47 protein-coding genes (2 of these 47 cut by a window edge) are annotated in these 57671 nt (G+C 64.3%); 29 read left to right on the top strand and 18 right to left on the bottom strand.

Going from position 1 to position 57671, the window contains the following annotated elements; translation table 11 throughout:
* Together OPV09_RS19230 and OPV09_RS19225 are read left to right on the top strand one after the other, a co-directional pair.
* Positions 1–60, top strand: the 3' end of a protein-coding gene (locus OPV09_RS19230; RefSeq protein WP_010399201.1) for a response regulator. It extends 573 nt beyond the left edge of the window; 60 of the gene's 633 nt are visible here — the last part of the coding sequence; the start codon falls outside the window, past its left edge; its stop codon occupies positions 58–60.
* A gap of 144 nt (positions 61–204) precedes the next feature.
* The gene (locus tag OPV09_RS19225) at positions 205–1620 is read left to right on the top strand and encodes a CHASE3 domain-containing protein (protein WP_034751914.1); all 1416 of its coding nucleotides are present in this window, start codon (positions 205–207) and stop codon (positions 1618–1620) included.
* 64 nt (positions 1621–1684) lie between these two features.
* On the opposite strand, the gene OPV09_RS19220 is transcribed toward OPV09_RS19225, so the two are convergent.
* A complete protein-coding gene (locus OPV09_RS19220) occupies positions 1685–2494 on the bottom strand; it encodes a Crp/Fnr family transcriptional regulator (RefSeq protein WP_034751913.1) in 810 nt (269 codons plus the stop codon).
* A 225-nt stretch (positions 2495–2719) separates the two neighbouring features.
* Positions 2720–4777 (bottom strand): methyl-accepting chemotaxis protein, encoded by a 2058-nt coding sequence (locus tag OPV09_RS19215; RefSeq protein ID WP_338679132.1) that lies wholly within the window; start codon positions 4775–4777, stop codon positions 2720–2722.
* A gap of 186 nt (positions 4778–4963) precedes the next feature.
* Between OPV09_RS19215 and OPV09_RS19210 the strand changes: the two genes are divergently transcribed.
* Positions 4964–6640, top strand: coding sequence for a peptide chain release factor 3 (locus OPV09_RS19210; RefSeq protein WP_034751986.1), 1677 nt, complete (start codon positions 4964–4966; stop codon positions 6638–6640).
* A 122-nt stretch (positions 6641–6762) separates the two neighbouring features.
* Here OPV09_RS19210 and OPV09_RS19205 read toward each other — a convergent pair whose 3' ends face one another.
* Positions 6763–8655 carry a putative bifunctional diguanylate cyclase/phosphodiesterase gene (locus OPV09_RS19205; protein ID WP_034751911.1) on the bottom strand — a complete coding sequence of 631 codons (1893 nt, stop codon included), beginning with the start codon at positions 8653–8655 and terminating at the stop codon, positions 6763–6765.
* 588 nt (positions 8656–9243) lie between these two features.
* Between OPV09_RS19205 and rnk the strand changes: the two genes are divergently transcribed.
* Positions 9244–9651, top strand: coding sequence for a nucleoside diphosphate kinase regulator (rnk, locus tag OPV09_RS19200; RefSeq protein WP_162835757.1), 408 nt, complete (start codon positions 9244–9246; stop codon positions 9649–9651).
* Between the two features lie 51 nt (positions 9652–9702).
* Here the strand turns inward: rnk and OPV09_RS19195 are convergent, their stop codons facing one another.
* From OPV09_RS19195 to OPV09_RS19185, 3 genes are all read right to left on the bottom strand, one after another.
* A complete protein-coding gene (locus tag OPV09_RS19195) occupies positions 9703–10731 on the bottom strand; it encodes a transporter (protein WP_175560449.1) in 1029 nt (342 codons plus the stop codon).
* 107 nt (positions 10732–10838) lie between these two features.
* Positions 10839–11534: a YXWGXW repeat-containing protein gene (locus OPV09_RS19190; protein ID WP_338679131.1), complete on the bottom strand. Its 696-nt coding sequence runs from the start codon at positions 11532–11534 to the stop codon at positions 10839–10841.
* A 189-nt stretch (positions 11535–11723) separates the two neighbouring features.
* A complete protein-coding gene (locus OPV09_RS19185; RefSeq protein ID WP_034751908.1) occupies positions 11724–11960 on the bottom strand; it encodes a hypothetical protein in 237 nt (78 codons plus the stop codon).
* 332 nt (positions 11961–12292) lie between these two features.
* On the opposite strand from OPV09_RS19185, the gene OPV09_RS19180 reads away from it, so the two are divergent.
* The 5 genes from OPV09_RS19180 (at position 12293) to OPV09_RS19160 (ending at position 19086) form a co-directional block, all read left to right on the top strand.
* Positions 12293–14611: a hypothetical protein gene (locus OPV09_RS19180; protein WP_338679130.1), complete on the top strand. Its 2319-nt coding sequence runs from the start codon at positions 12293–12295 to the stop codon at positions 14609–14611.
* Positions 14612–14630: 19 nt separating this feature from the next.
* Positions 14631–16943, top strand: coding sequence for an SUMF1/EgtB/PvdO family nonheme iron enzyme (locus OPV09_RS19175; protein ID WP_338679129.1), 2313 nt, complete (start codon positions 14631–14633; stop codon positions 16941–16943).
* A gap of 62 nt (positions 16944–17005) precedes the next feature.
* Entirely contained in the window at positions 17006–17725 is a 720-nt protein-coding gene (locus tag OPV09_RS19170) for an SIMPL domain-containing protein (RefSeq protein ID WP_338679128.1), read from the top strand.
* A 78-nt stretch (positions 17726–17803) separates the two neighbouring features.
* On the top strand, positions 17804–18202 hold the full coding sequence (locus OPV09_RS19165) for an OsmC family protein (protein WP_338679127.1): 399 nt from the start codon (positions 17804–17806) through the stop codon (positions 18200–18202).
* A complete protein-coding gene (locus OPV09_RS19160; protein WP_070304732.1) occupies positions 18199–19086 on the top strand; it encodes a pirin family protein in 888 nt (295 codons plus the stop codon). The genes OPV09_RS19165 and OPV09_RS19160 overlap by 4 nt, the downstream gene beginning before the upstream one ends.
* Positions 19087–19095: 9 nt before the next feature.
* Here the strand turns inward: OPV09_RS19160 and OPV09_RS19155 are convergent, their stop codons facing one another.
* The 6 genes from OPV09_RS19155 to OPV09_RS19130 all read right to left on the bottom strand — a co-directional run bounded on the left by OPV09_RS19155 (position 19096) and on the right by OPV09_RS19130 (position 26960).
* Positions 19096–21567 (bottom strand): TonB-dependent siderophore receptor, encoded by a 2472-nt coding sequence (locus OPV09_RS19155; RefSeq protein WP_070304734.1) that lies wholly within the window; start codon positions 21565–21567, stop codon positions 19096–19098.
* 127 nt (positions 21568–21694) lie between these two features.
* Positions 21695–22657, bottom strand: coding sequence for a FecR domain-containing protein (locus OPV09_RS19150; protein ID WP_338679126.1), 963 nt, complete (start codon positions 22655–22657; stop codon positions 21695–21697).
* On the bottom strand, positions 22657–23175 hold the full coding sequence (locus OPV09_RS19145) for a sigma-70 family RNA polymerase sigma factor (RefSeq protein ID WP_338679125.1): 519 nt from the start codon (positions 23173–23175) through the stop codon (positions 22657–22659). Before OPV09_RS19145 ends, OPV09_RS19150 begins: the two co-directional genes overlap by 1 nt.
* Positions 23176–23284: 109 nt before the next feature.
* The gene (locus OPV09_RS19140; RefSeq protein ID WP_338679124.1) at positions 23285–23884 is read right to left on the bottom strand and encodes a metal-dependent hydrolase; all 600 of its coding nucleotides are present in this window, start codon (positions 23882–23884) and stop codon (positions 23285–23287) included.
* A gap of 390 nt (positions 23885–24274) precedes the next feature.
* Positions 24275–25894 (bottom strand): FHA domain-containing protein, encoded by a 1620-nt coding sequence (locus OPV09_RS19135; protein ID WP_338679123.1) that lies wholly within the window; start codon positions 25892–25894, stop codon positions 24275–24277.
* Between the two features lie 217 nt (positions 25895–26111).
* The gene (locus tag OPV09_RS19130; RefSeq protein ID WP_070304742.1) at positions 26112–26960 is read right to left on the bottom strand and encodes a class I SAM-dependent methyltransferase; all 849 of its coding nucleotides are present in this window, start codon (positions 26958–26960) and stop codon (positions 26112–26114) included.
* Between the two features lie 148 nt (positions 26961–27108).
* Here OPV09_RS19130 and OPV09_RS19125 point away from each other — a divergent pair, with 148 nt between their 5' ends.
* Positions 27109–27528, top strand: a complete 420-nt coding sequence (locus OPV09_RS19125) for a DUF2177 family protein (protein ID WP_034751983.1) — start codon at positions 27109–27111, stop codon at positions 27526–27528.
* On the opposite strand, the gene OPV09_RS19120 is transcribed toward OPV09_RS19125, so the two are convergent.
* The 3 genes from OPV09_RS19120 to OPV09_RS19110 form a co-directional block, all read right to left on the bottom strand.
* Positions 27509–28459, bottom strand: coding sequence for a PP2C family protein-serine/threonine phosphatase (locus OPV09_RS19120; protein ID WP_338679122.1), 951 nt, complete (start codon positions 28457–28459; stop codon positions 27509–27511). The two genes, OPV09_RS19125 and OPV09_RS19120, sit on opposite strands and share 20 nt — an antisense overlap.
* Before the next feature lie 148 nt (positions 28460–28607).
* Complete coding sequence (locus OPV09_RS19115) at positions 28608–29054, bottom strand: glycine zipper 2TM domain-containing protein (RefSeq protein WP_034751896.1); 447 nt, start codon at positions 29052–29054, stop codon at positions 28608–28610.
* Between the two features lie 120 nt (positions 29055–29174).
* On the bottom strand, positions 29175–29705 hold the full coding sequence (locus OPV09_RS19110; RefSeq protein ID WP_070304745.1) for a GNAT family N-acetyltransferase: 531 nt from the start codon (positions 29703–29705) through the stop codon (positions 29175–29177).
* A gap of 175 nt (positions 29706–29880) precedes the next feature.
* On the opposite strand from OPV09_RS19110, the gene OPV09_RS19105 reads away from it, so the two are divergent.
* Positions 29881–31329: a M20/M25/M40 family metallo-hydrolase gene (locus OPV09_RS19105; RefSeq protein ID WP_338679121.1), complete on the top strand. Its 1449-nt coding sequence runs from the start codon at positions 29881–29883 to the stop codon at positions 31327–31329.
* Between the two features lie 6 nt (positions 31330–31335).
* Positions 31336–32241, top strand: coding sequence for a LysR family transcriptional regulator (locus OPV09_RS19100; RefSeq protein ID WP_338679120.1), 906 nt, complete (start codon positions 31336–31338; stop codon positions 32239–32241).
* 14 nt (positions 32242–32255) lie between these two features.
* Here the strand turns inward: OPV09_RS19100 and OPV09_RS19095 are convergent, their stop codons facing one another.
* Together OPV09_RS19095 and OPV09_RS19090 are read right to left on the bottom strand one after the other, a co-directional pair.
* Positions 32256–33686, bottom strand: a complete 1431-nt coding sequence (locus tag OPV09_RS19095) for an MFS transporter (RefSeq protein ID WP_338679119.1) — start codon at positions 33684–33686, stop codon at positions 32256–32258.
* 121 nt (positions 33687–33807) lie between these two features.
* Positions 33808–34665 carry an MBL fold metallo-hydrolase gene (locus OPV09_RS19090; RefSeq protein WP_338679118.1) on the bottom strand — a complete coding sequence of 286 codons (858 nt, stop codon included), beginning with the start codon at positions 34663–34665 and terminating at the stop codon, positions 33808–33810.
* A gap of 176 nt (positions 34666–34841) precedes the next feature.
* On the opposite strand from OPV09_RS19090, the gene OPV09_RS19085 reads away from it, so the two are divergent.
* From OPV09_RS19085 to OPV09_RS19045, 9 genes are all read left to right on the top strand, one after another.
* Positions 34842–35078 carry a hypothetical protein gene (locus tag OPV09_RS19085; RefSeq protein ID WP_070257673.1) on the top strand — a complete coding sequence of 79 codons (237 nt, stop codon included), beginning with the start codon at positions 34842–34844 and terminating at the stop codon, positions 35076–35078.
* Between the two features lie 123 nt (positions 35079–35201).
* Positions 35202–35450 carry a hypothetical protein gene (locus OPV09_RS19080; RefSeq protein WP_034751890.1) on the top strand — a complete coding sequence of 83 codons (249 nt, stop codon included), beginning with the start codon at positions 35202–35204 and terminating at the stop codon, positions 35448–35450.
* Between the two features lie 368 nt (positions 35451–35818).
* Entirely contained in the window at positions 35819–36706 is an 888-nt protein-coding gene (prpB, locus tag OPV09_RS19075; protein ID WP_070304753.1) for a methylisocitrate lyase, read from the top strand.
* Between the two features lie 69 nt (positions 36707–36775).
* A complete protein-coding gene (gene prpC / locus OPV09_RS19070) occupies positions 36776–37930 on the top strand; it encodes a bifunctional 2-methylcitrate synthase/citrate synthase (protein ID WP_230516184.1) in 1155 nt (384 codons plus the stop codon).
* 11 nt (positions 37931–37941) lie between these two features.
* Positions 37942–40536, top strand: coding sequence for a Fe/S-dependent 2-methylisocitrate dehydratase AcnD (gene acnD, locus OPV09_RS19065; protein ID WP_338682315.1), 2595 nt, complete (start codon positions 37942–37944; stop codon positions 40534–40536).
* A 99-nt stretch (positions 40537–40635) separates the two neighbouring features.
* Positions 40636–41826: a 2-methylaconitate cis-trans isomerase PrpF gene (gene prpF, locus OPV09_RS19060; RefSeq protein ID WP_338679117.1), complete on the top strand. Its 1191-nt coding sequence runs from the start codon at positions 40636–40638 to the stop codon at positions 41824–41826.
* Positions 41827–41982: 156 nt separating this feature from the next.
* Positions 41983–43539 (top strand): MBOAT family protein, encoded by a 1557-nt coding sequence (locus tag OPV09_RS19055; protein ID WP_338679116.1) that lies wholly within the window; start codon positions 41983–41985, stop codon positions 43537–43539.
* A 9-nt stretch (positions 43540–43548) separates the two neighbouring features.
* The gene (locus OPV09_RS19050; RefSeq protein ID WP_338679115.1) at positions 43549–44775 is read left to right on the top strand and encodes a hypothetical protein; all 1227 of its coding nucleotides are present in this window, start codon (positions 43549–43551) and stop codon (positions 44773–44775) included.
* Positions 44776–44821: 46 nt separating this feature from the next.
* Positions 44822–46708, top strand: coding sequence for a propionate--CoA ligase (locus OPV09_RS19045; RefSeq protein WP_070304767.1), 1887 nt, complete (start codon positions 44822–44824; stop codon positions 46706–46708).
* Positions 46709–46752: 44 nt separating this feature from the next.
* Here the strand turns inward: OPV09_RS19045 and OPV09_RS19040 are convergent, their stop codons facing one another.
* Positions 46753–47466: a S24 family peptidase gene (locus tag OPV09_RS19040; RefSeq protein ID WP_070304769.1), complete on the bottom strand. Its 714-nt coding sequence runs from the start codon at positions 47464–47466 to the stop codon at positions 46753–46755.
* Between the two features lie 149 nt (positions 47467–47615).
* On the opposite strand from OPV09_RS19040, the gene OPV09_RS19035 reads away from it, so the two are divergent.
* The 8 genes from OPV09_RS19035 to OPV09_RS19000 form a co-directional block, all read left to right on the top strand.
* Entirely contained in the window at positions 47616–48032 is a 417-nt protein-coding gene (locus OPV09_RS19035; RefSeq protein ID WP_072453198.1) for a FeoC-like transcriptional regulator, read from the top strand.
* A gap of 25 nt (positions 48033–48057) precedes the next feature.
* On the top strand, positions 48058–48600 hold the full coding sequence (locus tag OPV09_RS19030; protein ID WP_338679114.1) for a hypothetical protein: 543 nt from the start codon (positions 48058–48060) through the stop codon (positions 48598–48600).
* A 331-nt stretch (positions 48601–48931) separates the two neighbouring features.
* Positions 48932–50137, top strand: a complete 1206-nt coding sequence (locus tag OPV09_RS19025; RefSeq protein ID WP_338679113.1) for a phage tail tube protein — start codon at positions 48932–48934, stop codon at positions 50135–50137.
* 79 nt (positions 50138–50216) lie between these two features.
* Positions 50217–50660, top strand: coding sequence for a hypothetical protein (locus tag OPV09_RS19020; RefSeq protein ID WP_338679112.1), 444 nt, complete (start codon positions 50217–50219; stop codon positions 50658–50660).
* Positions 50603–51004 carry a phage tail assembly chaperone gene (locus tag OPV09_RS28420; RefSeq protein ID WP_425324058.1) on the top strand — a complete coding sequence of 134 codons (402 nt, stop codon included), beginning with the start codon at positions 50603–50605 and terminating at the stop codon, positions 51002–51004. Before OPV09_RS19020 ends, OPV09_RS28420 begins: the two co-directional genes overlap by 58 nt.
* 51 nt (positions 51005–51055) lie before the next feature.
* Complete coding sequence (locus OPV09_RS19010; protein WP_338679111.1) at positions 51056–54235, top strand: hypothetical protein; 3180 nt, start codon at positions 51056–51058, stop codon at positions 54233–54235.
* On the top strand, positions 54232–55701 hold the full coding sequence (locus OPV09_RS19005; protein WP_338679110.1) for a hypothetical protein: 1470 nt from the start codon (positions 54232–54234) through the stop codon (positions 55699–55701). Before OPV09_RS19010 ends, OPV09_RS19005 begins: the two co-directional genes overlap by 4 nt.
* Positions 55698–57671, top strand: the 5' portion of a protein-coding gene (locus OPV09_RS19000) for a hypothetical protein (protein ID WP_338679109.1). Its footprint extends 621 nt past the window's final position; 1974 of the gene's 2595 nt are visible here — the first part of the coding sequence; it begins with the start codon at positions 55698–55700; its stop codon lies off the right edge, out of view. The genes OPV09_RS19005 and OPV09_RS19000 overlap by 4 nt, the downstream gene beginning before the upstream one ends.

The following is a 57671-nucleotide window of genomic DNA, read 5'->3' as shown; positions in this document are numbered from 1 at the left end:
GGCTTGCAATCTAACAGCGACTTGACCTATTACGCAATGAAAAACAATTTGCTTGACTAGCGCTGCGGTGCGATCATTGAAACATGATCGCTCAGCCAGCTAGCCAGCACGACTTGTGCAGTGCAGCAGTTTGTGGCGAGGACTATAATTGGCCGGCGCCGGCGCTCTTTCCCGCGCCGAACCTTGCTAAGGATGCACATCAGGATGTATTTCACCGCTGAACCGGCCCCGAATCACCGCCTGCCCCTGTACAAGACGATCCTGTGCGTGACGTGCGCCTTGTTGCTTGTACTTAATGGCTTCAGTCTTTATCACAACCTGCAGTCGCTGAAGGGCACGAACGCCTTGCTCAGCCAGAGCGCCCGTGTGGCCGACCGCCTGCAGTATTTGAATGTGCTCGTGCTCGATGCGGAAAGCAGCTTGCGCGGCTATTTCATTTCCGGCTCCGAAACCTATCTGGGGCCGTCGAAGACCGCCACCACCGAAATCGAAAACGAATTCAACGAGCTGCAAACCTTGCTCGCGGGCAGTCCTACCCAGCTGAAAAATCTGGGCCAGCTGAAAAGCTTGATCCGTCGCAAGATGTCGATGTTGCAACAGTCAATCGACGTCTACAAGCAGGGCGGGCTGGCCGAGATCGTGAACATTTCCCGCGTCACCGATGACCGCGCCACCATGGACGAGATCCGCCTGCAGGTGGTGATCATGACGCGCGAGCAGAATGAAGCGCTGTCGACCGGCAGCGCCGCCTTTTATCATGAGTATCAGAAAGCCGTGCTGCTCGGCATCGGCATCAATGCCCTGGCCATTCTCGTGCTGATCATGTTTTACCAGCTGGTGCGGCGCAGCTTCCAGAACCGCGCGGCCGTCGAGTATGCATTGCAAAATGCTAACGACACCCTGGAATCGACGGTCAGCAAGCGTACCGAGCAGTTATCCGTGCTGTCGCGTCATTTGATCAGCGTCAATGAAGTGGAAAAAGCGCGGCTGGCGCGTGAGCTGCACGATGAGCTGGGCGCCAACTTGACATCGATCAGCATGGACTTGGGCGCCGTCACGCAGCAACTGGCGCACACGCAGCCGGAACTGGCGACGCAATTGCGCCGTGCCAAGGCGACCTTGCTGGAAACGGTGGAACTCAAGCGCCGCATCGTCGAGGATTTGCGCCCGAGTCTGTTGGACAACCTGGGCCTGTGCGCCGCCATCGAAAGCTATTGCGAGGATTTTGCGCGCATGAGCTCGGTTCGTTGCGAAACGGACGTGGCCATCAATATCGACAACCGCGAGGCTACCCTGACGATTGCCCTGTTCCGTATCGTGCAGGAATCGCTGACGAATATCATGAAATATGCGCGTGCCGGCATGGTCAGCGTGACTTTGAAACGCAACGAACACGGCCTGGTGCTGCGCGTGATCGACGACGGCATCGGCATCACGGAAGCTGCGCTGCAAAAACCGATGTCGCACGGCTTGCTCGGTATGCGCGAACGGGCTTTGCTGCTGGGCGGTACTCTCACCGTGCGCCAGGGACCGGAAGGCAAGGGGACATGCGTGGAAGCCGTGATTCCGCTGCCGCTGACGCCGGAGCCGGAAGACATCGACGCGGATATCGAAGCGTAATTTTCTTTGAGATAAAAAAATGGCCGGGCATGCAGCCCGGCCATTTTTTATTTATCTTGCAGGATCAGCAGCGGGAAACGTCGCGCAGCAAGCGGTCGTATTCCGTCTTGGCCACTTTGTAGCACTCGCCCGCATAGCATTCCAGGCCGGCGCGGTCCAGCACCGTGATATTGCCGCGGCGATAGTGGATCAAGCCTTCTTCCTGCAGCTTGCCGGCGGCGGCCGTGATGCTTTCGCGGCGCACGCCCAGCATGATCGAGATCAACTCTTGCGTCACTTTCAATTCATTCGATGGCGAACGGTCCAGGCGGTCCAGCAGCCAGCGGCACAGCTTTTGTTCGATCGAGCTGTGGCGGCCGCCGACGGCGTTCTGTGCCATTTGCGCAAACAGGGCGTTGGTGTAGCGCATCAGCAACTGGGGCAGGGCGCCGCCTTGATTGAACGCATCGCGCAGGCTTTGCGTTTTCAGGCGGTAGCCGTAACCGGCGCTTTGCACGACAGCCGTGCACATGGCGCGCTCGCCTGCCAGCAGCGAGGCACCGGCCACGCCTTCATGGCCGACGACGGCGATTTCCGTCGTGGCGCCATCTTCCATCACATACAGCAGCGAAATGATGGCGGTGGTGGGGAAGTAGCTGTATTCCAGGTTGTTACCGTAGGCATACAATTCCTTGCCGAACGGTAGTTCCACCAGTTCCAGGTCTTCGAACAGCGATTCAAGCGCGGCGCGCGGCAGGGCGGCCAGCAATTCATTCTGTTGGGCACTGCTGAGGCTAACCCGCGACGCAAGCTTGATTTCCCGTCCGGCCGCCGGCATGGCGCGCGGCAGCAACTGGTTCTTCTGGACCGGGGTGCTAAGTTGAGTTTGGTTCATAGTATTCCTCACAGGCTTTTTACATCGGAGTGCGACTGCCGCGTTGCTGGTCAAAGAAGCTGCCGTGCTCATGTGATAACGGCGTTTTGTTCGACCGCGCGGTGCAGATCGCGATGTAGCTACTTTAAAAGCTTATGTAAGTGGCGAACATAAGATTAGCAGTCGCCACTTTGTAGTCTCATTTGAGGCGGAATTGTAGTCCTTGTCCTACGTGCACACTTTTGACTAGCTAGCCTTGCGCCGTTCCGCGCGATTTTGTGATATGACGCGCGGTTTATTGGCGCTCCACAGACCGGCCGGACGCACGCTGGGCAAGCCGTCGCGCACGGCTGCGGCCGGCGCCTGGCGCGGGTTTGGCGCCTCGTGCTCGCCCAGGCGGAAGCGGCTGACGGCCTGCGTCAGCGCTTCGCCTTCCTGGTGCAGGCGCTGCGAACCGGCGCGGGCCTCGTCGACCAGGCCCGCGTTCTGGCGCGTCATGTCGTCGATTTGCGCCAGCGCCTGGTTGATGCGGGCGATCTCGCCATTCTGCTCGGCGCCGGCGCTGCTGATGCGTCCGATCACCACGGCCACCTGCTGCACGGCGTCGACCACTTGCCGCATGGTGTTGCCAGCGGCATTGACGAGGTCGCCGCCGGCATCCACGGTGGCGACGGAATCGCCGATCAGACGCTTGATTTCCAGCGCCGCCTCGTTCGAGCGCTGGGCCAGGCTGCGCACTTCGGAGGCGACGACGGCAAAGCCGCGCCCTTGCTCGCCGGCTCTAGCCGCTTCGACGGCCGCGTTCAGGGCCAGGATATTCGTCTGGAAGGCGATGCCGTTGATGACGCCGATGATATCGACGATCTTGTGCGAGCTGGCCTTGATCGAGGCCATGGTGTCGACCACGGCGCCCACGGTCTGGCCGCCGCGAAGGGCCACGTCGGCCGCCGTCGCCACCAAGGTGCGCCCCTGTCCTACGTGCGCCTCGTTGCGGCCCACGGTGGCCGTCAGCTCGCGCATCGAGTCCACGGTGGCGCCCAGTGCATCGGCCTGCGTGGCCGTGTGGCCGGACAGGGCGGCGTTGCCCTGGGCGATATCGGCGCCGGCCGCCGCGATGACGGCCGCGCCGCTGCGGATTTCCTGCACCAGGGTGGCCAGGCCGTGCGTCATGGCACCGAAGTCGCGCACCAGGTCGCCGATCTCGTCGTGCGCCTGCGAGGTGATGCGCTGCGACAGGTCGCCCGCCGCCGCCGCGCCGACGGCCACGCGCAATTGCGTCACGTCGCGCGCGAACGCGGCATAAAAGCCCGCGCACAGGTAGGCGGCGGCCAGCAGCACCAGCAGCATGGCCGCCAGGATCAGGGCGCGTCGCGCCTCGTCGCGGGCGATGCGCTGCGCCAGCAAATCGTCCAGGGCGCCGGCGGAAGCGCCGGACAGCGCCTGCAGGGCGTCGATCGCCTGCATGCCGGCCGCATGGAATTGCGCGCCCGACGTCTGGTCGTAGGAATTCGTCACCTCGTTTTTCGTGCGTTCGAGGAAAACCAGCGCGGCTGGCACGGCTTTCAGGGCCGGCTGCACGCTGGCGCGCAGTTCCGGCCGGCTGGTGAGGATTTCGTCGAAGCGGGCCGGCAGGCGCTCCAGTTCGTGGCGTGCGATCAGCGCGTTGGCGTTGACGAGCTGATCTTCATTCGCCTCGAACAGGCCCGTGTCGATGTAGGCGGCGCCGCGCCCGGCGATGTCGGACAGGCTTTCGGCCAGGTCGGGCAGGGTGGCGGTGAAGACGGCGCTCAGGTGGTTGGCGCCCGCGTCCGGGTCCAGGCTCAGGTGCGAACGGTCGGCCACCAGCTGGCCCAGTTTCGCCGCCTGGCGCAGCAGCGCCGTATGCGCCGCGTAGCTGTCGCGCGCCGCGAGGCCGGCCTGGCGGCCCAGCAGGGCTTGCCACTGTTTCGTCAGCTCGGCCGCCTGCGGCAGCCCGGCGCCGGCAGGCAGGCGCGCCAGGGCCGCCAGCGCGGCCGTGATGCGCGCGTTCAGGGCCGTGTTGTCCATGCCCGCCTTGCCGCTCAGGCGCAAGTGTTCGAGGCCGCGCCGCTGCTGCAGCAGGCGTGTGCCTTCCTGCAGCTGGCGCACATAGGCCACGCCCCGCTGCGCATCCTGCGCCTGGGCCAGCGATTTGCCCAGCTCCGAGATCAGCAGGGTGGTCGCCAGCGCCAACGGCAGCAGGAAGACCAGGCAGACAAGCATGAATTTGGGCAGCAGGCGCAAGCGCTGCATGAGTCGGATGGCGGGGGTGAGGAGGATTTTCATCGGGTTTCCAGGGTAGGGTGACAACATTTCTGCAGTGCAATGTTGCCTGCGGATTGTGACCCCTTGATGAAGTGCGCCCTGATGCGGTCATTTTTGCCGTTCGCCAGAGTGAAGCAGTTCACACGGAAGGCCGATCCTTCTGTAAAATCGAGGGTTTTTTGCGAGGGCCATATTATGGTCACCAATATGGCCAACGAGAACGACATCAACACCCCCGATTCCAGCGACAACGCGGACAGCGCAGCAGCGCCAGCGAGCAGCAAGGCGCCGGCCGTGATCGCGCGCGAAGTGCAGCGCCGCCGCACCTTCGGCATCATTTCCCACCCCGATGCCGGTAAGACCACCCTGACGGAAAAACTGCTGCTGTTCTCGGGCGCGATCCAGATGGCCGGTACCGTCAAGGCGCGCAAATCGGGCCGCCACGCGACGTCGGACTGGATGGAGATCGAGAAGCAGCGCGGCATTTCCGTCGCTTCCTCGGTGATGCAGTTCGAATTCCGCGACCACGTCGTCAACCTGCTCGACACCCCCGGCCACCAGGACTTCTCGGAAGATACCTACCGCGTGCTGACGGCGGTCGACTCTGCGCTGATGGTGATCGATGCGGCCAAGGGCGTGGAAGCGCAGACGATCAAGCTGCTGGCTGTGTGCCGCATGCGCAATACGCCGATCGTCACCTTCATGAACAAGATGGACCGCGAAACGCGCGATCCGCTGGACCTGCTCGACGAACTCGAATCCGTGCTGAAGATCCAGTGCGCGCCCGTCACCTGGCCTATCGGCATGGGTAAGAACTTCCGCGGCGTGTACCACCTGCTGAACGACGAGATCATGCTGTTCAAGGCCGGTGAAGAGAAGGCCGACGGCGCCTTTGAAATCATCAAGGGCATCGACAACCCGCGCCTGCAGGAGATGTTCCCGCTCGAGATGGACCAGCTGCGCATGGAAGTGGAACTGGTGCATGGCGCATCGAACCCGTTCAACCTGGAGGAATTCCTCTCCGGCGTGCAGACGCCCGTGTTCTTCGGTTCGGCCATCAACAACTTCGGCGTGCGCGAGATCCTGTCCGCGCTGGTCGACTGGGCGCCGGCGCCGCGCGAGCGCGATGCGACCGTGCGTTCGGTGGCCCCGTCCGAGCAGCCATTTACCGGTTTCGTCTTCAAGATCCAGGCGAACATGGACCCGGCCCACCGCGACCGCATCGCCTTCTTGCGCGTGTGCTCGGGACGTTTCGAGCGCGGCATGAAGGTCAAGCATTTGCGCCTGGGGCGCGAGATCAAGGTGTCGAACGTGGTGACCTTCATGGCTTCCTCGCGCGAACAGGTGGAAGAAGCGTACGCGGGCGACATCATCGGCTTGCCGAACCACGGCAACATGCAGATCGGCGACAGTTTTTCCGAAGGCGAGATGCTGACCTTTACGGGCATCCCGTATTTTGCTCCGGACTTCTTCCGCTCCGTGCGCATCCGCAATCCGCTGAAGATCAAGCAGCTGCACAAGGGCTTGCAGCAGCTGGGCGAAGAGGGCGCGGTGCAAGTCTTCAAACCGGTGCAGGGCGGCGAACTGGTACTGGGCGCCGTCGGCGTGCTGCAGTTCGAAGTGGTGGCGAGCCGCTTGCTCAACGAGTATGGCGTCGACGCCGTGTTCGAAGGCACGAGCATCAGCAGCGCGCGCTGGGTCAGCTGCGACGACAAGCGCATCCTGCAGGATTTCGAAAACGCGCTGGGCCACAACGTGGCCTACGATGCGGCCGGCAACATGGCCTACCTGGCCACGTCGGGCGTCAACCTGCGTTTGACGGAAGAGCGCTGGCCGAAGCTGAAATTCCACGCGACGCGCGAGCATTCGGCGAAATTGGCTTGATGTAGCGTAGTGGTGTCGGGTTACGCGCTTTGCGCTAACCCGACCTACGCCGGCCTACCTGTTCATGGCGTAGGTCGGATTAGGCCAACGGCCGTAATCCGACAACCATCGTTGGCGCCAACTCAGGCCGGCAAGATCGTCCGCGTACTCCAGTCGCGCCGCTCCAGCAGCAATGCCGTCAACTGCGCCGCCGTCATCGGGCGCGCGAAGAAAAAGCCCTGCACGTTGTCGCAGCCCGCTGTCCGCAAAAACTCCACCTGCCGCAAGGTTTCCACCCCTTCGGCCACCACTTTCAGATGCAGGCTGTGCGCCATGGCGATGATGGCCGTGACGATGGCTTCGCCCTCGCCGGGCAGGTCGTGCACGAAGCTGCGGTCGATCTTCAACTGGTCGATCGGCAGGCGCTTCAGGTAGGACATCGATGAATAACCGGTGCCGAAATCGTCGATCGACAGGTGGATGCCCGTCTCCTGCAGGCGCCGCATCAATTCCACGTTGGCGTGGATATTGTCCATCAAGACCCCTTCCGTGATTTCCAGCTCCAGCAAGCCATGCGGCAGCTGCGTTTCGTGCAGGATGGCGCGGATGTCGTCCATCAGTCCCGGATCGCGCGCCTGGCAGGCCGACAGGTTGACGGCCACGTGCTCGAGCGAATCGAGCAGGCCCGCCTTGCACCAGAGGGCCGCCTGGCGGCAGGCGCTTTGCAGCACCCAGCGTCCCAGGTCGACGATGATGCCGCTTTCCTCGGCCACGGGGATGAATTCGGCAGGACTCAGCTGGCCCATCTCGCGGCAGTTCCAGCGTATCAGCGCTTCCACGCCGACGATGCGCCCGCTGCGCAAGTCGATCTGCGGCTGGTAGTGCAGATACAGTTCCTCGTTTTGCAGCGCGCGGCGCAGGTTCGCTTCCATGCGCAGGCGGCGCTGGGCGCGCAATTCCATTTCGGCCTTGAACACGGCGTAGCGGTTCTTGCCCTGGTGCTTGGCGTGGTACATGGCCGTATCGGCATTGCGCGTCAGGGTGGCCACGTCCTGCGCGTCGAACGGATACAGGCTCACGCCGATGCTCGCGCTGACATACAGCTGGTGGCCTTCGAGGTCGAACGGCGCGGCCAGCACGGCGAGGATCTTGCGCGCCACGCTGGCCATTTCCGAGGCGTCGTCGGCCGGTTCGACGATGACGACGAATTCATCGCCGCCGATGCGGCAGATGATGTCGGTGCCGCGCAGGATGGCCACCAGGCGCTCGGCGACGAGCTTGAGCAACTGGTCGCCGCAGTGGTGGCCCAGCGTATCGTTGACTACCTTGAAGTTGTCCAGGTCCAGCAGCAGCAGGCCTACGCTGCTGTCCTGGCGGTCGGCGCGCGCCAGCGCGTAGGCCAGGGCGTCGTTGAATTCATGGCGGTTCGGCAACTGCGTGACGGAGTCGACGTGGGCCAGGTAGTGCAGATGGCTTTCCGCATGCTGGGCGGCGGTGCGCGTGCGGCGCACCATCAGGAACGTCAGGCCGAACGCGCACAGGCAGACCAGCACGGTGAAGGCGGCAAATTGCGCCAGGCTGGCATACAGCGGCGCCAGGCTGGCACGCAGGTAGAGCGCGCCGCCGCCGGGCAGGGTCTTCAATATCGCGGCGCTGCCGTCCAGGTAATCGAGGTGCAGGCCGTTGCGCGGCGCCGCCGGCACGGCGTCGTTGCCGCTGCGCGCGTAGCGGGCAAACGGTGTGCCATAGGGGCTGTAGAGCAGGGCTTGCCGGATATGCGGGGCGGCGGCGAGGGGAGCGAGCAGTTGTTGTGCCGCGAGACGATTGTCTTCGCGCATGGCCTGGGTGGCGGCGGGTGCCAGCATGTCGGCCTGGATGTGCAGGTTGCGCTGGAAGGATGCCTGAAGGGAAAACAATTGGAAGAGGATCAGCAGCAGGCTGGCCGTGGCCAGCATGGCCGCCGCGGCCAGCAAGTTCAGCCGGGCTATCCGGTCGCCGCGCAATTGCACGGACGGCAGTATCAATGGCGTCATCATGACGCTTCCTCCTGCCGGCCCCGCTTGCCGCCGCCCCGTGTGATCGCGCCTCGCCCTGCCATACTTTACGTTCCAGTCTGATGAAAACCGAAGTGAGCCGGAACTCTCAACGTGTTGCCAAGTGTTGCTAAGGCCGACATATTGTCATTTTGCAGCGTGAAAGTACAGGGCGTGCGGCAATTTATATCCATGCGGCACACCGGTGGCAGCAGGCAAGGCGACAAGACTGGCGGAAAGGAAGACGTGTCTTTCTAATAATAATTCATGCTGAATTTTAATCCTTTTTTTGCCCGCCGTTTTTTTTCTCTTAAAACAATGCTGATGGTAAACAAAATACCAGCAAGAATAACTTCAATGCACCCGGCCATCGCGGCACGGATAAACTTTTTGACTATATCAGCCATTGCAAGTCATTGATTTTTATAAATTTTAATGAAGAATGCGAGAACGCTATGGCCTTGCTCCGCGAGTTCGTCCATAATCCGCTGATGATGGACGTCCTGATGCTGTTTGTTTTGTCTGCCGCGGCCAAGTCAGCAGCCGCCAGTAAAGCCGGACGTCGCCCTGATGATCAATAGTGAGGATATCTTGGAAAAAAAACCAAAAATTATTTTGTCGTCACAAGACCTGGAACGACTGGAAGCGTTGTTGTATGCCTTGGGTAATAACTTATCGCCGGACAAGGCCGCCTTGCTCGATGAGCTGGGCCGCGCCGAGGTGCTCGAGCCGCAAGAAATTCCCCCTACCGTCGTGACGATGAATTCCACCGTGCGCTTCACGGTGGAAAACAAGGAGGAATTCTGCCTGACGCTCGTGTATCCGAAGGACGTGGAAGGCCAGGCCGACCGTATTTCCGTACTGGCGCCCGTCGGCAGCGCGCTGCTGGGCCTGTCCGTGGGCGACAGCATCGCCTGGCCCATGCCGGGCGGCGTCGTGAAGGTGAAAATCGAGGAAATCGTTTACCAGCCTGAACGGGCCGGCGAATACCACCGATAAGCAGTGACGGCGGACGGCGCCTGCCGTTCGCCTGCCAGGCCGTGCCGGGACTTAACTGTTTCGCTGCACGCGCACCACCAGCCATCCCGCCACGACCGTAAACGTGACGATGATGGCGACGATGATCCAGAAGCCCTGCGGATGCTGGGCCAGCGGAATACCCCCCACATTCATGCCCAGCATGCCGGCGATGATATTGATCGGCAAGGCCAGCACGGTGACGATGGTCAGCACGAACAGGCTGCGGCTGTTTTCCTCGTTGACGCTGGCGGCGATCTCTTCCTGCAGCAGCTTGATGCGTTCTTGTAAGGACGACATATCGCTGAGCACCACCGAAAACTCCTCCGTCGACTGGCGCAGTTCCAGGCTGTCGAGCTCCGACACCCACGATGGCGGACGTTGCAGCAGGCGGAACAGGGCGGCCGGTTCCGGCGCCAGCAGGCGTTGCAGCCGCACCAGCACGCGCCGCATGGCGCCCAGATCTTCGCGTTTCGGCACCAGGCGCCCCGCCAGCAAGTGATCCTCGATATCGTCGACCCGCGCCACGGCGTCGCGCACGATGTTGACCAGCACGTCCGCCTGGTCGCGCAGCAGATGGATCAGCAATTCCACCGACGAGCGTATCGGCTCGTGGTTCTTGATGACGGCCTGGCGCAGGCGTTCGATCGACTGCAGCGGCGCGCGGCGCGCCGTGATGACGAGGTTTTGCGCCACGCTGGCCCACATGGTGGATATGTCGGACGCCTCAAACGAGAAGTTGTGCACCACATCGTTGACCACGGCGATCAGGGTGTTTTCCGCCTGTTCGATGCGCGTGGAACGGGAACCCTGGTGCAGGGTTTCATAGAATTCATCGGCCAGCTGCGTGTGCGTCATCAGCCATTTTTCGCTGGCCGCATGCGACAAATTGAAATGCAGCCAGACGAATTCCTGCGCCGGGCGCGCCGCGCCATCGGCCAGCCAGGCCAGCGCCGCCGTCGAGTCGAGCGCCAGCGGCTGCCCGTCGCGGCCAAACAGGAAGCCCCAGACCAGGCCCGAGGTGTCCGAGCCGTAGGTAAAACCGGCAGTTTCCATCGCCATCGTGAATCTTTCTCGTGCAGTGTGATTGATCGTCGCGCGATGTTAATACACGGATGTGTCGGGAAAATGACAAGGCCACCGCGAGGGGTGGCCTTGGTGTCCGCTGCTTAATAGCGGCGGGGATTATCTGGCCGGCGGTCATCGCGGTTTGGGACCCCGTCGCCATCGCGGTCGTGGCGGTTGCCATTGTCGCGGTCATAGCGGTTGGGGATGCCATCGCGGTCGCGGTCGCCGTTCGGACCGCGCGACCAGCGGCCTTGCTCCATCTGCCAGCGGCCGTCGCGCTGGTTCCAGGCGGGCGGCGCATACACGTAGCCGGGGCGTTCGGCGATCCATACGCCTGGCGTCCAGGCGTAGCGCTGGCCGCGCCATTCCCAGTGGCCGGGTGCCCAGACGTAGCCGTGGCGGGCGCGCGGGATGGCTTCGCGGCGCGGTGGCGGCGGGGCGATGCGGATGTCGTCATAGCGCACGGGCTGCACTTGCGCGGCGACCCAGCCGCCACGGTCCAGGCGCCAGCGGTTGTTCTCCTGTATCCAGGCGGCGCGGCGGTACTGGTTGCCGCCCCGTTCGCGCAGCCATTCGCCGCCGGTCCAGACGTGGCGCTGGCCATCCCAGTTCCAGTAGCCAGGCGCCCAGACATAGCCGGCGCGCGGCGCTGGCGCGCTTTCAAACCGTGGCGGAGGCGGGGCGTCGCCGATGACAATGCTGACGCCGAGCTGATTCTGTGCCATCGCTTGCGCAGGCAGGAAGGCCGCAGTGCTGATGGCAAGCATGGCTGCTGCGTAGAGTGTGATGGGTTTCATGATGTGCTCCATTTCGGTGATTGCTTGAAATGGACTATAGGCGCTTGCAGGCGGGCAGATCGCCTTTGATTCAACTTATTACAATTGACACAATGCTGGGTGTCCGTGTATCCGTGGCAGATACAAATGGCGGCCTGGCGCGGCGCTATTCAAACTGGCGCCAGGCGGCGTGGTGTCAGCATAGTTGGCTCACAGGGTGCTGGCGGTGGCGTTGCCCAGCAAGGCTTGCCGTTCCTCGATCAGCGAGATTTTCTTTTCCTGTTCCGTCAGGCGCTTGGCGCTGACCACCACGACGGGGATGGCGTTCGCTTGCGCAGCAGCGGCGGTTTGTGCGGCCTGTGGCTGGTTGAAGCTGGCATAGCTGGCGCCGCAGGCGATGGCGACGGCGACGGTAAAGATGGCTTCCATGTTTTTCAGGGTTTTCATGATGGTTCCTTTCGGGTGGCGGGTGGGTATGCATGCACTGTAGTCATGCGCGGGCCGGCGCGCCATGCGCATGCGACCAGCCGTGGTTTTGGCGGGATGGCCTGCAAAAAAACGGCGCTGAAATGCCTGCGCGCGGCGCGGGCAGGCGACGGCTTGAATTGAGGCCTAATTAGCCCTGTATCCGCGCATATGAATGCAATTGCCCTATGGCATTATCTGATGCTGCGCACTGCTGTGCCCATGCCGTGCGCGGCAAGTGAGGCCCGGCTATCCTGCTAGAATCGGCATGGCAGCCGTGTTGCGCACACCATTATTCTCATCAGGAGTCACACATGTTCCAATTGTTTGGTTTTGGCGGCGCCCGCTGCCCGCGCTGCGAGCACAAGAACGGCGCCGCCGCCGGCTATTGCGCGCAATGCGGCTTGTCGCTGGGCACCCCCGACAGCGACGCGGTGCTGCATGCCAATCAATGGCATCTTGCTGATGGGCAACTGGCCCTGTTCTTTGGCGTGCGCGAACTGTCCTCGCTGTTCGGCAGCGCGGCGCGCCGCCTGCAGGTGCCGGCCGAGTCGCGCGCCTGGATCGTGCAATCGGACGCTTTCACCTTGATACCGGCTGGCGATTACGACAGCGCCGCCTTCTTTGCGCGCCTGCCCGCGCTGTTGCCGGCGCGTCCGGCCGAGGTGCTGATCGCGCGCGCCGACGCCATCAGCCTGGAATTCGACCTGCCGGGCCTGGCCAGCACGGAGCTGCTGAACGTCGCCGCATCGCTGCGCGTGGATATCGCGCTGGGCCAGCCCGACGCGTTCGCGCGCCAGTTCATGCGCGCGCCGGGTGCCGTCACGCGCGCCCATTTGCACGCCTTGCTGCTGCCGTCCGTGCGCCAGAGCGCGCTGGAATTCATCGGCAGCCGCGCGCTGCGCGAGATGGACGCGAATGCCGACCTGCGGCCCGAATTGAACGAACGCCTGCAATCGGCGCTGACGCAGCGCCTGGCGCCCAGCGGCCTGGCCGTGGCGCGCGTGGAAACGCTGAGCCTGAGCCACGACAAGCGCGAGGGCGACGGCGATGCGGCCATCGGCACCTTGTGGCTGGGCGGCGTGCCGGCGCAGGAACTCGAGCAGCACAGCCTGGAGCGCATGAAGCAGCTCGACCAGCTGTATGACGAGGAAGAGTGGCAGCGCATCCGCCGCGAAGAACTGGCGGCGCGCCACGCGCACCGCCGCGCCGAGCTGCAGCAGGATGCGACGGTGGAAAAGGCGGAACTGAACCACCAGGAAGCGGAGCGCCTGCAAGCGCTGCGCGGGCGTCAGATCGACCTGTATGGCCGCATCCTGGAAGCGAAATCGCGGCGCCAGGCGCTCGACCATGGCGCCGCGCTGGCGCTGGGCGAGCTGGAACAGGAACTGGCGCAGAAGGGCGCGCAGCGGGCCGATGAAGCGGCCAACTGGGAACACGTGCGGGCGCTGGCGGCCATCAAGATGCGCAGCGAGCTGGAACTGTCGCAGCTGCACGGGCGCGAGCAGATCCAGCTGGCGCAGCAGCGCTTTACGCATCAGGTGCACCTGCAGTCGATCGCGCAGCAAGTGGAAAGCGCGCTGCTGATCGACGACGAGACGGGCCGCCGCACCCAGCTGGCGCGCCTGCGCCAGGCGGAAGCGGATGCGGCCCAGCGCGAGGCGCAGCTGGAGGCGGAGCAGCACCAGGCCGCGTGGCAGGGACTGATGCTGGCGAATGCGGCGCGCAAGCGCGAAGCGGAGCGCGTGCAGGAGTGGGAAGACCAGATGCAGCTGGCGCGCCAGCGCGAATTGCTGCGCGCCGAAGCGCACAAGGATGAAGCGGCCCAGGTGCAGGCGGCGGAAATCGCGGAAAAAGTCGCGGCGCTGCGGCGCGGCGGCGCGCGCGAAGATGCCATCGCGCAGCAGGAAAAGCTGCTGCGCACCATCGAGGCCGACGGCGTGCACGCGCGCCAGCTGCAGCAGCAAACGCAGCTGGCGCAGCTCGACGCGCTGGCCATCGAGGAACAGCGCCAGCAACTGCGCCAGCTGGAACAGGAAGCGCAATGGCAGCGCGACTTGCTGGCCATGGCGCAGCAGCGCGAAAGCGATTACGCGCGCTGGAAAGGTGAATATGAAGCCCTGCTGGCGCAACAGGCGCATGCGGCCGAACTGGCGCGCATCGACATCGACCGCATCGAGAAAATCGGTTCGCTGAGCGACACGGGCAAGGTGGCCATGGCCGCCGGGCAGAATGCGGCCGTGCTGGCGCAAGTGCTGAAAACGCAGCTGCAGGCAGGCATGAGCGCCGAGCAGATCCATGCGCTGGCCGCGCTGGCGGCGGCCGAGAACAGCGTCGCGCCGCTGGACGCCATGCGCATGGCGCAGGACAGCGTGGTGCAGGAGCGCAGCTACCTGGAAGGCCAGGCGGAACGTGAACGGCGCCAGCAGCTCGACCTGATCAACCTGCAGAACGCGGCGCACGCGCATGGCCTGTCGGCGCAGGCGCAGCTGGGCGTGGCCGTGGCGCAGGCGCTGCAGCCGGGCGCCGTCGCAGCAGCAGCGCCGGTCCGCTGCAAGAACGGCCACGCGCAGCGCGCAGGCCATCCTGAAGATAAATTCTGCGCCGCCTGCGGCGTCGCCCTGCAGCCTTGATGGAAGCGTTTCACCCCAGATGATGCAAAAAGCACGAGACAAACTGCGGGAATTGCGTGCCCTCCACGACGACGGGCTGCTCAGCGAGCAGGAATTTGAACGCCGCAAGAACGCCATCCTCGACGCCGAATACGCGCCGCCCGGCGCCGCGCCTGCGCCGGCGCCGCTGCCCGTACGCCAGGGCACGGAGCTGGGCTTCATGACGGGCCAGGAAATCGGCCCGCAAAACCGCCGCTACCGGCTCGAGCGGCTGATCGGCACGGGCGGCATGGGGCAGGTGTGGCAAGCGACCGACCTGGCCACGCACGCGGAGCTGGGCAGCAGCGAAATGGTGGCGCTGAAGATCTTGCCGCCGCAGCTGACGCAAAGCGCCACGCACGCCAAGCTGCTGATCGAGGAAGCGACGCAGGCGCGCAAGCTCGCGCATGAAAGCATCGTCCGCGTCTACGAGTGGGCGCAGGACCCGGCCACGGCCAGCTATTTCATCATCATGGAATGCCTCGATGGCGAAGACCTCGAGCACTATCTGGCGCGCGAGGGCGCGCTGCCCCTGTCGACGGTCCAGGAACTGCTGCAGCCGGTGGCCGACGCCCTGTTGTACGCGTGGGAAAAGCACAAGCTCGTGCACCGCGACATCAAGCCGGGCAATGTCTTCCTGACGGCGAAGGGCGACGTCAAGCTGCTCGACTATGGCATCGCTACGCGCGTGCGCAATGCGGACAGCAGCCTGGCGCTGGACATGCCGAATGCGGGTACGCACGGGTACCGGGCGCCCGAGGCCGGCGCCAACCAGCGCCAGCCCAGCCCGCGCCTCGACGTGTATGCGGTGGCCGTGATGATTTACCAGATGCTCGAAGGGCGCATGCCGTTCGACGACACGCGCAGCGCCAGCCATTTGCCGTCCGCGCCGCAAGCGCTCAACGCGCAGCAGTGGCAGGTGCTGCAGAACGGGTTTTCGCTGACGCCGGAACTGCGGCCCCAATCCGTGCAAGCCTTGCTGGAAAGCCTGGAGCGCGCGGCCGGGCCGTCGCCCGAAGAACTGGCGGAACAGGCGCGCCAGCAGCAGGCGCGCGCGGCGCAGCAGCAAAAGGCGGCGGCGCAGGCCGCCGAGCAGGCCCGCGAGACGGCGCTCAAGGAGGCGCGGTTGCGACAGGAAGAACTGGACCAGCGCCGCAAGGCCGAGATCCAGGCCGCCGCGCTGGAAAAGCAGCGGCAAGATAAACTGCGCCGCGAACAGGAGGCGCAGCGCCATTTCGAAGCGGAAGAGGCACGCAAGCTGCGCAAGGAAGCGTTGCGCGGCCAGTTGCGCGCGCGCCGCGAAGCCGATGCGGCCACCGCCTTGCAGGAGCACCAGGAATTGCAGCGCAAGGCCATCGTCGCCAAGGCGGAAGCGGCTTACCGCGCCGAGCAGGAACGTGCGCGCAAGGAACAGGCCAGCCGCGCCGCCGCAGCAGCTGTCCCTGCGCCGGCATCCGCGCCGGCGCCGGAAGCCGAGCACGTGGAACCGGTGCCCAATGCGGAAGGCGTCTTGCGCGATGATTTCCTCGATGGTTCGGGACAGGGACCGGAACTGGTACTGATTCCCAGCGGCCGCTTCCAGATGGGCGCGCACGAAACGGAACACAAGGCCGCCATCCAGGCTGGCTCGCAGCAGACGTGGCTTGAGCGCGAAATGCCGCAGCACTGGGTCGGCATCGAGCGCCCGTTCGCGCTGGCGCGGCACCCCGTCAGCGTGGGCGAATGGCGCGCCTTCGTCAAGGCGACCGGCTGGGCGGGCGGTTCCGAGACGGACTGGGACAATCCCGGCTTCGTGCAGAACGACCAGCACCCGGTGGTGGGCGTGAGCTGGAATGACGCGCAGCTGTACCTGGCGTGGATGAGCGAGCGCACGGGCCGCCACTACCGCCTGCCCAGCGAAGCGGAATGGGAATACGCATGCCGCGCCGGCACGCGCACGGCCTTCAATGTGGGCGACACGATCAGCACCGAGCAAGCCAACTACGACGGCCTGTACGTCTACAACGGCGGCCCGCGCGGCGTGTACCGGGGCGGCACGACGCCGCTGGGCACTTTCGCGCCGAATTCCTGGGGCCTGTTCGACATGCATGGCAATGTGTGGGAATGGGTGCAGGACGTCGTGCACGACAATTACGAAGGCGCGCCCGTCGATGGCAGCGCGTGGGAAGAGGGCAGCGACAGCAGCCGGCGCATCCTGCGTGGCGGCTCATGGCTGTACCACCCGCGCTACCTGCGCTCGGCCCTGCGCAACGGCTTTTCCACCGTGCTGTCGAACGATATCGTGGGCTTCAGGGTGGCGCGCACGCTCGATTGAGTTGTTGTTATATCGGCTATCTTGACGGATACTTCATGCACCTTAACCGTGCTGGAGTGTCCGTGTTCAAACGCCGCCTGCTGTCCATCGTGTTCGCCTGCCTGCCCATCTCCGCCCTGGCCGGCGATTTGCCCTCCTACCCCTTCATCCACGCCTCGGGCACGGCCTACAGCTTCGTCACGCCGGACCTGGGCGAGATCGATTTTGACGTCAGCGTTTTCGACCCGGCGCCGGAGGTAGCCACCGCCCTCGTGCAGACGCGCATCACGGAAATCAAGGCGCTGCTGGTGGAGCAGGGTTTGCCGGAAGCGGCGGCCGGCATCGAGGTGCGCGACGTGCGCAAGGAAATCCGCAAGGGCGCGGAACAGGACCCGGCCAATCCGCAGTACCAGATCAAGGCCAGCGTGCATATCAACGTGGCCGATTTGTCGAAATGGCCCGCCGTCATAGGGCCGCTGCTGGCCATGCCCAACCTCGATGCGTTTGCCGTCACCTTCGGCGCCACGCAGCGCATCCGCCTGGAAGAGGAACTGGTGGGCGAGGCCGTCAAGGATGCGCAGCGCAAGGCCGACGCCATGGCGCGCGGCTTCGGCAAGCGCGTGGGCGCCGTGGCCGGCATCTCGTCGGACCAGCTGAAAAACCTGGGCAATGCGGTCGGCCTGGTGCCGTCCGACCGCTACCAGCGCGCCAACAGCCGCCAGCGGCAAAATCCCGACGACATGCTGATGGTCACCGTCCTCAAGATGGGACAGACGGTCGATGCCGTATTCCGTATCAAATGACCAGGTAGCAGGGCAGCGGGCTGCGCCAAGCGGCCAAACGGTGTAAATTGTGGCTTTCCAAACGCACCAAGGAACGCCATGACCATCAAAGCCATCCGCGACCAGTCGCAACCCATGCGCCACATCGTGCACGTACGCGACCACATCATTTCCGCCGACGCCTCGGTGGAGGAGGGCGGCGACGACGCCGGCCCTTCGCCGCACGACCTGTACGACGCGGCCCTGTCGGCCTGCAAGGCGCTCACCGTCGTCTGGTACGCCCGGCACAAGGGCATCCCGCTCGAACACGTGGAAGTGTCGACCGAGCGCGATGCCAGCGAAGAGCGCAAGGGCGTGTACCGCCTGGCGGCCACCCTGCACCTGACGGGCGAGCTGACGGATGCGCAGCGCCAGGAATTGCTGGCCGTGGCCGGCAAATGCCCGATCCACAAGCTGATGACGGCCGTCACCACGGAAATCACGACGGTGCTGGCATGAGCGCGGCCATCCTGAAAAGCCACGAAAAGGATCTGGGCGGCGGCTTCGTCGTGCGGCGTCTGTTGCCGTCCGCGGCCAAGCAGGCCGTCGGCCCTTTCATTTTCTTTGACCACTTCGGCCCCATCGACGTGGCCCCCGACGCCAACCACGACGTGCGCCCCCATCCGCATATCGGCCTGGCCACCGTCACCTATCTGTTCGAAGGCGCGATCGACCACCGCGACAGCATCGGCTCGTACCAGCGCATCGAGCCGGGTGCCATCAACTGGATGACGGCCGGGCGCGGCATCGTGCATTCGGAACGCACGCCGCACGACCTGGCGGGACAACCGCACCGCACGCACGGCTTGCAGCTGTGGGCCGCGCTGCCCAAGGCGCACGAAGAGGACGAACCGAGTTTCACGCACACGCCGCAAGCCGACATTCCCGTCGTGCCGCTCGATGGCGCCGTGGTGAAGGTGTTGATCGGCACGGCCTTTGGCCAGACCTCGCCCGTGCGCACCTATATGCAGACGGTGTACCTGGACGTGGCGCTGCAGGCGGGGCGCGAGTTGCGCCTGGAAGGCTTGCCGCCGGAGGCGGCGATTTATCCGGTCAGCGGGGACATGCTGGTCGATGGCGTGGCACTGGTGCCGCACACCATGGCCTTGCTGGAAGCGGGCACGGTGCCTGTCGTAACGGCAGGCGGCGGCCCGGTGCAGTTCGTCGTGATCGGCGGCGAGCCGCTGGACGGCCACCGCTTCCTGTTCTGGAACTTCGTCTCGTCGAGCAAGGAGCGATTGTCGCAGGCGGCCGACGACTGGACCGCCCAGCGCATGGGACAAGTGCCGGGCGAGACGGAATTCATTCCGCTGCCGAAGGCGCCGTTGCGTCCTCCGGCATAAGCGTTTCGTCTAGAACCGCGCGCGCAAGGTCAGTTGCGCCTTGCGCGGTTCGCCATAGAAATTGCCCCACGCAGGCGCGCCCACCGTCTGGTAGTAGCGCTTGTCGAGCAAGTTCGTCACGGACAGCGACGCCGTCCAGTTACGGTCGATCTGGTAGGCGCCGCGCGCGCTGAACAAGGCATACGCGCCTTGCGCCACCGTGACGTTCTGCGTCACGCGCGAGCTCTCCGTCTGGAAGTTCACGCCACCGCCCACGCTCCACTTCTGCAAGGCGCCGGGCAGGCGGTAGTCGCTCCACGCGCGCAGCATGTGGCGCGGCGAGTAGGTGCTGGCGAACATCACGCCCGCATTCGACGTCTGTTCCAGGTACTTGAAGTTGTTCAGGGTGTAGCCGGCAAACAGCTGCCAGCCAGGCGCCACTTCGCCGCTGATTTCCGCGTCGAGGCCTTCGCTGCGCACCTTGCCCGCCGAGAAATAGCATTCCGTGCCGCTGGAGCAGGTATTGACCAGGTCCAGTTCGGCGCGGTTGCGCTGCTCGATGCGGAACAGCGCCAGCGAGGTATTGACCTTGCCGTCGAACAGTTCACCCTTGACGCCCACTTCCAGGTTGCGCCCCTTGAGCGGGTCGAGCAGGGCGCCTTCGGCCGTGCGCTGGTTTTGCGGCTGGAAGATGTCGGACACGCTGGCGTAGCCGGACCAGCGCTTGTCGAACGCGTAGATCACGCCGCCATACGGCGTGACGACGCCGTTTTCGCGGTACGGGTCGATGTATACCTCGCCCGTGTCGCGGTACACGCTGCTCCATTTGTAGTTCGACACGCGCGCGCCCGCCACCACGGTGAGCGGATCGCTGACGCTGAAGCGGGCCACGCCATAGGCGCCCGTCTGCGTCATTTTCGTCAAGCTGGGATCGCCGCGGTAGCTGTTTTCGCGGAACCAGGCGTCGCTCGGTTCGGCCACGCCGTGATTCGGCCGCAGCGGATTGTTCGGCTGCTGCAGCAAGGCCAGGCTGAAATCGCTGTCGCTTTCCAGGCGGTTCGTGTTGATGCCGGCGCTGAAGCCGTGGCGGCGGCCGAAAGCGTTGAATTTGCCGTCGAGCGACAGGTCGAGTCCCTTGTTGGTGCTGCCGTAGTCGAACACGCCGCCATACATCATCATGCCAGCCATGGTGGCGGGATCGAGCGCGCCCTGGCTGAACATGTATTTCACGTCATGCCGCTCGCGCGTGTAGTTGGCGCTGGCCTTGAGCGACCAGTCGGCGTCGAAGCGGTGCTCGAATTCGGCGAAGACGGCCGTCTGGCGGCTCGCCCAGCGGTTCCAGTCGGCGCCGAGGAAGGTTTCGCGCGGCAGTTTCGGGTCGCTGCCATCGCGGTAGCGGGCCATGCCGGAAAAGAACGGCGTCGAATGCAGTTTTTCGTAGCTGGCGCCCGTCGTCAGCTTGCTGCCCGGCGCCAGGTCGAATTCCAGCACGCCGTACAGTACGTCGGTGCGGCTGTCGGCCACGTCATAGAAATAATCGCGCTGGTCGTGCGCGGCCACGGCGCGGCCGCGGATGCTGCCCGATGCGTTCAGCGGACCGGTGACGTCGACTTCGCCGCGCACGTCGTTCCAGCGGCCTGCGCTCAGCGCCAGCTGCACCTGCTTTTCCGCCAGCGGGCGCTTGCGCACCATGTTGATGGCGGCGCCCGGCGAGCCCGTGCCCTGCAGCAGGCCGGTGGCACCGCGCACGATTTCCACCCGGTCCAGCACGGCCGTGTTGCTGGTAAAGCTGTTCGCCTGCGGATAGTACATGGCGCGGTTGACGCCGTCGAACTGGTAAGTGTCGACCATGAAACCGCGCGAATACACATAGCGCCCGCCCATGGGGCTGTCGTACATGGTGATGCCGGTGGTGTTCGCCAGCACGGCGTCGATGGTGTTGAGGTTCTGGTCGTCCATTTTCTGGCGCGTGACGACGCTGACGGATTGCGGAATTTCGCGCAGTGTTTGCACGCCCTTGCCGACGGTGACGGCGCGCGCCGCATACGAGTTGCTGTGCTCACTGACGGGGTCGCGCTCCATGCTGGCGCTGACCGTCACGGGCGCCATGGTCTTTTCCACGCCGGCCGCCGCTGCGGACGATGGCGCCGCCTGGCGCAGCACGTAGGCGCCGTTCGGCAGCTGCACGGCTTCCAGGCCACTGCCGGCCAGCACCTGGGCAAAGCCCTGGGCTACGCCAAAGCTGCCGCGTACGCCGGGCGAGCGCAGGCCGCGCGTCTGCGCCGGGTCGGTCGACAGGCTGACGCCGGCGGCCACGGCAAAGTCATTCAAGGCGGTGGCCAGCGGGCCGGCTGGTACGGCAAACGCTTGGGCGGTGGCGGCCTGGCCTTGCGCCAGCGCGGGCGCGGCGATAAAGGCGGCCGGGGCGGCGCAAGCCATGGCGAGGACGGCCAGGCGGATGGCGTGCGCGGCGGGATGGAGGACGGGGGTGGTCAGCTGCATGCTCGGTCTTTCTGCTCTAAGGGATAAGAATTGGCGTGTGAATCGGCTACGTGAATCGGCTACTTATCTAGGAAGCCGAAGCAGCGCAGCGAAACACCAACCCCTGGCGCAAAAAAACTGAAAATAATTATGTGGCCCGGGCCGACACCGTGGCCCAGTAGCGCGTGAAATACGTCACTTGCAGTCCGTGCGAGGCGCACAGGCTTTCCAGCACGGCGTCGATATCGTCGAGCCGGTAAGTGCCCGTGACGGGACGCCGCGCCACGCCGGCGTCGCACGCGAGGCGCCCGCGCCGGTAACGCGCCAGCTCCTGCACCAGTTGCTGCAGGGGCCAGTCGGCGGCCACCAGCATGCCGCGCAGCCAGCTGTCCTGGTGCGCGGGCATGGCCAGTACGTCCTCCGAGCCGCTTGCGCTGAAACGCAGCTGCTGGCCCGCTTCCAGGCGGCGCACGGCGTCCGGGCGCGCCGCGCAGCGCACTTCCACGGCGTGTTCGAAGACGCTGACCGTGCTGCCCTGCGCATCGCAGCGCACGCCGAAGCGCGTACCGAGCGCGCGGATCACGCCGTGCGGCGTGTCGACGAGGAAGGGACGGGCATCGGATGCCGTCGTGATCATGATTTCGCCATGGTGCAGGCGGATGCGGCGGTGCGTCGCGCCGTAAGCGACATCGAGGGCGCTATCCGTGTTCATTTCCATGCGCCCGCCATCGGCCAGGGTCACGTGGCGGCGCTGGCCCGGCGCCGTGCGCAAGGACGCCGTCCAGGCTTGCCATGGGGCGGATTGCAGGCCCGCCTGGCCCAGCGCGATGCCGCCGCCGGCCGCCACCAGCATGGCCAGCACTTTCGCGGCGGCGCGCCGGCGCTGCTGCGCCGCCTGCAGGGCAGGCATCGCCAGCGCTGCCGGTATCGCGCCCAGCTGGCCGTCCATGCGCCGCAGCAGCTCCCAGGCCTGCTCATGTTCGGCACTGGCATCGCGCCATGCCTGCAGGGCGGCCGGGTCGGCGCCGCCGCACTGGAGTTCCACATGCCAGTGGGCGGCGGCGGCCAGGACCTTGCGGGCGATGGGAGTGGACGAGGATGCGCCGAACATCAGCCGGCCGCCAGCATCAGGCATTCCGTGTAGGCGCGCACCAAGTGCTTTTTCACGGTGGGCAGGGACACGCCGAGGCGCCGGCTGATGTCCACATAGCTGAGCTCCTCGATTTGCGCCAGCAGGAAGATGTCCCGCGTACGCGTACCCAGGCGGTTTAGCAGGCGGTCGATGGCCAGCAGGGTTTCGATGATGATGGCATGTGTTTCGGCGCTGATCGATATCGGCTCGGTTTGCTGCGCCAGCGCTTCCAGGTAGGCCTGTTCCAGCGCCTGGCGCCGGTAGCGGTCGATCAGCAAGCCGCGCGCGATGGTCGCCAGGTAGCCACGCGGTTCGCGCAGCGGTGCCAGCGGTGTCAAATCGCGCTTGCCCAGCAGGCGCAAGAACGTGTCCTGCGCCAGGTCGGCCGCCTCGGCGCGGTTGCCCAGCTTGCCGCGCAGCCAGCCATACAGCCAGCCGTGATGCTCGCTGTACAGGGTGCTCAGGTGATTGGCGTGGATGGGACTGACGGTGCTCACTGCGTTCTCCAGGCAAGGGAAGAGCTGGGCTGACGGAACGCGGGGTGCCGGCTGGCTGGGCTGTTTGAGAATGATACTCATTATCACATTGCCATGCGTCTTGCGTCAATTACTGTTGGTCGCCCAGACGCCAGCGCTCCTGCCACTGTTGCAGATCCGCCCAGGCTTGCTGCAGGGCAGCGCCGGACCAGTGCAGCAGGCTGTCCAGCGCCAGCACGCTGCGCTGCCAGTGGATGCCGTCAAAAAACACGTGGTCGGCCACGATGGTGGCGGCCAGCCAGGCGGCGATGATGACGATGATGTCGTGGCGGCCGCTTTTCCACCAGCGCAGCGAGTGGCGGCGGAAAATCCACGGCACGCCCAGCGGATTGGGCCAGTCCGCCAGCAGATGCATGATGCCGCCGGCGGCAAAGCCGAACAGGGGCGGCGCCCACAGGTGGTGCGGCAATTGCAGATACGTGTAGACGAGCAGGGCGATCCAGGCCAGGCCCCAGTGCGTCCATGTGCGGTGCGTGATCCACAGCTTGTGCGTGCGCGCCCACCAGGCCACTTCCAGCCAGTCCGGCGCCGTGCCGCCCAGCGCTCCCATGACAAAGGCGAGCACGCTCAGCACTTGATAGGGACCACCGGCGCCAGCGTGCGCGACCAGGGCCGCGGCGATCACGCCGGCAGCCCAACCGGTCGCATGATGCGCTTTGTTGGAAGCCATAGAAAATGTAAAACGCCATGCGAGGCGTTGTGTGAAATGCAGGGGGATATTAACTGGATGAATATACAGTACGCAAGGGAGTGGAGGGGTGCTATTTGCAGAATATCTGCTGATAATTTGTTAAATTTTGTGTCGGGAGGGCGTGGCCAGCGGACTCTGCAATGCATGCCGTCCGGTCAATTGTGTTGTGCGGCTGATAATGTAATTGGCGCAGGGCGCGCTATGCTGAAAGCAGTTTGACGTTTTGAAGAGGTGTCGCCATGAAAATCCCGCGCGAATTGCAGATTCCCGCCCTCGTGTTTTCGCTGGAAGCGGTGTTCATTATTGGCTTGTCGCTGATTTTCCTGGTGCTGGTACCGCGCTAGCGGTCAGGTGTCAGGAGGTGCTGTATCAGGCCGTTTGCATGGTTGTGCTGTCGCACAGCGCCGCGCCTTCGGTGCGGATGATCCAGCATTCCGGATACGGTTCGCTGGCGAAGCGGTTGTGCCGCGCGAAGCCGCTGAGCTTGTCGAGCGCGGTGGCGGGGGCCAGCGCCGTTTCCTTGCCACTGGCCGTGTCCAGGTGCCAGAAACCGCCGTTGCGGTGGAAGAGCACGGGCAGGCAGCTGGCTTGCGGCGTGGCAAGGTGGCTTGCCGGCGTGGGCTGGGTGTCGGGCAGCAGCAGGTAAAAACACTCGGCGCGGGCGCCGTGGTCGATGCGGTGCAGGATCACGCCGTGCGCGAGCAGGGCCGTGACGCTGAGCACGACGATGCCCTTGATGCTGGCAGACAATTCGATGCGCATGCCCAGGCGCAGGGGTACGGGCTTGTGCTTGCCGGGCCACACACCGTCGAGCAGCAAGCCGTAGCGTGACACGTCCTCGATTTCAAAGCCTTGCTGGCTGCGCCGGATGATGGCGTGGCGGCCCGACAGGCGGCGCGTCAAGCCATTGTTGTCCTGGCCGTCGGGGCTGAAATGGCTGAGCAGCACATCGGCTTCCGGGTCCACCAGCTCGAAACGCCCCAGCATGCATTCTTCCAGCGCGAACAGGCGGATCTGGCGCTGTTCGCCCGCTTCCGGCGCCGCATTGACGAGGCAAGCGGCCTGGCTCGGGTGCGGATGGCAGTGGCTGGCGGCGGGCAGGTCGACTTCGATCAACTCCTCGTCCCAGGCAATCGTGGTAAAACCCATGTCGATCTTGCCTTGCGGGGCAGACAGATCCACGTGGGCGATGCCGGCATTGCGCGCCGTCACGTCGAGGTTGCAGCCGTCGCCGCCCGTCACGCGGGCGATCGAGGCGTCGTCGGCCATCACGCGCACGTTCTTGTGCGTGCTGAGGAAGATCTGGTGGATTTCCGTCAGGGTGGCGTCGCGGCGCGGCACGAGGATGACAAACGTGCACACCCATTTCTGCGCCACGGCGCCGTCGACATGGCTGTGGACTTCCACTTCGATCTGGTATTGCCCGTGTTCCTTGTTGCGTGAGGAAAACTCGACAAACACGGGACGCCAGTCGCCGCGCGTCGTGCGTACGAAATCATGCTGCACGTGGCCGCGCGGGATCAGGTCCGAGCGCAGGCGCAAGGTCAGCTGCGGTGCGCAGGCGGCGCTCATGCCGCGCAATTCCATTTTTAATGTTTGCCGTCCGCCTGCCGCGCGCGGATCGAAGCCGCTGATGTGCAGGTGGGCTTGCACGGGCTGGTAAGCTGGGGGGACCGTTGGCGGCGCAACGGGTGCTGGCGTGAAGGCCGGAGTGGCGGCGGAGGCCGGTACGGAGCGGCTTACCGTTTGAATGGCCGCATCGCGGATAACGGCATCACGAATAACAGCATGGCGAATATCAGAATCATGTGCAGGGGCGTGCGAAAGCGCCGTTGCCGATGGCTCGGAACGGACGCTGCGCAGTGCGGTCAACAGGTCGTAGCTGCTGGGGGCAGTCGTTGCTTGCGGGTGATTGCCCGCGCAGACTGTTTCCCCAGGCAAGACCCAGAACGTACAGTGCGGGTGCTCCGGGTTGCTGCATTTTTTCATGACATTCTGACTCGAATCGAGCGGGGACATTCTGCCCTCTGTTATACATGAGAGCTTACGCGCTTTTGCGCCTGCTTGGCAACTTTCGCGACACCGGAATGCGCTCTTTTTGCCCAAATTCATGCCCCTGGTCACACCTTGCCATACATGTCATGGAAACTATTGCCTAAAAACACATTTTATATCTTTCTGGATATGTTATTTTGCCAAGGGTGTCTTAGCCGCGCCGTTTGCTGACGATGACTTCCAGATACTCGCCCGGCACCACCAGCGAGTGGGCGCCGGCCGTATTCAGGCGTTCAAGCATGGCGAGCAGTTCCTGTTCCAGCGCTCCGGCACCAGTCGCGTCGAGCGCGGCAAACGCCTTGTGGACGGGGCCGTAATAGTCGCGGAAGATTTGCAGCCAGTGTTGGGCGGAAGCGTAGCGGAAATTGAAGACCTTGCTTTGGCCGTGCACCTGCTCCGCCCCCTGGCCGAACAGGGCGCGCACATACGCCTCTTCGCCCCAGCGGGCCGGCGACACCATGCCTGCCGGGGGCGGCACATATTTGCCTATGGTTTTGAACAGTTGCCCGACAAAGCCATCCGGCGTCCAGTTGGCCATGCCGATGCGTCCGCCGGGCCGCAGCACGCGCAGCATTTCGCTGGCCGCGCGCTGGTGGTCGGGCGCGAACATCACGCCAAAAGTCGACAGGGCCGCGTCGAAACTGGCATCGGCGAAGGGTAGGGCTTCGGCGTCGGCCACGCGGAAAGTCACGGCCAGCCCTTCCGCCTCGGCGCGTGCGCGGCCCTTGTCCAGCAGCGCCGGCACATAATCGGTGGACACGACACGGGCAAAGCGGCGCGCGGCCGCCAGGGTGGCGTTGCCATTGCCGGCGGCGATGTCGATGACGTCTTCGTGGGCGCGGATATCGGCGGCCTCGGCCAGCAATTCGCCAACCGGCTGCAGGGTCACGCCGATGATGGCGAAGTCGCCGCTGGCCCAGCTCGCTTGCTGGCGCTGCTTGATGGCGGCGTAGTCGGGCGCGCCTGCGGCGGCCTGCGGTGTCGGGATAGTGTTGCTCATGGCGTGCTCCTGACGTTGGAGAGGTCTATCCTTCAGACCGCGCGCCATGGGCATGGTTCAATTCATACAGGCGGTCGTGAGCGTAGCGGCGTTTTGCATTATGCTGGCGCAACCATTCCCCCACGCTGCCTGACGCCGAGAGATGACCATGCCTGCCCAACGCCCGCTCCAGCTTGCCATTGCCTATGGCGCCACCCTGTGCGTATTTCTCGCCATCGACGCCCTGTGGCTGGCGGTGCTGATGAAGCCCGTGTACGCAGCGGCGCTGGGGCCGCTGCTGGCGGACACGCCGCGCTGGGCGCCGGCCGTGCTGTTTTACCTGCTGTATGTGGCGGGGCTGGTGGTGTTTGCCATCTTGCCCGGCTTGCGGGCGCGCCGCGGACGCACGGCGGCGGCGCTGGGTGCGCTGCTCGGGCTGCTTGCCTATGGCACCTATGATTTGAGCAACTATGCGACCTTGCGCGATTGGCCGCTGGCCTTGACGGCGATCGATATGGTGTGGGGCAGTGTGCTGTCGGCCGTATCGGCAACGGCCGGTTACCTTGCAGCTAGCCGATCGGGACGGTGAACTCCGCCTCGAAGCGCAGCGCCAGCATGGTAATGTTGTCGCTATGCAAGCCTTTTGGCGGATGCAAGAGGAAGTCGTCGAACACGGCGCTGACCGCCTGCGCCGCAGTCTTGCCGGCGCACAGGGCGGGCCAGCGTGCCGTGAGGGCGAGCGGATCCTCGCAGGCCCAGAAACCGTCGCTGGCCAGCAGATAGTGGGCGCCGGGGCGCACGCGCAGCACGCGGCGGTCGCCCAGGTGCGCGAGGAAGGGCGGCAAGGTGGCCGCGTCGAGGCCCATTAAAGGCTTGTCGAGCTGCAAGCTGTCGCTGATGGCGTTGCCTAAAATAAAGGCCTGCGAGATTTGCGGATGGTGCTCGCCATGCACGGCGGCCCGCCAGCGCGTCTCGTCGAGCGCGCCGCGCATGGCGTACACGGTGGCCGGCACGTGGTCGACGGTGAGGATGCTGGCAACCCCGTCGGCAATTTCATACAGGCGCGAATCGCCCACGTGATACAGCAGCGGCGCTTCGCCGGGCGGCACTTCCAGCAAGGTCAGGGTGGTGCCGGGCGGACGCGCCTGGGCTGGCTCGGTCCTGGCGAAGGTGTCTTGCAAGCGCGTGTGCAGCTGGTCGAGCCAGGCCGCCAGACTGGCCGTGTCGAGGCAGGCGGGCATGGCCAGCAAGCCTTGCACGGCCGCTTCCGCCGCTTCGCGCCCATGGCCATGGCCGCCCATGCCATCGAGCACGGCGGCGCGCACATGGCCGCGCGGCCAGCCCGGCACCTGGCAGTGGAATGGCGCCTGCTGCGACAGGCAGACGGCGTGGCCGCTGGCATCGATCAGCAGGAAGTTGTCCTGGTTTTCGCGGCGCGGCAGGGGGCCCGCGCCCACGCTGGTGCCAGCGGCGGCATCGAGCCAGGGGCCGAAGTCGAGCCCGTCTTTGATTAAATGCATCGGTTGTTGCGGTCCACGCGGCCAGCAATGTTGATCATAGGACACAGCTTAGCCGAAATCATGCGGGAGCGATACCTTGCCTATTTCGCAAAAAAACCTGCGGCAGCAGGCTGGCGCAGGTTTTTCATGGTGCAGTGCAGGGCGGTGCTTAACGGCGATGGCCCCAGCCATGGCCATGACCGTGGCCACGGTCGTAGTAGTCGCGGCGGCCATGGTCGCGGTAGTAGCCGCGGCCCGGTTGCACGTAGACAACAGCCGGCGGGCCATAGTAGCGCGGTGGCGGCGCGTAGTACACGGGCTGCGGCGCCGGGGCGTAGTACACCGGTTGCGGCGCAGGCGCGTAATAGGTTTCGCGGTAGCCGCCGCGATAGCCGCCACGGTCGTAATAGCGGTCATTCGTGCTGATGCTGTTGCCGACGGCGGCGCCCAGCACGCCACCGACGATCGCGCCATTGCGCCCGCCGGTGCTGTTGCCAATGGCCGCTCCGACAACGGCGCCTGCAACGGTATTGAAGTCGCGGTCACCGGCGACTGCGGCCGAAGACACAGCCACTGCCGCTACCATTACCGCACCCAGGAGTTTCTTGTTCAACATGGCATTTCCTTCCATTCCGGCGAGATCACAATGATCTGCATGAAGTGGACTATATCTGCTGCCGCAAGCTTGTTCCACGTCTAATACAACTTATTACAATCCTACCCCGGCCGTAACAAGTCAGCGCCGGCGCGCCTGCCATTCGGGACGCAGCAGGCTGTACATTTTGACATCGCGCATCACGCCATTGATAAAGAAGGCCTGGCGTAGCAAGCCTTCCTGGGTAAAGCCGTTCTTTTGCGCGATGCGCTCGGAGCCGATGTTCAGCGGGTCCATCAGCAGCTCCAGCCGGTGATACGGATAGGCGCTGAACAGGTAATCGACCACCAGGCGCGTCGCTTCGCTCATGTAGCCTTGTCCGTCGCGCTGCCGGTCGAACAGGCGGTAGCCGATCTCGCGCGAGGACGGTGTCCGGCTCTTGAAGTGCGTGATCGTGCCGATGATGTGCTGTGAGTGATCTTCGATGAGGAACAATTCGCTGTCCTCGGTGACAAAGCCCGATTGCAGGAAGTCGCGCCGCATGGCCTCGGGCGACTTGAATTGCATGGAGAAAAACTCGCCGCGCGAGGGCAGGTCGTTGACGAGGGAAATATAGGTATTCAGGTCGGCGGCCTGCAAATGCCGGATGGTGCAGAGGGTTCCCTTGAGCATGTCGGTTTCCGGTAGCGATCACGAATCCTGATGGTAATCGACTCCGGGGGAAACAGGCAATCGATCCCGTAAAAGTTGCTGCAATGACAGAACAAATACGCTATCGTAGAAAGCCGCGCCTTGCCCATGACCAAGGCGTACCCGCTTCGACCTCGTTGACTGGAACTGACATCACATGCCTACCATCCTGACTGGCGCGCCACTGCGCCGTTCCGTTTTATCCATCGCCCTTGGCTGCATCGTCAGCGCCGGGTCCATTGCCGCAGCGCCAGGCAATACGCCGCAAGCGCTGGCGCAAGTGCGCGACACGGCGCTGCAAAGCGACTGGGCGTATGCCCGCCTGGCCGACATGACGGATCTGATCGGCCCGCGCCTGTCCGGTTCCGCCGGCGCGGCCGCCGCCGTGCAGCAAGTGGCGAACACCATGCGCCAACTGGGCGCCACCGTCACCCTCCAACCCGTGAAAGTGCCGCACTGGGTACGCGGCGTGGAAACGGCGGAAATCGTCGACTATGCGGGCCGTCCGCAGGGCGTATCGCAGCGCGTGGTGCTCACGGCCCTGGGCGGCTCGGGCGCGACGCCGGCCGCCGGCCTGACGGCTCCCCTCATCATCGTCAAGAGCCTGGAGGAACTCAAGGCGCGCGCGCCGGAAGTGAAGGGCGCCATCGTGCTGATCGACACGCCGTTCGACCAGGAGATGGCCGAGCGGGGCCTGGCCGGCGTCACCTATGGCCAGGGTTCGCGCTCGCGCTTCCTCGGACCGAAGGCGGCGGCCGACCTGGGCGCGGCGGCTGCGCTCGTGCGCTCGGTCGGCGGCGCGAACTTCCGCATCCCGCATGCCGGCGCCACTGGGCTGGAGGACAACAAGCGCATCCCGGCCGCCGCCGTCACCGTGGAAGACGCCTTGCTGATCGGCCGCCTGGCCGCGCGCGGTCCCATGAAAATGCACCTGACCCTGACGCCGCAAAACCTGCCGGAAGCGGACAGCTACAACGTCATCGCCGACTGGCCGGGCACGGACAAGGCCGACGAAGTGGTGGTGGTCTCGGGCCACCTCGATTCCTGGGACCTGGCGACGGGCGCGCATGACGACGGCGCCGGCGTGGTGGCGGCCATGGGCGTGGTGGAAACCCTGAAAAAGCTCGATTACCGCCCCCGCCGCACGATCCGCGTGATCGCCTGGATGAACGAGGAGAACGGCGGGCGCGGCGGCCAGGCCTACTTTGAAGTCCACAAGCAGGCGCTCGGCAAACAATATGCGGCCATCGAGATGGATAGCGGGGCTGGCCGCCCGTTCGGCATCAAGGCCAGCGTGGGACCGAAAGCGGAAAAACTGTTTACGCCTTTGCTGGCGGCCCTGCAGCCGATGGGCGCACACGCGTTCACGCGCCGCGATGCGCTGGGCACGGGCGACCTGCACCGCCTGGAAACCGGCGGCGTGCCCAGCTTCGAGCCGCTGGTCGACAGCCACAGCTACTTCCACTACCACCATACGCCGGCCGACACCCTGGACAAGGTCGACCCGGATAACCTCAAGCGCAACGTGGCGCTGATGTCGTCGCTGGCCTGGTTCCTGGCCAATATCGACGGCGAGATCGGCCGCGCGCCGGAGCAGGGCGAGTAAGCGCCAATGTCGCTACCCGACCTGAACCTGTTGATTACCCTCGATGTCCTGCTGGCCGAGGGTAGTGTCACGCGCGCGGCGCGGCGCTTGCGCCTGAGTCCATCGGCCATGAGCCGCGCCCTGGCGCGCCTGCGCGAGACGACGGGCGATCCGCTGCTGGTGCGCGCCGGCCGTGAACTGGTCCCCACGCCGCGCGCGCTGGAGCTGCGCGAAAGAGTGCGCCTCTTATTGGGCGAGGTGCTGGCCGTGCTGGGACCGGCGGAGCAGCTGGACCCACGCCAGCTGGCGCAAACATTCACGCTGCGTTCGAGCGACGGTTTCGTGGAAAATTTCGGCCCGGCGCTGCTCGCGCATATCGGCGCGCAGGCGCCTGGCGTGCGCCTGCGCTTCGTGCAAAAGCTCGACCGCGAAAGCGCGCAGCTGCGCGAGGGCAGCATCGGCCTGGAAACGGGCGTGATCGGCAGTCTCACCAGCCCGGAAGTGCGCACGCGCAGGCTGTTCGGCGACCGTTTCGTGGGGGTGGTGCGCAGCGGCCATCCGCTGGCGCAGGGCGAGATCAGCGCCGAACGCTATGCCGCCGGCCAGCACGTGCTGGTGGCGCGGCGCGACCAGGATACGGGACCGATGGACGACGCGCTGGCCGCCCTGGGATTGCAGCGCACGATCGCCAGCATCGTCGGCGGCTTTACGGCGGCGCTGGCGCTGGCGGCCGGCTCCGACTTGATCGCCACCGTGCCGGAGCGGCATACGGGCAATCTGCGCGCCGGCATGTTTACCTTTGTGCTGCCGCTGCGCATGCCGGAGCTGACCGTGTCATTGATGTGGCATCCGCGCATGGATGCGGACCCGGCCCACCGCTGGCTGCGCGGCTGCGTGGTCGACGCCTGCGCGGCCCGGATCAACGCGGGCTGATGCCGCCGCGCGCATCATGCGGGCTTTCCAGCCTTGCTCATGGCGCGCCCGAGCACGAAAATGGCCAGCGCGGCGAGTATCAGTACGCTGGCCACGCCAAAGGTGGCGTGCATGCCGGCTATCATGGCGGCCGGCGGAGCACTGGCGATATCGCTGGTGCCGGCAGCGAAGACGGCGCCCATCACGGAGGCGCCCGTGACGAGGCCCAGATTGCGCGACAGATTGAGCATGCCGGAGATGACGCCGCGCTGCTCGGGAACGATATCGACCATCACGGCCGTATTGTTGGCTGCCTGGAACAGCGCATAGCTGGCCGTCAGCAGCATGATCGGGACGACGTAGCCGGCAATGCCCAGGCTGGCGGGCAGCAGGGCCAGCGCCAGGCAGGCGAAGGCCGCGCCGCACAGGCCCGCGCCGCCCATGCGCTGCGCGCCGTAGCGGTCCACCAGCCAGCCGGACGGCACGCCGCAGAACGCCGCCACCAGCGGCCCGGCCGCCAGCACCATGCCGGTGGCGGCCGTACCCAGGCCCAGGCCGCGCGCCAGGTAGAAGGGGCCGACCACCAGGGTGGACATCATGACCGTCGACACCAGCATGCTGGTCGCCAGGCCGGCGCTGAGCACGGGCGCGCGCAGCATGGCCAGGCGTATCAGCGGCGCGGGCGCTTTCAGTTCAACGCGGACGAACACGATGGCGCCCACGCAGGCGGCCAGCAGCAGCGCCACGTTGCGCATGCCGAAATGGCCGCGGCCCAGCGTCATCGCCAGCGCATAGGCGGCCAGGGTCAGCGCCAGCAGCATGGTGCCGCGGTGGTCGAACACGGGACGCTTGGCGTTGGCGCCGCGCTGGTCGGCCGGCAGGTAGCGCCAGGCCAGCAATAGCGCCACGCCGGCCAGCGGCACGTTGACGAGGAAAATGGCTTGCCAGCCGAAGCGCGCGATCAGCAGCCCGCCCAGCGCAGGGCCAAGCGTGGTGCCGATGGCCGACATGGTGCCGAGCAGGCCCATGGCGCTGCCCGTTCTGGCCTTGGGCACGGTGCTGCCGACAAAGGCCATGGTCAGTGCCATCATGACGGACGCGCCCAGGCCCTGCAGGGCGCGCGCGGCAACCAGCAGCCACAAGGTGGGCGCCAGCGCGCACAGGATGGAAGCGACGGCAAACAGCGCGATGCCGGCCAGCAGCAGGCGGCGCCGGCCGACCATGTCGCCAAGGCGGCCCACGCTGACGATCAGCGCGGTGATGGCCAGCAGATAGGCCAGCACGATCCATTGCACATCCTGGAACGGCGCATGCAGGGCCCTGGCCATGTCGGGCAAGCCCACGTTGGCGATACTGGTACCCAGCGCGGGCAGCAGCATGGCCAGGGACAGGCTGGCAAGCGCGCCGCGCACGGGTAGCGTGATGGCCTGCTGCTCGGGTGGTGCGGATTTTGACGGTGGTTGCATGGCGTGGCGGATCCTCGGATAGGGTCACCACATGGTACTGAGGGATCTGGCATGGCGGAAGACGCAGCATGTGCATTGTGTTGTTGCGTCTGACGCCATGTGAGGGAACTACATCACCAGGCTAGATCGCATTGAGCGGTATCTTCAGGTAGCGCACGCCGTTGTCTTCCGGTTCGGGCAGCTTGCCAGCGTTGATGTTGACCTGGATGGCGGGCAGGATCAAGGTCGGCATGTCGAGGGTGGCGTCGCGGCTGGTGCGCATGGCCACGAATTGTTCTTCCGTGATGCCGTCGCGCAGGTGGATATTCCTGGCGCGCTGTTCCGCCACCGTCACTTCCCAGCGCGCTTCGCGGCCGTTGGGCGGGTAGTCGTGGCACATGAACAGGCGCGTTTGCGGCGGCAGCGCCAGCAATCGCTGCGCGGAGCGGTACAGCAGGGAAGCGGAGCCGCCGGGAAAATCGCAGCGGGCCGAGCCCACGTCCGGCATGAACAAGGTGTCGCCGACAAACACGGCGTCGCCGATCTGGTAGGCCAGGTCGGCCGGCGTGTGGCCGGGCACGTGCAGGGCGCGCACTTCCAGCTGGCCGATATGAAAGACCTGGTCGGGCGCGAACAGCTGGTCGAACTGCGAGCCGTCGGCCCTGGCGCCATCCTGGTGGTAGACGGCCGCGAACGCCTGCTGCACCGTCTGGATGGCGGCGCCGATGGCCACGTCGCCGCCCAGCTGCTGCTGCAAATAGGGCGCGGCGGAAAGATGGTCGGCGTGCGCGTGGGTTTCCAGCAGCCAGCGGCATTGCAAGCCGTGTTCGCGCACGAAGGCGATCACCTTGTCGGCCGAGGCGGTCGAGGTGCGGCCCGCCTTCGGGTCGTAGTCGAGCACGGAGTCGATGATGGCGCAGTCCCGCCCATCTGCCTCGTAGACAACATAGGTGACGGTGGCGGTGGCGGGGTCGAAAAAAGCTTGGATTTGTGGAGTCATCACGGCGGCAGGGGGCGGGCAGGGAATAACATTATATCGCCAGAGTTCGTTCAAAAAATGTTGAAAATTAACATTTAACATGCGAAAAACAGATAAGGGGGAGGGCTCCGCGCGCGACTACCGTGCGCACCCTGTGTCTTGCCGCGTGCTAACCTCATTCTTCCAAGGAGGATTTCATGAACGATATCACTGCACGCAGCGAACAATACCGCGGTTTTACGATTTCGGTGACCCCGCAAAAGGATAACGACGACTTATGGGATTTTACCTACCGCCTGCAGCGCGAAGGTGAACCCGAGGCGCAGGCGATCACGCGCAGCCGCACCCTGGGCGGCTACGCGGCCCCTGAAACGGCTTGCACGGCGGGCCTGGAAGTGGCCAGGACGGAAGTGGATAATCTGCTGCGCCCTTGAGCCAGCGTAAATCGTTTAGCCCGAAAGTGCGCCTGGCTATGGCCGGCGCGTGAAACACGTCGCTGCCAGTCGCGCTTCATGCTACGATTTCCAGTATTGAGTCAGTCACCAAGGAGGCACCCCATGAATAGCAGTTCTAAAATTCACTATAAAGGCTGGGAAATCGTTCCCCTGGCCGTGCCCACCACCGACGGCAAATGGTCGGCCAGTTGCGACATCGAACGCGCCACGGCGGAAGGCCTGGAAGTGTTCGAAGGCTCGACCATGCAGTTCGTGCGCGACGACGAGGAGGGCGCCATTGCCGCCGCCTGCGAAGAAGCCGTGCGCCAGATCGACAACATCATCGCCAATCCACTGGTGCGGCTGGCCTAGTTTGCCCTGATAGTATCAGTGGTATCAGTTGTATAAATCAGCCGGCGCCCGCCGGCTGTTTTTATTGCGCGTCTTGCCAGCCTGGGCTTTCATCGCCTTGTCTACCCGTCTGTTTCGCGTTTCAATAAATGTTTCAAAATAAGTTTCATGAAACAATATTGAAACATTTTTGACGCCAAACGTGACATCGCTGTTCCGCTGCGTCACAGCACACCGTTCGTGGCCTCATGGCCGTTTGCCTGCCTTTTCACTCTGCATTCGGCGTTTTCCGCCTAGACAGAAGCGGCCTGGCACGGCATTTGCAATACTGATGCTCATAGCCACTCCGTGAAACATTCGGGACCATCCGAAACCCATAAGGTGAACACATGACTCAATACTCCGCAGGTGCCGCATTCCGCAAGGCCGTCCAGGAAGAATCCCCGTTGCAAGTAGTCGGCGCCATCAACGCCAACCACGCCTTGCTGGCCAAGCGCGCCGGTTACAAGGCCATCTACCTGTCCGGCGGCGGCGTCGCGGCCGGCTCGCTGGGCTTGCCCGACCTGGGCATTTCCAGCCTGGACGACGTGCTGACCGACATCCGCCGCATCACCGACGTGTGCGACCTGCCGCTGCTGGTCGACGCCGACACGGGTTTCGGTTCGTCCGCCTTCAACGTGGCGCGCACCGTGAAATCGATGATCAAGTTCGGCGCGGCCGCCCTGCACATCGAAGACCAGGTGGGCGCCAAGCGTTGCGGCCACCGTCCGGGCAAGGAAATCGTGAGCAAGGAAGAAATGGTCGACCGCATCAAGGCGGCCGTCGATGCGCGCACGGACCCGAACTTCGTCATCATGGCGCGCACCGATGCGCTGGCCGTCGATGGCCTGGAAGCGGCGCTCGAGCGCGCCGTCGCCTGCGTCGAAGCGGGCGCCGACATGATCTTCCCGGAAGCGATCACGGACCTGGACATGTACGCCACGTTCGCCAAGGCGGTCAACGTGCCGATCCTGGCCAACATCACGGAATTCGGTTCCACGCCGCTGTTCACCCTGGACGAGTTGCGCAGCGCCCACGTGGGCCTGGCGCTGTACCCGCTGTCCGCCTTCCGCGCCATGAACAAGGCGGCGGAAAACGTCTACCAGGCGCTGCGCCGCGACGGCACGCAAAAGAATGTGCTCGACACCATGCAGACGCGCATGGAGCTGTATGAATCGATCAATTACCACGACTTCGAGCAAAAACTCGATGCGCTGTTCGCCGCGCAAAAGAAATAAACAGAAGCAGGGGCCGCATGTCGGCCCCGCAGTGACGCAACCGAGACTAGTCAATTTTTGGAGAAATCAATGAACGCACCGCAAGCCGCCACTTTCAAGCCTAAAAAATCCGTCGCCCTGTCCGGCGTTACCGCCGGCAATACGGCGCTGTGCTCGGTCGGCAAGACCGGCAACGATTTGCACTATCGGGGCTATGACATCCTGGACGTGGCCGACAGCTGCGAGTTCGAGGAAATCGCCTACCTGCTGGTGCACGGCAAGCTGCCGACGTCTGCGGAACTGAAAGGCTACAAGGCCAAACTGAAATCCTTGCGCGGCTTGCCGTCGGCCGTGAAACTGGCGCTCGAAGCGCTGCCGGCCGCCGCCCACCCGATGGACGTGATGCGCACGGGCGTGTCCGTGCTGGGCTGCACCTTGCCGGAAAAAGACGACCATAACGCACCGGGCGCGCGCGACATCGCCGACCGCCTGATGGCGTCGTTCGGCTCCATGCTGCTGTACTGGTACCACTACAGCCATAACGGCAAGCGCATCGAAGTGGAAACGGACGACGATTCGATCGGCGGCCACTTCCTGCACCTGCTGCATGGCGAAAAACCGTCAGCGTCGTGGGAAAAAGCCATGCATACCTCGCTGATCCTGTACGCGGAACACGAATTCAACGCGTCGACCTTCACCAGCCGCGTGATCGCCGGCACGGGTTCGGACATCCATTCGGCCATCACGGGCGCCATCGGCGCGCTGCGCGGCCCGAAACACGGCGGCGCGAATGAAGTGGCGCTGGAGATCCAGAAACGCTACGACAACGCCGACGAAGCGGAAGCGGATATCCGCGAGCGCGTCGCCAACAAGGAAGTGGTGATCGGCTTCGGCCACCCCGTCTACACGATCTCCGACCCGCGGAACGTGGTCATCAAGGAAGTGGCCCGTTCGCTGTCGCAGGAAGCCGGCTCCACGAAAATGTTCGACATCGCCGAGCGCCTGGAATCGGTCATGTGGGAAATCAAGAACATGTTCCCGAACCTGGACTGGTTCTCGGCCGTGTCCTACCACATGATGGGCGTGCCGACGGCGATGTTCACGCCGCTGTTCGTCATCTCGCGCACCTCGGGCTGGGCTGCCCACATCATTGAGCAGCGCATCGACAACAAGATCATCCGCCCGAGCGCCAACTACGTGGGCCCGGAAGACCTGGAATTCGTGCCGATCAAGGACCGCAAATAATGAGCACCCCTATGAATACCCTGTACCGCAAATCCTTGCCGGGCACCCAGCTAGACTACTTCGACACGCGCGCCGCCGTCGATGCGATCCAGCCAGGCGCCTACGCCACCTTGCCCTACACCTCGCGCGTACTGGCCGAAAACCTCGTGCGCCGCTGCGACCCGGCCACCCTGGACGCCTCGCTGAGCCAGTTCATCGAACGCCGGCGCGACCTCGATTTCCCGTGGTTCCCCGCGCGCGTCGTCTGTCATGACATCCTGGGCCAGACGGCCCTGGTCGATCTGGCCGGCCTGCGTGACGCCATCGCGGCCCAGGGCGGCGACCCGGCCCTCGTCAACCCGGTGGTGCCCACGCAGCTGGTAGTCGACCACTCGCTGGCCGTCGAATGCGGCGGCTTCGACCCCGACGCCTTCGCCAAGAACCGCGCCATCGAAGACCGCCGCAACGAAGACCGTTTCGACTTCATCGACTGGACCAAGAAAGCGTTTAAAAACGTCGACGTGATCCCGCCGGGCAACGGCATCCTGCACCAGATTAACCTCGAGCGCATGTCGCCCGTGATCCAGGTGCAGGATGGCGTGGCCTATCCCGACACCCTGGTCGGCACGGATTCGCATACGCCCATGGTCGACGCGCTGGGCGTGATCGCCATCGGCGTGGGCGGCCTGGAAGCGGAAAGCGTGATGCTGGGCCGCGCCTCGTGGATGCGTTTGCCCGACATCATCGGCGTCAAGCTGACGGGTAAACCGCAGCCCGGCATCACGGCCACGGACACGGTGCTGGCACTGACGGAGTTCCTGCGCAAGCAGAAGGTCGTCTCGTCCTATCTGGAATTCTTTGGCGAAGGCGCTTCGCACTTGACCCTGGGCGACCGCGCCACGATTTCCAACATGGCGCCGGAATTCGGCGCCACGGCCGCCATGTTTTACATCGACGCGCAAACCATCAAGTATCTGAAACTGACGGGCCGCGACGATGAACTGGTGAAACTGGTGGAGCTGTACGCGAAAGAGACGGGCCTGTGGGCCGACAGCCTGGTCGACGCGCAGTATGAGCGCGTATTGACGTTTGACCTGTCGTCCGTCGTGCGCAATATCGCAGGACCGTCGAACCCGCACAACCGCGTACCGACGTCGGAACTGGCCGCGCGCGGGATTTCCGGCGTGGTCGAGAACGAGCCGGGCAAGATGCCGGACGGCGCCGTCATCATCGCGGCCATTACCAGCTGCACCAATACGAACAACCCGCGAAACATGATCGCCGCCGGCCTGATCGCGCGCAATGCGAACCGCCTGGGCCTCACGCGTAAACCCTGGGTGAAATCGTCGCTGGCGCCCGGCTCGAAAACCGTGGAACTGTATCTGCAGGAAGCGGGCCTGATGCCGGAGCTCGAAACATTGGGCTTTGGCGTCGTGGCGTTTGCCTGCACCTCGTGCAACGGCATGTCGGGCGCGCTCGACCCCGTGATCCAGGATGAAGTGGTATCGCGCGACCTGTACGCCACGGCCGTCCTGTCGGGCAACCGCAACTTCGACGGCCGCATCCACCCGTACGCGAAACAGGCTTTTCTCGCCTCGCCGCCGCTGGTGGTGGCGTATGCGATCGCCGGCACCATCCGCTTCGATATCGAGAAGGATGTGCTGGGCCATGATGCGGACGGCAAGCCGATTTTACTGAAAGATATCTGGCCGTCCGACGAGGAAATCGACGCCATCGTCGCATCCAGCGTCAAGCCGGAGCAGTTCCGCAAGGTGTACATTCCGATGTTCGCCGCGCAGGCGGACGACGGCATCAAGGTCAGCCCCCTGTACGACTGGCGTCCGCAGACGACGTATATCCGCCGTCCGCCGTACTGGGAAGGCGCGCTGGCTGGCGCGCGCCCATTGAAGGGCATGCGTCCGCTGGCGGTCCTGGGCGACAACATCACCACCGACCACTTGTCGCCATCGAACGCCATCATGCTCGATAGCGCGGCCGGCGAATACCTGGCGAAGATGGGCTTGCCCGAGGAAGATTTCAATTCCTACGCCACGCACCGGGGCGACCATTTGACGGCGCAACGCGCCACGTTCGCCAACCCGACCCTGAAGAACGAAATGGTCATCGAGGACGGCAAAGTGAAGGCGGGTTCGCTCACGCGCATCGAGCCGGAAGGCAAAATCTCGCGCATGTGGGAAGCCATCGAGGTGTACATGGAGCGCAAGCAGCCATTGATCATCATCGCCGGCGCCGATTATGGCCAGGGTTCCTCGCGCGACTGGGCCGCCAAGGGCGTGCGCCTGGCTGGCGTGGAAGCCATCGTGGCCGAAGGTTTTGAACGTATCCACCGCACCAACCTGGTGGGCATGGGCGTCTTGCCGCTGGAGTTCCTGGCTGGCGTGAACCGCAAGACCCTGGGCCTGGACGGCAGCGAAACCTATGACGTCGTCGGTGAGCGTACGCCGCGCTCCACCCTGACTCTCGTCATCCACCGCAAGAACGGCGAAACGGTCGAAGTGCCCGTCACCTGCCGCCTCGATACGGCGGAAGAGGTGTCGATCTATGAGGCCGGTGGCGTGCTGCAACGGTTTGCGCAGGATTTCCTCGAGTCTTCGAAAGCCGCGTAATCCACGATTGATGCAACGTAAATCAGGGGTCAGACCCGACGGGTCTGACCCCAGCTCTTTGCCTCTGGGTTTAATCAGCAATTCAACGCAGGAACTCTAATGACCCACACCCCCCAAATCAAAATCCCCGCCACCTACATGCGCGGCGGCACCAGCAAGGGCGTGTTCTTCCGCCTGCAGGATTTGCCCGCCAGCGCGCAAGTGCCGGGCACGGCGCGCGATGCCTTGCTGCTGCGCGTGATCGGCAGCCCCGACCCGTATGGCAAGCAGATCGACGGCATGGGCGGCGCCACCTCGAGCACCAGCAAGACGGTGATCCTGGCGAAAAGTACCAAGCCGGAGCACGACGTCGACTACCTGTTCGGCCAGGTGTCCATCGACAAGCCGTTTGTCGACTGGAGCGGCAACTGCGGCAACCTGTCGGCCGCCGTTGGCTCGTTCGCCATTGCCAGCGGCCTGGTGGACGCCGCCCGCGTGCCTGCGAACGGTATCGCCACGGTGCGCATCTGGCAAGCCAATATCGGCAAGACCATCATCGCCCACGTCCCCATGATGGATGGCGAAGTACAGGAAACGGGCGACTTCGAGCTCGATGGCGTGACCTTCCCGGCCGCCGAAGTGAAACTGGAATTCCTCGATCCGGCCGCAGAGGAAGAGGGCGGCGGTGGCGCGATGTTCCCCACCGGCAACCTCGTCGATGACCTTGACGTGCCCGGCATCGGCGTCTTGAAAGTCACGATGATCAACGCCGGTATCCCGACGATTTTCGTCGACGCGGACGCCATCGGCTACACGGGCACGGAGCTGCAGGACGCCATCAACGGCGATCCGTCCGCGCTGGCCCGCTTCGAAACCATCCGCGCGCATGGCGCCCTGCGCATGGGTTTGATTTCCCACCTCGATGAAGCGGCGAAACGCCAGCATACGCCGAAAGTGGCGTTTGTCGCCAGGCCGGCCGGCTATGTCTCGTCCAGCGGCAAGCAGGTGGAAGCGGGCGACATCGACCTGCTGGTGCGCGCCCTGTCCATGGGCAAGCTGCACCACGCCATGATGGGCACGGCCGCTGTGGCCATCGGCACGGCGGCGGCCATTCCCGGCACCCTGGTCAACCTGGCGGCCGGCGGCGGTCCCCGCAATTCGGTACGCTTCGGCCACCCGTCCGGCACCCTGATGGTGGGCGCGGAAGCGGCGCTGGCCGATGGCGCATGGAGCGTCACCACGGCCATCATGAGCCGCAGCGCGCGCGTACTGATGGAAGGTGTCGTGCGCGTACCCGGCGACGCGTTTTAAGCTGCCAGGCGAAACAGGCGGATGCGCATGCAGATCAGTTGATATTTCTGCTAGCAAAGAAACTGAGCGACAAGGAAAATGGGGGGCGTCAGCCGCGATGCGCGTGAGCGTAGTGCAGGCGCTGGCCGCCTCCCACACTTCCTGACTGGTGAACAGATGCTATTTAACTCCTACGTCTTCCTGTTTGCGTATCTGCCCATCACGGTGGCGGGCTTTTTCATCCTGGGACGGCGCAGCCAGTCATGGGCCGCCGCCTGGCTGGCCGGCGCCTCGCTGTTTTTCTATGGCTGGTGGGACTACCGCTACCTGCCGTTGCTGCTCGGCTCCATCGTCTTCAATTACGGCTGCGCCACCTTGCTGGGACCGGGACGCATCCGCCACCGCAAGGGCCTGTTGATCGCGGCTATCGCCGCCAACCTGGGCATGCTCGCCTATTACAAGTATGCGGGTTTCTTCGTTGCCAGCCTGGCGCAATTGCTGGCGCAGCCGATGCCCGTCCTGCACGTGGTGCTGCCGATCGGAATCTCGTTCTTTACGTTTACGCAGATCGCCTTCCTGGTCGATACCTACCAGGGCAAGGCGCGGGAAAGCCGCTTTGTCCACTATCTGCTGTTCGTCACGTATTTTCCGCACCTGATCGCCGGCCCTGTGCTGCACCACAAGGAGATGATGCCGCAGTTCGCCGACAAGCGCATCTTCCGGCTATCTGGCAGGAATGTGGCCATCGGCTCGACGATTTTCATCATCGGGCTGGCGAAAAAAGTACTGGTCGCCGATAACATCGGCCCGTATGCGGCACCGCTGTTCAGCGATCCGGCCGCGCCATCGCTGCTGGCCGCCTGGGGCGGGGTACTGGCGTACGCGTTCCAGCTGTACTTCGATTTCTCCGGCTATTCCGACATGGCCATCGGCTTGTCGAGATTATTTGGCGTGCGCCTGCCGCTCAATTTCGACTCGCCCTACAAAGCGCGCAATATCGCGCAATTCTGGCGCCGCTGGCACATGACCCTGTCGCGCTTCCTGCGTGACTACCTGTATATCCCGCTGGGCGGCAAGCGCTGCGGGCCCGCGCGGCGCTATCTGAACCTGATGATCACCATGGTGCTGGGCGGCCTGTGGCATGGCGCCGGGTGGAATTTCATCGTCTGGGGCGCGCTGCATGGCGCTTACCTGGCTATCCACAAGGGCTGGGGCACGGTGGCGCGCACGCTTCACCTGCCGTCCGATACGCGTGCGGGCAATGTCGTGGCGACTTGCCTCACTTTTACCGCCGTTTGCATCGCCTGGGTTTTCTTCCGCGCTTCCGATATGGACAGTGCTCTGACAATATTAACAGGCATGGGCGGCGGCTACGGACTGGCCTTGCCCGATGCGCTGGCTCCCTATCTGCTGCCGGCGCAGCCCGTGCTCGCGTCGATGGGCGTGTCCTTCTATCTGGGCGGCGGCATGGCGTTTGTCGAAAGCTGGACGTGGATCGCGATGGCGGCCGTGCTGGTTTTCGCCATGCCCAATACGCAGCAAATCATGCGGCGCTTCGAGCCGGCGCTGGACTTCCAGGACGGCCAGGCTGCGGCAGGGGCGGGCGGTTTGGGCGGCTTGCGCAGGCTGACCTGGCGCGCCTCACCCGCGTGGGCCGCCGCCATCGCCGCGCTGGCGCTGGCGAGCACGCTGGCCTTGAACCGGCCCGCCGAATTCCTGTACTTTCAATTTTAGGGGACCGCCATGACACGCTCCCCATTCAGGTTGTATCTGCTGACGATGCTGCTCCTGCTGGTGTCGGGGGCCATCATCGTTTGCGCCTTTGTGCTCATCGTCGACCCGTATGGCGTGTATGGAATCGTGCGCCGCGACCATTTCAATGCCGTCAAGCCGGGACTGACCCGCTATCAAAGCCAGATCAAGCAGGAACATGCGCTGCGTCTGCGGCCACAATTCATCATCCTGGGAAACTCGCGCGCCGAGATCGGCTTCGACCCGCGCGCCAGCGCTCTTGCGGCGCTGGGCGCCGGCTACAACCTGGCGATACCCGGCACGGGCCTGGCCACGTCCGCCAGCCAGTTCGCGCAATTGCGCCAGGCTGGCGTCAAGCCGCACACGGTCATCGTGGGCATGGAGTTCATTGACTTTCTCAATCCCGCCGTTGCGCCAGCCGCACGCCAAGCACCAGCGGCCGCTGCGCCCGCGCATGGCCGCGCTGACTGGCGCTTCGATGCGCTCTTTTCGCTGGCCTCCGTCAAGGATGCAGTGCACACGCTGCGCATCCAGCATGATGGCGAGGCGGCGACCATGTCGGCCGACGGCTTCAATCCCTTGCTCGACTATGGCGCCCATGCGCGCCGGGACGGCTACCACAAGATGTTCGCGCAACGGGCGCGGGAAAGCGCCGCCAACTTGGGCCGCAAATCGACGCGCGGCCTCGCCGCCGAAGATTTCCAGTTGTTGCGCACCTTCTTGCTGGCGATGGCGGCCACGCAAGCCGATATCAAGCTGGTGATCTATCCGTACCACGCGCAAATGCTGGCTATGTTCGAGGATGCGGGGCTGTGGCCCTTGTTCGAGGAATGGAAAGCACAGCTGGTGCTGGCAATTGGCGAGGTCAGGGCGCGGTACCCGGGCGCGCGGATTTCCCTGACTGATTTCAGCGGTTACGGCGCATACAACTGCGAGCCGATACCCGCCGCCAACGAGCGGAGCAAGGCCACGCGCTGGTACTGGGAAGCGGGGCATTTCAAGAAGGCGCTGGGCGACATCGTGCTGCGGCGCGTGATGTCGCCACAGGAAACTGCACCGGACGACGGGCAGTTCGGCATGCCGCTCGATGCTGCCAGACTGGAGGAAAACCGCGCGCGGATCGCGCAGGAACGCGGCAGTTGCGTGGCGGCGCAGCCGGCATTGTTTGCAAGGCAGATGCTGGCTGAACAGCATGGCCATGCCGGGGGACGCAGATGAACAGATAAGTAAAGAAGCATGAAAAACAACAACTACCGGAGGAGACATGAATTTCGCAAGTTTTTATCAACGCTCGATCGACACGCCAGACGCTTTCTGGCGCGAGGAAGCGGACAAGATCGACTGGCATACCCCGTTTTCGCAAGTGCTCGATTATTCCCGGCCGCCGTTCGCCAAATGGTTCGTCGGCGGCACGACGAATTTGTGCCACAACGCCGTTGACCGCTGGGTGGCTAGCCAGGGCGATGCCGCCGCGCTGATCGCCATTTCCACGGAAACGAACACGGAGCGCACCTACAGCTTTCGCGAGTTGCAGCGCGAAGTGGAGCGCTGCGCCGCCATGTTGCTGTCGCTGGGCGTGGTCAAGGGCGACCGCGTATTGATCTACATGCCGATGATCGCCGAGGCGGCGTTTGCCATGCTCGCTTGCGCCCGTATCGGCGCCGTGCATTCCGTGGTCTTCGGCGGTTTTGCCGCCAACAGCCTGGCCAGCCGCATCGACGATGCGCAGCCAAAATTGGTGTTTTCCGCCGATGCCGGTTCGCGCAATGGCAAGGCGATCGCCTACAAGCCACTGCTCGACGAAGCCATCCGCATCGCCGCGCACAAGCCGCAACAGGTGCTGCTGGTCGACCGCCATCTCGTGCCGATGGAACTGACGCCGGGCCGCGACGTCGATTACGCGGCCTTGCGCGAGCAGCATCTGGACGCGCAGGTGCCCGTCACCTGGCTCGAATCGAACGAGGCCTCGTATGTGCTCTACACCTCGGGCACGACGGGCAAACCGAAGGGCGTGCAGCGCGACGTGGGCGGTTATGCGGTGGCGCTGGCATCGTCGATGCAGTACAACTTCTGCGGCAAGCCAGGCGAAACCTTCTTTGCCACGTCGGATATCGGCTGGGTGGTGGGCCATTCCTACATCGTGTATGGCCCGCTGATCGCCGGCATGGCCACCATCCTGTACGAGGGCTTGCCCGTCTGTCCCGATGCGGGCATCTGGTGGAGCATCGTCGAGAAATACAGGGTCACGCGCATGTTCTCGGCGCCGACGGCCATCCGCGTACTGCGCAAGCACCCGGTGGAGCTGATGCGCAAGCACGACCTGTCGTCATTGAAAGCGCTGTACCTTGCGGGCGAGCCGCTCGATGAAACCACGTCGCAATGGATCGCCGATGAACTGAAAGTGGACATCATCGATAACTACTGGCAGACGGAGACGGGCTGGCCGATCCTCTCGGTGGCGAAAGGCGTGGCCGACACGCCGACGCGCCTGGGCAGCCCGGGCCTGGCCATGTACGGCTACCAGGTCAAGCTGCTCAACGAAGCGACGGGCGAGGAGTGCGGCGCCAACGAGAAGGGCGTGCTGGTGCTGGAAGGCCCGCTGCCGCCGGGCTGCATGCAGACCGTGTACGGCGACGATGCGCGCTTTGTCGACACCTACTGGTCCACTTTCAGCGGCCGGCAAGTGTATTCCACCTTCGACTGGGGCGTGCGCGATGCGGACGGCTATTATTTCATTTTGGGCCGTACGGACGACGTGATCAACGTGGCCGGCCACCGCCTGGGCACGCGTGAAATCGAGGAAAGCATCACCAGCCATCCGAACGTATCGGAAGTGGCCGTCGTGGGCGTGGAAGACAAGCTCAAAGGCCAGGTGGCGATGGCCTTCGTGATCCTGAAGGACCCGCAAGGCTTCGACAGCGTGGAAGCGAAAGCGGTGCTGGAACGCGAAGTGATGGCCGTCGTCGACCGCCAGCTGGGCGCCGTGGCGCGGCCTGCGCGCGTGCTGTTCGTGGCGCAGCTGCCGAAGACGCGCTCGGGCAAATTGCTGCGCCGCTCGATTCAGGCCATCTGCGAAGGACGCAGCCCGGGCGATCTGACGTCGATGGATGACCCGGCATCGCTGCAGCAGATCCAGACAGCGCTGGCATAAGCGCCACGATGAAAGCGAAGTTTATCAATCGATAAATTTCGCTTTCAAATCCGGTCGCTTTCCTTGCGCACGACCCGGCCCACGATCAGGCATTCATTGCCGCGGCACAGCTTGCGGTGGTATTTGCGCTGATCGGGGTTGTCCGACGTCAGCCACCATTCGCCGATATCGCGCGCCATGCGCTTGACCACCGGTTCGCCTTCATAATTGATGGCAAACACGATGCCGTCGGCCGGCCGGTTGTCGGCCGTATTGATGATCACCACGTCGTCCTCGTACAGGGCCGGCTCCATGCTCTCGCCCTTGACCTTGATCGCCACCAGTTTTTCAGGGTGGTAGCCATTGCGCTCGACCCAGCTGCGCGGCACGCTGATGGTACTGCCATCGTGCGTTTCCGGTTCGATGGCAAAGCCCGTGATGCCAGCCGACAGCCGCAGTTTCACCTTGCGGATCGGGTAAAAACGCGCATCCTCGCCATCTTCCACCACCACGGGCTGCGCGCCGGCCAGCGCGCGCGCGGCCATGGCCGCCTGGTCGGGCGCCGCGCCCTGGTCGAAGTACATGCTATCGAGCTGCAGATCCGCTTCCAGCTTGCGCGCGATCTTTTCGCTGAACGCGCGTCCCTCGCGGTAGGTGGGCGAGAGGATTTGCGAGATGCGCGCCTCGCTCCAGCCGCTGACGTCGGAAATCTTCTTGCGCGTGTTGTCGTAGTGCTCGCGGATCAGGGCCAGCAGGCGGTCGCGTCTGTATTGATACATATTCATCTCCACATTAAACCTGAAATTTACCGTTTGATAAATTACCAAATGCTTGACTTTAACATTAGCGATTGATAAAGTCCACTTGTTGCCTGTCGCAAACGCACTACAGCGTCTGCCGGTTGGCGACACCACGGGAGGTCAGGCAGATGTTGAACAGCAGTCAGTTGGTTGAAAGCAGGGCGGCGCCACGGCAGGGGCGCCAGTTACAGGGACGCAGCAAGAAGTCGCAGCTGCATATCGCCCGCATCGCGCAGTACATCCGCGAGCAGGGCCAGGCCAGCGCGGCACAGTTGTCCGCCTTGCTGGGACTCGATGCGGGCACCATGAGCCGCTATTTGCGCCACATGTGCGGCATGGGGCAGATCCATCTGGCGCAGCGCCATTGCACCGAGCCGGGGCGCCAGCGGCCCGCCCTGTACGCCCTGGGCGAGCAGGATGACGAGGTTGACGGCTGGGCCGAACTGCCGCCGCAGGTGCGCCGCACGGCCAGCTGGGCGCGCGGCACGGCGCGCCGCGATCCGCTGGTGGCGGCGCTGTTTGGCCCGGCAAGTAACAACGATTAGTATCAACGAGGAACGAGGAGAAATCATGGGATTCGCAGAAAAATTCATCGCATCGCTGTCGTCGCAAAACCTGCGCGACGATGCCGTCCACCACGACCTGGACGTGATCGCGGCGGCCGCGCTGGCCGGCGACATGGGCGCCTTGCTGTGCCGCGTCAAATACGCGGACGGCACCATCAGCCGCCTGTTCGAAGGCAATGCGGGCAACCTGGCGCAGCTGCTGCGTGCCTGGACGGCCGCCGTGACGCAGAAGGGCCACGCGCGGCGCTGGGTCAAGGCGCAGACGGCCTGGGATGCGCAGGCCGCCAATACCTTGTACCGCCGCGTGGCCGAAGCGTCGCTCGCGCATTGGCTCGACAGCAAATGCAAGGGCTGCCACGGCACGGGCGTCGTCGCCGCCATGCAGGCCGGCGCGCCTGTCGTTTGCAAGGCGTGCCACGGTGGCGGCGAAGCGGCCATCAGCTGCTCCGGCGGCTTTGAGCTTGAACGCATCAAGGACATGGTCAGCGAACTGGAAGGCATCTTCCAGTCGCACGGTGCCCGCGCCATGCGCCGTCTCGGTCACTGAAATTTTTTTTGCAATATGCCTGGCACTGAAAAAAACGCCCCTACAATAGAGTCTCGATCACGCAGCAACAGAAACACCGGCAACACAGCACTACACCACATGCTTCTCCACTCGTAATAGACGCGCTTTCGGCGCGACACCGATAGGGGAAATCAGCGCAGCGAACGGCCTTCATGGCCCCTTCGCCCAACATCCATCCGGCATGGCCCCATGCCATCCGGACGCCAGCCCGCCGCCTCACCGCGCGCGGGCTTTTTCGTTTCATCTCCCATTTTTCAGTTTCTCCCACAAGACCGCCCCGGCGGCTTTCATCCCACGAAAGGTATTACTTATGGCACTGACAGCAAACGGCATCGACAGCGTGATCGTTATCAGCAAACAAAGCGCCGAAGGCAGCAAGGCCGCCGCCGGCGGCGGCCAGATTTATCCCCGCGTGACGGCCACCTTCGACACGGAAGCGGACAAATACGCGAGCGCCGAAATCGACGCTAGCCAGCAGCAGGGCGATACCCGCCTGGGCAACTTCCGCACCACGGGCGCCATCAAGGCCGAAGCGGCATGCGGCACGTACGCGCCGCTGATGGCCGCGCTGCTGCGCCGCGACTTCACGGCGGGCGGCGTGGCTGCCGCGCAAACGACCATCGCCGCTGCAGCCTCCGGCCTGACCCGCAGCGCCGGTTCCTGGCTGGCCGAAGGCTTCCGCGCCGGCAGCGTCGTGCGCATCACCGGCATGACGGCACCGGCGGCCGCCAACAACGCGAAGAACTTCTTCGTCACGTCGGTGACAGCTACCAACCTGAATGGCCAGTTCATGGACGGCTCGGCCATGATCGTCAAGGCGGCCGGCGACTCGGTCGGCGTGGCGGCCGTGGGCAAGCGCAGCTTTACTCCGTTGACCGGCCATACCACCGACTGGTTTACGGCCGAAGTGCAGGACCCGAACATCGGCGTGCACCGCAGCTTCGTCGACCAGTTGGTCAGCAAGATGGATATCGCCGTGCAGCCGAACGGCATCACCAGCCTGGACTTCACCCTGATGGGCAAGTCGGAAGGCCCGACCACGGCCGTGCCGCATTTCGCCACGCCGCTGGCCGCGCCGGGCACCGGCAAATTCTCGGGCGCCACGGCGATGCTGTCGGTGAACGGCATTCCGTCGCAGATCTGCACCGGCATGTCCGTCTCGCTCGATGGCCAGGTCAAGGTCGACCCGGTGATCGGCTCGAAGTACGCCACGGCCGCCTCGCGCGGCAAGGTGATGGGCTCGGGCCAGTTCACGGTGCTGCTGCAGGACGCCACCTACCTCGACTATTTCAAGTCCGAGACGGACATCCCGCTGGCCTACGCCATGGCGTCGGGCACGGCGCCGGCAGCCGACGTGCTGGCGCTGGCCATGGGCCGCATCAAGATCACCTCGGCCAAGATCGACGATGGCGAGAAAAACAAGATCGTCACCTGCGCCTTCGACGTCCTGCGCTACAAGGGCACGGATGCGCAGCATGAAGCGACCACCCTGACCATCCAGGACAGCGCGCTGTAAGCAGCCAGCGCCTGCACCGGGGCCGCCGCGATGGCGGCCTTTTTTTATATTTTTCTACTTCATCCAGAAAGTATCACACATGAACAACGCGCAAAAAATCCAGGCAGGTTTCGACATCGGCAATATCCACGCGGCGGCCACGCCCGTCACCCTCGACGTGCCAGTCATCTTCGACGCGGACGGCGAAGCGGTGGCCGGCCTGACCATCGTCGGCAAGAACAGCGAGCAATACCGCGTGGCCAACAACGCCGTGCGCGCCGAAGGCTACAAGAAATCGGCACGCCGCAAGACGGCCATCGACGCCTCCACCGACGAAGGCGCGGAACTGCTGGTGCAAGCCATCGACGGCAACCAGAAGCGCCTGGCACTGGCCGTGGTCACGGGCTGGTACGGCTTCACCAGCAACGGCGCACCCGTGCCGCTCGATCCGGCGCTGCTGGAAGCGGCCTTTGAAAAGTATCCGACCTGGCAGGAAAAAGTGACCACCGCGCTGGAAAACGAGTCGAATTTTTTGAAACTCTGACGGCCAGCCTGCTGCGCTACGCCGGGCACCAGTTCGAGCGCGGCGCGCGCGCGGCCGATGGCCATGCCAAGGGCGAGCATATCGATGCCGCCCGGCGCCATCCGCTGTACCGCGCGCCGCCCGAGGAGGCGACGCCACCCATGCCGTTCGAGCTGGCCCACGTGTGGGAATGGTTCGCACAATTGAACCGCAAGCGGCAGAACGGCATGGCCGTCAACCCCATCGCCAGCACGGAAATCCTCGCCTGGCAGGCGCGCCACGCCATCGCCATCGAACCGTTCGAGCACCAGCTGCTCGACCAGCTCGACGCGCTGTTCCTGTCGCATCAGCATGCGGCGGGCTGACCCGCATTTTCCAACCCGGCCGCCATGCGCGGCCTTTTTTAGGGGCCAAACATGCCAGAGATAACAGAATTAAAACTTGTCATCGACTTGACGAAGGCAACGGACACGGTGCAAGTGCTGAAAGCAATCAGCGAGGCCAGCCTGGCCGCGGCCGAAGGCCTGAAAGTCGTCAATACGGAGGCGGAATCGTCGGCGTTGTTGCTGCGCGCCCAGGCGGAGCAGGCACGCGATGCCACCGCCGCCGCAAAGGCCCTTGGGGCATCGAATGCGGGCGAAGCGAAGTCGCTGGCCGATGCCAGCAAGGTGGTCAACGGTCTGGGTAATGCCTATACGCGGCTGGCGGCTTTCCGCGCCGCAGGTAGCCCCGCCACAGCCGGCGCAGGCGCCAAATATGGCGCTTTTGCGTTTGAAGAGCAGCGCCAGGACAAGCTGGACACCGCAGGCAAAGAGGCTGCCGATGCCAAGGCAAAGGCGTCACCGGAGGCGCCCACGCGCAAATATAGCGAGGCGGAGTGGAAGGAGGCAGGTGAATTTGCCGGTCAATTGGCGACAAAACTGGAGAAGGCCTTTGGCAATGTCGGCGGCACCATCGGCAAAATGACCACTGCCTTGCTGGGATTCGGGAAGGCGCAGGACGATATCGATTTTACCTTTGCCAAGGAAGTGAAGGAGGACCCGTCCGAAAAAGGGCAGGAAAAGGCACAGGAAAACAAGAAAAAGGCCACGGTCAAGCAGTATCACGACATGGCGACCGCCGCGAAGGGCTTTTTCAAAGAAAAGTCGGCCGGCTATGAACTCATGGAAAAGGTGGAAAAAGGCTTCCGCGCCTATGAATTCGCCATGAATACGAAGTCGCTGTTTGAAAAACTGACGAGTATCACCCTTGTGACGACGGCAAAAACTGCCGCGACGACGGCGGAAGTCGCAGGCGCGGCGGCATCGGTCGGACCGGTAACCGCCGCGGAAACGGCCAAGTCCAGCGCGTATGGCGTGTCGGCGCTGGCATCGGCTTTGGCGGCGCCGTTTCCTGCCAATATCGGCGCATTTGCCATGGTGGCCGGCATGCTGCTAGCAATCGGCGTTGCCGTTTCTGGCGGCGGTGGCGGTGCCGATACCACCGCCAAGGACCGGCAGGCTGCAACAGGCACCGGCACGGTGCTTGGTGATTCATCCGCGAAATCGGCGTCGATCGCAAACAGCCTGGAAATCATGGAGAAAAACTCCGGCCTGGGCCTCGCGTATTCCTCGTCGATGGTGGTCTCGCTCAAGCAGATCGTCTCGGGCATCGGTGGCTTGGGCAGCTTGCTGGTGCGTTCGGACATCCTGACGTCCGCGCTGGGCACCAAAGGCAGTTCCAGCGGCGGCGTCATTGGCAATGTCGTCAGCAGCATCTTTGGCGGCAAGACCACGGTGCAGGATGTGGGGATAGTCACCAACTCGTCGAGCCTGGGCGACCTTGATACTAAGCGCTTCAACGTGAATTCCTATGTCGATCTCAAGAAGTCCGGCGGCTGGTTTTCCAGCGACAAGAAGTCCACGAATCTCACGGCCATGGGGACGGAAACGAATGACCAGTTTACGAAAATCGTGCTTGGTCTGCGCACGAGTATCGTCTCTGCGGCCGACTTGCTGGGTGTCGGTGGCGATGCCTTCACCGCGCGCTTGAATTCCTTCGTCGTCAGCCTGGGCAAGATCAGCCTGAAGGACTTGAAGGGCGAGGAAGTGCAAAAGGCCCTGGAAGCGGCCTTTTCGAAGCTGGGTGACGACATGGCGAAGTTCGGCGTTGGGGGGCTGGAAAAATACCAGGCCGTGGGCGAGGGCTATCTGGAAACCTTGGCGCGTGTGGCCAACAACTACATGCAGGTGTCGGATGTGCTGGCCGTGCTGGGCAAGTCGTTCAACAGCTCCGGTCTTTCCGCCGTGGCGCTGAGCGAAAGCCTGATTCAAGCGGCGGGCGACCTCGATACCCTGACCAGCGGCACCAGCTTCTTCGTGCAGAATTTCCTGACCGAGGCCGAGCAGATGGACCCGGTCACCAAGTCGGTGCGTAGCGCCATGGCGGCGCTGGGACAGTCCGGCGTGACGACGAGCGAGCAATTCAAGGCGCTGGTGCTGGCGCAGGACTTGAACACGGCTGCTGGTCAGAACATGTACGTGCAACTGCTTGCCATCGCCGAACCGTTCAAGAAGGCGGCCGATTATGCGGCCGACCTCACCGCCGCCACCGGTGAACTGGCCGAAGTGAACAAGACGGCCAGCGACATCGCCAGCGAACGCAAGGACATGCAGCAGCAGTTGAACGAACTGACGAAAACAGAAGCGCAGTTGCTGGCTGCCCAGCGCGCCGGCGTCGCCGATGCCAATCGCGGATTATTCGACCAGATCCAGGCCGTCAAGGCGGTGACCAGCGCGAAGGATGCGCTGGCCAAAGCCTACGAGACGGAATCCGTGGCGGCCAAGTCGGCGCTGGAGAAGTCGAAATCGTGGGTGACGACCTTGAATGGGCTCAATTCCAGCATGGCTTTGGGTGCCCAGTCGACGCTGACGCCGGAGCAGAAGTACGCCGAAGCGCGGGCACAGTTCGAGAAAACCCTGGCGGCTGCGAATGCGGGCGACACGACGGCGCAATCGGGGCTGTCTGCCGCGGAACAGGCATTTTTGACGGCCTCGCAAGTGGTCAATGCTTCCGACGCCCGCTATGCGGCCGACTATGCCCGCGTGGTGGAAGCGAACAAGGAAGCGTTGAAATGGGCGGCCGCGCAGGTCGACGTGCAGCAGGCCAGCCTCGATGCGCTCAATGCCCAGGTGTCGGGCTTGATCAAAATCAACGACAGCGTGCTGACGGTGGCGCAAGCCATTGCCGGTCTGCGGGCTGCGATGGGTGGTGCGGCGGATCTGGGCGTGCAGCTCGGTAATCCTCCCGTGGTCGCCGCGCTGGCCGCGATGACTTCTCCCGTGACAGCGGCAGTCTTCGACCCCGTGCGCTACTCGTCGGCTGCGAACGTCGGCTCCGACGTGCTGGTGGCCGAAATCCGCGGCCTGCGCGAAGACAACCAGGCCATGCGCGTGGAGCTGGAAGGCTTGCGCGCCGACCAGCGGGCGCAAACGGGTGCCACCATCCAGGCCACCTTTGAATCGAACGCCAATGCCGCCAGGACGGTGGTCGATGGCGTGGATAAATCATCCCGGGCATCCGCCTGGGCCAATGCAGTGAAAGGAGAATACGCATGACCGATGCGCAATTTCAGGAATGGCTGCAAAGCCCGTCGGCCATCCGCATGGTGCTGATCGAGGCGCAGGTGAATGTGGGCGGCAGCGAGGTGACGCGGTATATCGCTTCGCGGCCCTATGTCACCGGGCCGCGCGAAGTACCGGCCAATACCGCGTACCAGCCGCTGGCCAAGGGCGGGCTGGCCTTCACGGAACAGGTCAGCCTGTCCGGCGAGGCGGGCCTGTCGGGCGGCGATATCGAACTCGATAACGCCGATGGCGCGCTCGATGGCTGGCTGGACGACGTCTGGATGAACCGGCCGGTCAAAGCTTGGGCCGGCGATCCTTCCTGGCCGCGTGCCGACTTCCAGCTGGTCTTCGACGGCATCATCGCCGACGTGGCCAGTGCCGGGCGCGAGTCGGTCAATCTGGTCCTGCGCGACAAGCTGCAGCGTTTGAATACGCCGATCTCCGAAGCCAAGCTGGGAGGCACGACGCCGAACAAGGACGCCATCTTGCCGATTCCGTTCGGCGAATGTCACAACGTGGCGCCCTTGCTGACCAACCCCGCCACTCTGGAATACGGTTTTCTCGGCGCGGTCGAAGCGACGTTCGAAGTGCGCACCAACGGCAAGCCGATCGCCGTGGCCTTGAATGACCAGGCGGGCCGTTTCAACCTGACGACCGACCCGTTTTCCACCACGATCACGGCCAGCGTGCAGGGCGACAAGGGCGGCGGTTATGCGCCGCGCATCGCGCCGCTGGTGCAGCGCATTGCCACCGCCTACGGCAAGGCGGCCGACCGTTTTACCGCGGCCGATCTGGATCTGGCCAACCTGGCCGCCTTCGATGCGGCCCACCCGCAGCCGGTGGGGCTGTATGTGGCGGACCGCACGAATCAGGCGCAGGCCATCCAGCAACTGGCGGCCAGCGTGGGCGCCCAGGCGATCATGTCGCGCACCGGCCAGCTGCGCCTGGTGCAGATCGCTTTGCCTGCGGCCGGCCTGCCGCTGTCGATCGGCCCGGAGCAGATGCGCGAGCGCTCGCTGCGTCCCGCGCAGCGCCTGCCGGTGACGGCCGCCGTGAAGGTCGGCTTCGACCGGAACTACACGCTGCAGGCTGGCCTGACGACCAGCATTCCGCCCGCGCATGCGGATTTGTATGCCACGGAATGGCTGACGGAGACGGTGGTCGATGAAGCCGTGCGCGCACGCTATCGCCTGACTGACGATCCGGTGCAGATCGATACCTGCCTCAAGACGCGGGCCGATGCCCGCGCGGAAGCGCAGCGGCGCCTGGCCCTGAACAAGGTGCCGCGCACCATTTACGAATTCGATGGAGAACCCGAGATGATGATGCTGGAATTGGGGCAGCCCGTACAACTGCGCGCTGAACGCTTTGGCTTGCAGGACGGCGTGCCGGGCGTGGTGGTGCTGCTGTCGCGCTTCTGGCTGACGGGCAGAGCGACGGTGGGGGTGCTCGTATGAGCGCGATTGTGGGGGAACGCGATACGCTGCTGCAGGCGACGACGGAGCGCTTCAGCACGACGGCCGATGGCAAGGCGATCCTGATGTCCGCCAGCACGCCCGTTTTTCGCGTCAATAGCGCCGGCGCCGGCGCGCCCGGATCGATCGCCATCACCGCCAAGCCGGTCAATGTGGTGGGCGATATCGTCTTTTCCGTATCGGCCGGCACGGCGTTGCGGGTAAATGGCAACGTGGCCACCGTCGATTTCGCCAGCATGACTACCGATACGGCACTGGTGCAGGCACGCATCCGCGAATTTGGTGTCGATTACCTCGCCAATTACATGGTCAGCAAGGTCTTTGACGGCGCTGCCGGCGAGACGGGCCTGGCCGGATTGAACACGGGCCAGGCCTTCGCCTACAAGCGCGCCGCCGCTGCGCCACCCGATTCGCCTGGCGATGTGATCTTCACCTTTTCCACGGGGGCCATCACGACGCCGGCCGGCAACGACCTGGCCAATGGCTGGTCGAAGAATATCCCTGCCGGCACGGCGCCGCTGTACGTGCGCGTGGCAGCCGCCAGTTCACGCAATGCCACGGACAATATCGCCGCCAATGAGTGGGCGGGGGCGGTGCAACTGGCCAAGGATGGCACCGACGGCTTGAACGTGGCGCCCGTGCGCATCTACCAGCGCGGCGCGACCAACATCGCACCGGCACTACCGAGTACGGCATGTACGTTCACCTTTGCCACCGGCGCACTGACGGGTCTGAACAACGGCTGGTCGGCCCAGGTGCCGGCGGCGGGCGGCGCCTATCTGTTCACATCCGGCGCCACGGCCGCGTCGCGCACGGCGACCGACGACATCGCCCCAGGCGAATGGGCCGCCGTTGCGCGCCTGGCCGCCGATGGCGCCACCGGCCAGCGCGGCACGGTGACGGTGACGGCGCCCGGCTATTCGGCCTGGTCGGATGCCTCGGCCGTGTATGAATTGGGGCGTGCTGGCTATGGCGCGCCGATCAACCGCGACGTGGTGACCTTGTATGACGCGACGCATGCGGTGACGAAGTATTTTGAGAATGGCGCATGGCTGGTGCTTGGGACGGTGCTGAACGGCAATTTGTTGGTCAACGGGTCGGTGGCTACCCAGGCGCTGGCGGCAGATTCTGTGACAGTAGAAAAGATTGATGCGCGCGGCCTGAGCATCAAGGATTCAACTGGCAAGATTATTCTCAGCGCTGGTACGCCCTTGACGTCGAACTATATGAATGCAGGGATAGGCGCGGGCAATTTGATCAGCAATTCCGCTCCCTCACCGCCAGCAGAAGGTGTAGGAGGACTTGGGGGCTTTATCCTGGACTACACCTACTCACTCGGTACGACTACTTTTGCGCCGGGCTATGCTCCCTACGTGCCAAGCGGCGCTGGTGGTGTCTATGTTCGCTGCACTGGAGTTGTGCCATCTGGCACCACCGCCGCTATTGTGGGTATAAGGCAGGGAGCAGTAAATCGTAAGTTCCCCGTGATTCCTGGCGTGCGTTATGAGTTTAGTGTGTACATGGGTGCTCACCGCTGCCGTGGGGCTGTAAACGTTGCTTTTTACGACGGCAGCGGGGCCTATGTGTCGGAGTTAGCCGGAAGTATTGTAGATAACGTGTCGGCTTCGGGGGCGTTGGCTAATTTCCCCCGGTCAACGCTGTTTGTTGCCGCTCCCGCAGGCGCCGCTTACGCAATGTTACGTAGCGTGCTAGTTGGCAACGGGGGAACCGACGCGTATCTTTTCCTCTCCATGTGGTACTTCGGTATGGCATTGCCCGCGCAGACGGTGCCGTCAGCCTGGGCGGATGGACCTGGGGCGAGCTTCGGCGACAATGTTTTCGGCCAGATCACGCCGTCCTCATCTCCGACTTACATCGGCAACGCGGCCATCGTTAATGCGCAGATTGGCGGCGATATTTACAGCAGCAACTGGAGTGGGAGTGGCAGCACG

Origin of the sequence: Janthinobacterium sp. TB1-E2 (assembly GCF_036885605.1) — a bacterium.
GTDB classification, from domain to species: domain Bacteria; phylum Pseudomonadota; class Gammaproteobacteria; order Burkholderiales; family Burkholderiaceae_D; genus Janthinobacterium; species Janthinobacterium aestuarii.
Note: the sequence above shows the minus strand (reverse complement) of the source record. Positions and strands in the feature narration are given on the sequence as shown.

Bases quoted from the DNA above. Each gene is read 5' to 3' on its own strand.
- OPV09_RS19225 (WP_034751914.1), top strand. From the start codon at position 205: ATGTATTTCACCGCTGAACCGGCCCCGAATCACCGCCTGCCCCTGTAC.
- OPV09_RS19220 (WP_034751913.1), bottom strand. From the start codon at position 2,494: ATGAACCAAACTCAACTTAGCACCCCGGTCCAGAAGAACCAGTTGCTG.
- OPV09_RS19215 (WP_338679132.1), bottom strand. From the start codon at position 4,777: ATGAAAATCCTCCTCACCCCCGCCATCCGACTCATGCAGCGCTTGCGC.
- OPV09_RS19210 (WP_034751986.1), top strand. From the start codon at position 4,964: ATGGCCAACGAGAACGACATCAACACCCCCGATTCCAGCGACAACGCG.
- OPV09_RS19205 (WP_034751911.1), bottom strand. From the start codon at position 8,655: ATGATGACGCCATTGATACTGCCGTCCGTGCAATTGCGCGGCGACCGG.
- OPV09_RS19195 (WP_175560449.1), bottom strand. From the start codon at position 10,731: ATGGCGATGGAAACTGCCGGTTTTACCTACGGCTCGGACACCTCGGGC.
- OPV09_RS19190 (WP_338679131.1), bottom strand. From the start codon at position 11,534: ATGAAACCCATCACACTCTACGCAGCAGCCATGCTTGCCATCAGCACT.
- OPV09_RS19185 (WP_034751908.1), bottom strand. From the start codon at position 11,960: ATGAAAACCCTGAAAAACATGGAAGCCATCTTTACCGTCGCCGTCGCC.
- OPV09_RS19180 (WP_338679130.1), top strand. From the start codon at position 12,293: ATGTTCCAATTGTTTGGTTTTGGCGGCGCCCGCTGCCCGCGCTGCGAG.
- OPV09_RS19175 (WP_338679129.1), top strand. From the start codon at position 14,631: ATGATGCAAAAAGCACGAGACAAACTGCGGGAATTGCGTGCCCTCCAC.
- OPV09_RS19165 (WP_338679127.1), top strand. From the start codon at position 17,804: ATGACCATCAAAGCCATCCGCGACCAGTCGCAACCCATGCGCCACATC.
- OPV09_RS19160 (WP_070304732.1), top strand. From the start codon at position 18,199: ATGAGCGCGGCCATCCTGAAAAGCCACGAAAAGGATCTGGGCGGCGGC.
- OPV09_RS19155 (WP_070304734.1), bottom strand. From the start codon at position 21,567: ATGCAGCTGACCACCCCCGTCCTCCATCCCGCCGCGCACGCCATCCGC.
- OPV09_RS19150 (WP_338679126.1), bottom strand. From the start codon at position 22,657: ATGTTCGGCGCATCCTCGTCCACTCCCATCGCCCGCAAGGTCCTGGCC.
- OPV09_RS19140 (WP_338679124.1), bottom strand. From the start codon at position 23,884: ATGGCTTCCAACAAAGCGCATCATGCGACCGGTTGGGCTGCCGGCGTG.
- OPV09_RS19135 (WP_338679123.1), bottom strand. From the start codon at position 25,894: ATGAAAAAATGCAGCAACCCGGAGCACCCGCACTGTACGTTCTGGGTC.
- OPV09_RS19130 (WP_070304742.1), bottom strand. From the start codon at position 26,960: ATGAGCAACACTATCCCGACACCGCAGGCCGCCGCAGGCGCGCCCGAC.
- OPV09_RS19125 (WP_034751983.1), top strand. From the start codon at position 27,109: ATGCCTGCCCAACGCCCGCTCCAGCTTGCCATTGCCTATGGCGCCACC.
- OPV09_RS19120 (WP_338679122.1), bottom strand. From the start codon at position 28,459: ATGCATTTAATCAAAGACGGGCTCGACTTCGGCCCCTGGCTCGATGCC.
- OPV09_RS19115 (WP_034751896.1), bottom strand. From the start codon at position 29,054: ATGTTGAACAAGAAACTCCTGGGTGCGGTAATGGTAGCGGCAGTGGCT.
- OPV09_RS19110 (WP_070304745.1), bottom strand. From the start codon at position 29,705: ATGCTCAAGGGAACCCTCTGCACCATCCGGCATTTGCAGGCCGCCGAC.
- OPV09_RS19105 (WP_338679121.1), top strand. From the start codon at position 29,881: ATGCCTACCATCCTGACTGGCGCGCCACTGCGCCGTTCCGTTTTATCC.
- OPV09_RS19100 (WP_338679120.1), top strand. From the start codon at position 31,336: ATGTCGCTACCCGACCTGAACCTGTTGATTACCCTCGATGTCCTGCTG.
- OPV09_RS19095 (WP_338679119.1), bottom strand. From the start codon at position 33,686: ATGCAACCACCGTCAAAATCCGCACCACCCGAGCAGCAGGCCATCACG.
- OPV09_RS19090 (WP_338679118.1), bottom strand. From the start codon at position 34,665: ATGACTCCACAAATCCAAGCTTTTTTCGACCCCGCCACCGCCACCGTC.
- OPV09_RS19085 (WP_070257673.1), top strand. From the start codon at position 34,842: ATGAACGATATCACTGCACGCAGCGAACAATACCGCGGTTTTACGATT.
- OPV09_RS19080 (WP_034751890.1), top strand. From the start codon at position 35,202: ATGAATAGCAGTTCTAAAATTCACTATAAAGGCTGGGAAATCGTTCCC.
- prpB (WP_070304753.1), top strand. From the start codon at position 35,819: ATGACTCAATACTCCGCAGGTGCCGCATTCCGCAAGGCCGTCCAGGAA.
- prpC (WP_230516184.1), top strand. From the start codon at position 36,776: ATGAACGCACCGCAAGCCGCCACTTTCAAGCCTAAAAAATCCGTCGCC.
- acnD (WP_338682315.1), top strand. From the start codon at position 37,942: ATGAATACCCTGTACCGCAAATCCTTGCCGGGCACCCAGCTAGACTAC.
- prpF (WP_338679117.1), top strand. From the start codon at position 40,636: ATGACCCACACCCCCCAAATCAAAATCCCCGCCACCTACATGCGCGGC.
- OPV09_RS19055 (WP_338679116.1), top strand. From the start codon at position 41,983: ATGCTATTTAACTCCTACGTCTTCCTGTTTGCGTATCTGCCCATCACG.
- OPV09_RS19050 (WP_338679115.1), top strand. From the start codon at position 43,549: ATGACACGCTCCCCATTCAGGTTGTATCTGCTGACGATGCTGCTCCTG.
- OPV09_RS19045 (WP_070304767.1), top strand. From the start codon at position 44,822: ATGAATTTCGCAAGTTTTTATCAACGCTCGATCGACACGCCAGACGCT.
- OPV09_RS19040 (WP_070304769.1), bottom strand. From the start codon at position 47,466: ATGTATCAATACAGACGCGACCGCCTGCTGGCCCTGATCCGCGAGCAC.
- OPV09_RS19035 (WP_072453198.1), top strand. From the start codon at position 47,616: ATGTTGAACAGCAGTCAGTTGGTTGAAAGCAGGGCGGCGCCACGGCAG.
- OPV09_RS19030 (WP_338679114.1), top strand. From the start codon at position 48,058: ATGGGATTCGCAGAAAAATTCATCGCATCGCTGTCGTCGCAAAACCTG.
- OPV09_RS19025 (WP_338679113.1), top strand. From the start codon at position 48,932: ATGGCACTGACAGCAAACGGCATCGACAGCGTGATCGTTATCAGCAAA.
- OPV09_RS19020 (WP_338679112.1), top strand. From the start codon at position 50,217: ATGAACAACGCGCAAAAAATCCAGGCAGGTTTCGACATCGGCAATATC.
- OPV09_RS19010 (WP_338679111.1), top strand. From the start codon at position 51,056: ATGCCAGAGATAACAGAATTAAAACTTGTCATCGACTTGACGAAGGCA.
- OPV09_RS19005 (WP_338679110.1), top strand. From the start codon at position 54,232: ATGACCGATGCGCAATTTCAGGAATGGCTGCAAAGCCCGTCGGCCATC.